Annotated in this window: 50 protein-coding genes; 21 read left to right on the forward strand and 29 right to left on the reverse strand. The window is 68.9% G+C overall.

Going from position 1 to position 57,193, the window contains the following annotated elements:
* Window positions 1-84 precede the first annotated feature (84 nt).
* The 5 genes from QNA08_RS00005 to QNA08_RS00025 are packed head-to-tail and all read left to right on the forward strand — an operon-like array spanning window position 85 to window position 6,080.
* A complete protein-coding gene (locus QNA08_RS00005) occupies window positions 85-987 on the forward strand; it encodes a hypothetical protein (RefSeq protein ID WP_283738640.1) in 903 nt (300 codons plus the stop codon).
* A 4-nt stretch (window positions 988-991) separates the two neighbouring features.
* Window positions 992-1,447: a hypothetical protein gene (locus QNA08_RS00010; RefSeq protein ID WP_283738641.1), complete on the forward strand. Its 456-nt coding sequence runs from the start codon at window positions 992-994 to the stop codon at window positions 1,445-1,447.
* Window positions 1,447-3,600 (forward strand): 3'-5' exonuclease, encoded by a 2,154-nt coding sequence (locus QNA08_RS00015; protein WP_283738642.1) that lies wholly within the window; start codon window positions 1,447-1,449, stop codon window positions 3,598-3,600. The genes QNA08_RS00010 and QNA08_RS00015 overlap by 1 nt, the downstream gene beginning before the upstream one ends.
* Window positions 3,597-5,633 carry an ATP-binding protein gene (locus tag QNA08_RS00020; protein ID WP_283738643.1) on the forward strand — a complete coding sequence of 679 codons (2,037 nt, stop codon included), beginning with the start codon at window positions 3,597-3,599 and terminating at the stop codon, window positions 5,631-5,633. Before QNA08_RS00015 ends, QNA08_RS00020 begins: the two co-directional genes overlap by 4 nt.
* Before the next feature lie 9 nt (window positions 5,634-5,642).
* Window positions 5,643-6,080 carry an ATP-dependent nuclease gene (locus QNA08_RS00025; protein ID WP_283738644.1) on the forward strand — a complete coding sequence of 146 codons (438 nt, stop codon included), beginning with the start codon at window positions 5,643-5,645 and terminating at the stop codon, window positions 6,078-6,080.
* A 222-nt stretch (window positions 6,081-6,302) separates the two neighbouring features.
* On the opposite strand, the gene QNA08_RS00030 is transcribed toward QNA08_RS00025, so the two are convergent.
* The 15 genes from QNA08_RS00030 to QNA08_RS00100 all read right to left on the reverse strand — a co-directional run bounded on the left by QNA08_RS00030 (window position 6,303) and on the right by QNA08_RS00100 (window position 20,258).
* Entirely contained in the window at window positions 6,303-6,998 is a 696-nt protein-coding gene (locus tag QNA08_RS00030; RefSeq protein ID WP_283738645.1) for a CBS domain-containing protein, read from the reverse strand.
* 152 nt (window positions 6,999-7,150) lie between these two features.
* Window positions 7,151-7,291 (reverse strand): hypothetical protein, encoded by a 141-nt coding sequence (locus QNA08_RS00035; RefSeq protein ID WP_283738646.1) that lies wholly within the window; start codon window positions 7,289-7,291, stop codon window positions 7,151-7,153.
* On the reverse strand, window positions 7,288-7,755 hold the full coding sequence (locus QNA08_RS00040; RefSeq protein ID WP_283738647.1) for a ChaB family protein: 468 nt from the start codon (window positions 7,753-7,755) through the stop codon (window positions 7,288-7,290). The genes QNA08_RS00035 and QNA08_RS00040 overlap by 4 nt, the downstream gene beginning before the upstream one ends.
* A 70-nt stretch (window positions 7,756-7,825) precedes the next feature.
* Complete coding sequence (locus QNA08_RS00045; protein ID WP_283738648.1) at window positions 7,826-8,512, reverse strand: helix-turn-helix domain-containing protein; 687 nt, start codon at window positions 8,510-8,512, stop codon at window positions 7,826-7,828.
* Window positions 8,513-8,930: 418 nt separating this feature from the next.
* Window positions 8,931-9,827: a M28 family peptidase gene (locus QNA08_RS00050; protein ID WP_283738649.1), complete on the reverse strand. Its 897-nt coding sequence runs from the start codon at window positions 9,825-9,827 to the stop codon at window positions 8,931-8,933.
* 94 nt (window positions 9,828-9,921) lie between these two features.
* Window positions 9,922-10,197 (reverse strand): acyl carrier protein, encoded by a 276-nt coding sequence (locus tag QNA08_RS00055; RefSeq protein ID WP_283738650.1) that lies wholly within the window; start codon window positions 10,195-10,197, stop codon window positions 9,922-9,924.
* Entirely contained in the window at window positions 10,194-11,018 is an 825-nt protein-coding gene (locus tag QNA08_RS00060; RefSeq protein ID WP_283738651.1) for a 2-oxo acid dehydrogenase subunit E2, read from the reverse strand. Before QNA08_RS00060 ends, QNA08_RS00055 begins: the two co-directional genes overlap by 4 nt.
* Before the next feature lie 126 nt (window positions 11,019-11,144).
* Window positions 11,145-13,883 carry a cation-translocating P-type ATPase gene (locus QNA08_RS00065; protein WP_283738652.1) on the reverse strand — a complete coding sequence of 913 codons (2,739 nt, stop codon included), beginning with the start codon at window positions 13,881-13,883 and terminating at the stop codon, window positions 11,145-11,147.
* Window positions 13,884-14,198: 315 nt separating this feature from the next.
* Window positions 14,199-14,966 (reverse strand): class I SAM-dependent methyltransferase, encoded by a 768-nt coding sequence (locus tag QNA08_RS00070; RefSeq protein WP_283738653.1) that lies wholly within the window; start codon window positions 14,964-14,966, stop codon window positions 14,199-14,201.
* A 26-nt stretch (window positions 14,967-14,992) separates the two neighbouring features.
* On the reverse strand, window positions 14,993-15,757 hold the full coding sequence (locus QNA08_RS00075) for an ABC transporter ATP-binding protein (RefSeq protein ID WP_283738654.1): 765 nt from the start codon (window positions 15,755-15,757) through the stop codon (window positions 14,993-14,995).
* Window positions 15,751-16,824, reverse strand: coding sequence for a FecCD family ABC transporter permease (locus QNA08_RS00080; RefSeq protein ID WP_283738655.1), 1,074 nt, complete (start codon window positions 16,822-16,824; stop codon window positions 15,751-15,753). Before QNA08_RS00080 ends, QNA08_RS00075 begins: the two co-directional genes overlap by 7 nt.
* Window positions 16,821-17,957 carry an ABC transporter substrate-binding protein gene (locus tag QNA08_RS00085; RefSeq protein ID WP_283738656.1) on the reverse strand — a complete coding sequence of 379 codons (1,137 nt, stop codon included), beginning with the start codon at window positions 17,955-17,957 and terminating at the stop codon, window positions 16,821-16,823. The genes QNA08_RS00080 and QNA08_RS00085 overlap by 4 nt, the downstream gene beginning before the upstream one ends.
* Before the next feature lie 413 nt (window positions 17,958-18,370).
* A complete protein-coding gene (locus QNA08_RS00090; protein WP_283738657.1) occupies window positions 18,371-18,634 on the reverse strand; it encodes a hypothetical protein in 264 nt (87 codons plus the stop codon).
* A 124-nt stretch (window positions 18,635-18,758) separates the two neighbouring features.
* Complete coding sequence (locus QNA08_RS00095) at window positions 18,759-19,325, reverse strand: aminotransferase class I/II-fold pyridoxal phosphate-dependent enzyme (RefSeq protein ID WP_283738658.1); 567 nt, start codon at window positions 19,323-19,325, stop codon at window positions 18,759-18,761.
* 201 nt (window positions 19,326-19,526) lie between these two features.
* Window positions 19,527-20,258 (reverse strand): hypothetical protein, encoded by a 732-nt coding sequence (locus QNA08_RS00100; RefSeq protein WP_283738659.1) that lies wholly within the window; start codon window positions 20,256-20,258, stop codon window positions 19,527-19,529.
* A gap of 348 nt (window positions 20,259-20,606) precedes the next feature.
* On the opposite strand from QNA08_RS00100, the gene QNA08_RS00105 reads away from it, so the two are divergent.
* The 6 genes from QNA08_RS00105 to QNA08_RS00130 all read left to right on the forward strand — a co-directional run bounded on the left by QNA08_RS00105 (window position 20,607) and on the right by QNA08_RS00130 (window position 28,971).
* A complete protein-coding gene (locus tag QNA08_RS00105) occupies window positions 20,607-21,320 on the forward strand; it encodes a carbonic anhydrase (protein ID WP_283738660.1) in 714 nt (237 codons plus the stop codon).
* 556 nt (window positions 21,321-21,876) lie between these two features.
* Window positions 21,877-23,739: an ABC transporter ATP-binding protein gene (locus QNA08_RS00110; protein ID WP_283738661.1), complete on the forward strand. Its 1,863-nt coding sequence runs from the start codon at window positions 21,877-21,879 to the stop codon at window positions 23,737-23,739.
* A gap of 43 nt (window positions 23,740-23,782) precedes the next feature.
* Window positions 23,783-25,315 (forward strand): ABC transporter substrate-binding protein, encoded by a 1,533-nt coding sequence (locus tag QNA08_RS00115; RefSeq protein WP_283738662.1) that lies wholly within the window; start codon window positions 23,783-23,785, stop codon window positions 25,313-25,315.
* Window positions 25,316-25,383: 68 nt separating this feature from the next.
* Window positions 25,384-26,307, forward strand: a complete 924-nt coding sequence (locus QNA08_RS00120) for an ABC transporter permease (RefSeq protein ID WP_283738663.1) — start codon at window positions 25,384-25,386, stop codon at window positions 26,305-26,307.
* 5 nt (window positions 26,308-26,312) lie between these two features.
* Entirely contained in the window at window positions 26,313-27,179 is an 867-nt protein-coding gene (locus tag QNA08_RS00125) for an ABC transporter permease (RefSeq protein WP_283738664.1), read from the forward strand.
* A gap of 52 nt (window positions 27,180-27,231) precedes the next feature.
* Entirely contained in the window at window positions 27,232-28,971 is a 1,740-nt protein-coding gene (locus QNA08_RS00130; RefSeq protein ID WP_283739281.1) for a M14 family zinc carboxypeptidase, read from the forward strand.
* 74 nt (window positions 28,972-29,045) lie between these two features.
* Here the strand turns inward: QNA08_RS00130 and QNA08_RS00135 are convergent, their stop codons facing one another.
* On the reverse strand, window positions 29,046-30,398 hold the full coding sequence (locus QNA08_RS00135; RefSeq protein WP_283739282.1) for a dicarboxylate/amino acid:cation symporter: 1,353 nt from the start codon (window positions 30,396-30,398) through the stop codon (window positions 29,046-29,048).
* 309 nt (window positions 30,399-30,707) lie between these two features.
* On the opposite strand from QNA08_RS00135, the gene QNA08_RS00140 reads away from it, so the two are divergent.
* The 4 genes from QNA08_RS00140 (at window position 30,708) to QNA08_RS00155 (ending at window position 35,274) form a co-directional block, all read left to right on the forward strand.
* Window positions 30,708-32,582 carry a sensor histidine kinase gene (locus QNA08_RS00140; RefSeq protein WP_283738665.1) on the forward strand — a complete coding sequence of 625 codons (1,875 nt, stop codon included), beginning with the start codon at window positions 30,708-30,710 and terminating at the stop codon, window positions 32,580-32,582.
* On the forward strand, window positions 32,579-33,922 hold the full coding sequence (locus QNA08_RS00145; protein ID WP_283738666.1) for a sigma-54-dependent transcriptional regulator: 1,344 nt from the start codon (window positions 32,579-32,581) through the stop codon (window positions 33,920-33,922). Before QNA08_RS00140 ends, QNA08_RS00145 begins: the two co-directional genes overlap by 4 nt.
* 531 nt (window positions 33,923-34,453) lie before the next feature.
* Entirely contained in the window at window positions 34,454-34,669 is a 216-nt protein-coding gene (locus QNA08_RS00150) for a hypothetical protein (protein WP_283738667.1), read from the forward strand.
* A gap of 155 nt (window positions 34,670-34,824) precedes the next feature.
* Window positions 34,825-35,274, forward strand: a complete 450-nt coding sequence (locus QNA08_RS00155) for a hypothetical protein (protein ID WP_283738668.1) — start codon at window positions 34,825-34,827, stop codon at window positions 35,272-35,274.
* Window positions 35,275-35,486: 212 nt separating this feature from the next.
* Here the strand turns inward: QNA08_RS00155 and QNA08_RS00160 are convergent, their stop codons facing one another.
* From QNA08_RS00160 to QNA08_RS18955, 7 genes are all read right to left on the reverse strand, one after another.
* A complete protein-coding gene (locus QNA08_RS00160) occupies window positions 35,487-35,825 on the reverse strand; it encodes a hypothetical protein (RefSeq protein WP_283738669.1) in 339 nt (112 codons plus the stop codon).
* 269 nt (window positions 35,826-36,094) lie between these two features.
* Window positions 36,095-37,018 (reverse strand): efflux RND transporter periplasmic adaptor subunit, encoded by a 924-nt coding sequence (locus tag QNA08_RS00165; RefSeq protein WP_283738670.1) that lies wholly within the window; start codon window positions 37,016-37,018, stop codon window positions 36,095-36,097.
* Window positions 37,019-37,031: 13 nt separating this feature from the next.
* Window positions 37,032-37,790: an ABC transporter ATP-binding protein gene (locus QNA08_RS00170; protein ID WP_283738671.1), complete on the reverse strand. Its 759-nt coding sequence runs from the start codon at window positions 37,788-37,790 to the stop codon at window positions 37,032-37,034.
* A complete protein-coding gene (locus QNA08_RS00175) occupies window positions 37,787-38,998 on the reverse strand; it encodes an ABC transporter permease (RefSeq protein ID WP_283738672.1) in 1,212 nt (403 codons plus the stop codon). The genes QNA08_RS00170 and QNA08_RS00175 overlap by 4 nt, the downstream gene beginning before the upstream one ends.
* Window positions 38,995-39,612 (reverse strand): TetR/AcrR family transcriptional regulator, encoded by a 618-nt coding sequence (locus QNA08_RS00180; RefSeq protein WP_283738673.1) that lies wholly within the window; start codon window positions 39,610-39,612, stop codon window positions 38,995-38,997. Before QNA08_RS00180 ends, QNA08_RS00175 begins: the two co-directional genes overlap by 4 nt.
* A 146-nt stretch (window positions 39,613-39,758) precedes the next feature.
* The gene (locus tag QNA08_RS18950; RefSeq protein WP_340321242.1) at window positions 39,759-40,373 is read right to left on the reverse strand and encodes an aminotransferase class I/II-fold pyridoxal phosphate-dependent enzyme; all 615 of its coding nucleotides are present in this window, start codon (window positions 40,371-40,373) and stop codon (window positions 39,759-39,761) included.
* Window positions 40,370-41,128, reverse strand: coding sequence for an aminotransferase-like domain-containing protein (locus QNA08_RS18955; RefSeq protein ID WP_340321244.1), 759 nt, complete (start codon window positions 41,126-41,128; stop codon window positions 40,370-40,372). The genes QNA08_RS18950 and QNA08_RS18955 overlap by 4 nt, the downstream gene beginning before the upstream one ends.
* A 91-nt stretch (window positions 41,129-41,219) precedes the next feature.
* Between QNA08_RS18955 and QNA08_RS00190 the strand changes: the two genes are divergently transcribed.
* On the forward strand, window positions 41,220-41,816 hold the full coding sequence (locus tag QNA08_RS00190) for a LysE family translocator (RefSeq protein ID WP_283738674.1): 597 nt from the start codon (window positions 41,220-41,222) through the stop codon (window positions 41,814-41,816).
* 87 nt (window positions 41,817-41,903) lie between these two features.
* The gene (locus tag QNA08_RS00195) at window positions 41,904-42,122 is read left to right on the forward strand and encodes a LysE family transporter (protein ID WP_283738675.1); all 219 of its coding nucleotides are present in this window, start codon (window positions 41,904-41,906) and stop codon (window positions 42,120-42,122) included.
* A gap of 84 nt (window positions 42,123-42,206) precedes the next feature.
* Here the strand turns inward: QNA08_RS00195 and QNA08_RS00200 are convergent, their stop codons facing one another.
* Entirely contained in the window at window positions 42,207-43,019 is an 813-nt protein-coding gene (locus QNA08_RS00200) for an ATP-binding cassette domain-containing protein (RefSeq protein WP_422679840.1), read from the reverse strand.
* A gap of 228 nt (window positions 43,020-43,247) precedes the next feature.
* Window positions 43,248-46,115: an MbtH family protein gene (locus tag QNA08_RS00205; RefSeq protein ID WP_283738676.1), complete on the reverse strand. Its 2,868-nt coding sequence runs from the start codon at window positions 46,113-46,115 to the stop codon at window positions 43,248-43,250.
* 156 nt (window positions 46,116-46,271) lie between these two features.
* Between QNA08_RS00205 and QNA08_RS00210 the strand changes: the two genes are divergently transcribed.
* The 4 genes from QNA08_RS00210 to QNA08_RS00225 are packed head-to-tail and all read left to right on the forward strand — an operon-like array spanning window position 46,272 to window position 51,002.
* On the forward strand, window positions 46,272-47,414 hold the full coding sequence (locus QNA08_RS00210) for a GNAT family N-acetyltransferase (RefSeq protein ID WP_283738677.1): 1,143 nt from the start codon (window positions 46,272-46,274) through the stop codon (window positions 47,412-47,414).
* Between the two features lie 28 nt (window positions 47,415-47,442).
* Window positions 47,443-48,786 carry a lysine N(6)-hydroxylase/L-ornithine N(5)-oxygenase family protein gene (locus QNA08_RS00215; RefSeq protein WP_283738678.1) on the forward strand — a complete coding sequence of 448 codons (1,344 nt, stop codon included), beginning with the start codon at window positions 47,443-47,445 and terminating at the stop codon, window positions 48,784-48,786.
* Complete coding sequence (locus QNA08_RS00220; RefSeq protein WP_283738679.1) at window positions 48,783-49,595, forward strand: GNAT family N-acetyltransferase; 813 nt, start codon at window positions 48,783-48,785, stop codon at window positions 49,593-49,595. The genes QNA08_RS00215 and QNA08_RS00220 overlap by 4 nt, the downstream gene beginning before the upstream one ends.
* A 6-nt stretch (window positions 49,596-49,601) precedes the next feature.
* Window positions 49,602-51,002, forward strand: a complete 1,401-nt coding sequence (locus QNA08_RS00225; protein WP_283738680.1) for an MATE family efflux transporter — start codon at window positions 49,602-49,604, stop codon at window positions 51,000-51,002.
* On the opposite strand, the gene fhuF is transcribed toward QNA08_RS00225, so the two are convergent.
* From fhuF to QNA08_RS00245, 4 genes are all read right to left on the reverse strand, one after another.
* Window positions 50,954-51,700 (reverse strand): siderophore-iron reductase FhuF, encoded by a 747-nt coding sequence (gene fhuF / locus QNA08_RS00230; protein WP_283738681.1) that lies wholly within the window; start codon window positions 51,698-51,700, stop codon window positions 50,954-50,956. The genes QNA08_RS00225 and fhuF overlap by 49 nt on opposite strands.
* Window positions 51,701-51,703: 3 nt before the next feature.
* Window positions 51,704-53,722 carry a Fe(3+)-hydroxamate ABC transporter permease FhuB gene (gene fhuB / locus QNA08_RS00235; RefSeq protein ID WP_283738682.1) on the reverse strand — a complete coding sequence of 673 codons (2,019 nt, stop codon included), beginning with the start codon at window positions 53,720-53,722 and terminating at the stop codon, window positions 51,704-51,706.
* The gene (locus QNA08_RS00240) at window positions 53,715-54,605 is read right to left on the reverse strand and encodes an ABC transporter substrate-binding protein (RefSeq protein WP_283738683.1); all 891 of its coding nucleotides are present in this window, start codon (window positions 54,603-54,605) and stop codon (window positions 53,715-53,717) included. The genes fhuB and QNA08_RS00240 overlap by 8 nt, the downstream gene beginning before the upstream one ends.
* A 65-nt stretch (window positions 54,606-54,670) precedes the next feature.
* Entirely contained in the window at window positions 54,671-56,992 is a 2,322-nt protein-coding gene (locus QNA08_RS00245) for a TonB-dependent siderophore receptor (protein WP_283738684.1), read from the reverse strand.
* Window positions 56,993-57,193: the final 201 nt, after the last annotated feature.

The following is a 57,193-nucleotide window of genomic DNA, read 5'->3' on the forward strand; positions in this document are numbered from 1 at the left end:
CCTGCTCTTCTTCACGTCCGTCTCCTCTAGGTGACGGACTCTCACTCAAACCGAGGGATCAGGAAGGGGGCAGGTCATTCGCGCGTGCGCGTGGCCGGACCGTTCACGGTCGAGAGCCTCTCGCCGCATCGTGTCGTCGCGGTCGATGCCGACGATCGGCTGATGGAGGGCGTGGCCGAGCCCGGGCGCCGGTATCGCCACAACGGCTCCGGCACGCCGGAAGACTTCGCCGACATGATCCTCGAGAACCTCAAGGCCGCGGGCGTCCAGCAGGCGCAGAAGGAAGACCGCATCACCTTCACCTCGCTCACCGGCTGGCCCGGCAAATATATCTGCGCCGAAGGCAAATTCATGGAGGGCGACAGGGAGAGGCGGGCAGGCATTCTCATCGGTCCCGAGTTCGGCACCGTCTCGCGCCCCGACCTTGTCGCAGCCGCGCGCGAGGCGGGAGATGCGGGTTTTGACGTGCTGATCGCCTGCGCCTTCAACTACGACGCCCACTCGGCGGAGTTCGACAAGCTCGGCCGCGTGCCCGTGCTCAAGGCGCGCATGAATCCCGACCTGCACATGGGCGATGATCTGAAGGCGACAGCCTCAGGCAATTTGTTTGTCGTCTTCGGCGAGCCTGACATCGATATCGAGACGCTCAAGGACGGGATGATCCGCGTCAGGATCAACGGCATCGACGTGTTCAAGCCGCAGACCGGAGAGATCGAAAGCGGCGGGCCGGAATCCATCGCGCTCTGGATGATCGACACGGATTACAACGAGGAGAGCTTTTTCGTCCGTCACGCCTATTTCCTCGGGGCGAACGATCCCTACAGGGCGCTCAAGACGACGCTCAAGGCCGAGATCGACGAGGAGGCGTGGGCGAGCCTGAACAGCGACACGTCGCGGCCGTTCCCAAAGCCGGCCTCCGGCCGCATCGCGGTGAAGGTCATCAATCACCTCGGCGACGAGGTGATGAAGGTGTTTTCGGTGGGGTGAACAGATGCCCGATGAGGAAAGCGATTCGAAGTCGAATTTTCGCGACGAATTTTTGAAGGCAAACGCCAATCTTGACTTCATTGGTTCGCAGTTTGCCGACGTCCTACGTGACCTTATGCGAGCCGTGAGTTCCGATGATCCTACCGATGGTGCCTATCGGGCAGCGAAAAAGATGGATTTTGTTGCGGACCTTCTGTCGCGATGCGAAGAGAAGTTCGGTTTCCGCCATCTGTTTCTGAAAGCTCTTGAAGAGTTTCGAGATGATACCGAGTGGGACACTGTGGAGCACGCCACGGTGCATGCCGCACAGCGCGGCATAAAGTACCTGGTTGAACGGTCTTGTTCGGACCACGCTGCTCGCGGACGCGCGTCGAAGCGAGAACATGAGTTTCTTTCGGCGATCAAAGAAATTGAGGAGATGCGAGAATATCGACGCCGCAAGCCACGGATTGAGCTCTAATGGAATTCCGGATCGCCGATACCTTCACGGATTCGCTCTCGCGCCTGACAGCGCAGGAGCAGAAGGCCGTGAAGACGACGGCGTTCGACCTTCAGCTCAACCCGGCGGCGCCGGGCATGAAATTCCACAAGATCGACCGCGCAAGAGACCCGAACTTCTGGTCGGTGCGCGTCAATGCCGATATCCGCCTGATCGTGCACAAGTCGGCAGCCAGCCTGCTGCTTGTCTATGTCGATCATCACGACGAGGCCTACAAATGGGCCGAGCGGCGCAAGATCGAGCGCCACCCGACGACGGGGGCGATGCAGCTTGTCGAGATTCGCGAGCGGATCGAAGAGATTGCGAGTCCGCGTGCGCAGGCAGAAGAGCCTGTGGCTGGGCCGGCACCTGCGCCCGTCAAGCCGAAGCTGTTCGAGAACCTGCGCAAGTTCGAGCTGATGGCCTTCGGCGTGCCGGAGGAATGGATCGATGACGTGCGGGCAGCCGATGAAGACACGCTGTTCGATGTCATCACGCATCTGCCGCAGGAGGCGCAGGAAGCGATCCTGAGGCTTGCGGTCGGCGAAAGGCCCGAGCCGCCGAAGGTGTTGCCGGTCGAGGCCGATCCGTTCACGCACCCGGATGCGCAGCGGCGCTTCCGCGTGCTCACCAATGTCGAGGAGCTGGGACGCGCGCTCGACTACCCCTGGGAGAAATGGGCTGTCTTCCTGCATCCGGACCAGCGCGCTTTGGTCGAGCGCTCATTTAGTGGACCCGCTCGGATTTCAGGGTCGGCGGGCACCGGCAAGACCATTGTCGCGCTGCATCGCGCCGTGCACCTTGCGCGGCAATCGCCGGAGTCGCGTGTGCTGCTGACCACCTACTCGACGGCGCTTGCCAATGCCCTGCGGGTCCGGCTCAGCCACCTTGCCGGCAATGAGCCGGCCGTCGCCGGGCGGATCATCGTGGAAGGAATCTTCGATCTCGCGCGCCGTCTTTACACTGAGCGCTTCGGCACTCCGTCGATTGCGGCAGATGACACGATCCGGGCGATGCTGGCTGACGCGGCGCAGGAGGAGCAGCCGGCGCGGTTCGATACGAACTTTCTGCTGAATGAATGGACCGATGTCGTTGACGCCTGGAACCTGCAAAGCTGGGAAGAATACCGCGATGTCGCGCGTCTTGGACGCAAGACCAGGATCGGCGGCAGGCAGCGCGAGCAGCTTTGGGACATTTTCACCGGACTGCGGACGGCACTCGAAGCGCGTGGGCTGACGACCTGGCCCGGCGTATTTGCGCGCTTGACCGCGGACCTGTCCGATCGCGGCAAACGGCCGTTTGACTTCGTCGTTGCCGACGAGGCGCAGGACCTTGGCGTTGCGCCGCTGCGCTTTCTTGCGGCGCTTGCGGGAGGGCGGCCGGATGGTCTCTTCCTGGCCGGTGATCTGGGCCAGCGCATTTTCCAGACGCCCTTTTCCTGGAAGGCGCTGGGGGTTGATGTCCGTGGGCGTTCGCACACGCTGCGCATCAACTACCGCACCTCGCACCAGATCAGGGCGCAGGCCGACCGCCTGCTGCCGCTGGCGCTCGCCGACGTTGACGGGCTTGTCGAAAGCCGCAGAGGCACGGTCTCCGTCTTCAACGGCCCGCCGCCCGTGATCAAGGTCGTGCCGAACGCGGAATTGGAGATGGAAGCGGTCGCTGCTTGGATTGGGGAGCGCCTGCGTGAAGGCTATCAGCCGCACGAAATCGGCGTGTTCGTCAGGGCCGACGCGCAAATGGAGCGCGCCCGGAAGGCCGTGCAGATTGCCAAGGCCGATTACATTGAGTTGGGCGAAGACGCTGCCTCGGCTGCGGGCAAGGTTGCCATCAGCACGATGCACCAGGCCAAAGGCCTTGAGTTCCGCGGCGTCGCCGTCATGGCGTGCGATGACGGCGTGCTGCCACTTGAAGAGCGGATCGAGGCCGTCTCCGACGAATCCGATCTCGAAGAGGTCTACAACACGGAGCGCCATCTGCTTTATGTCGCCTGCACCCGCGCCCGCGACTGCCTGCTGATCACCGGCGTCGCCCCGGCATCGGAGTTTCTTGCCGACCTGACCGTCAGTACTGCGGAGCCTGCTGCCGGTCATGGTATGGCCTCGCTGCGAAACGCTGCGGGGGGAGCGCCATGAACGCGGTCGAGCACGTATCTATCTCAATTCAGGAAGACTTCCTTGCGCGGCAGACTCGCGCCCAGCCGATTGCCGCACTTGCCGAGCTGATCTGGAACAGCCTCGACGGTGAAGCAAGCAGCGTCGATGTCGAGTTTGAGCGTGCCGATCTTGCCGGGGGGCTTTCCAAGATTGTCGTTTATGATAACGGCGAAGGGTTTCCCCGGTCTGAAGCGGCGAAGCTCTTCGGGAATCTCGGTGGGTCGTGGAAGCGGCTGACCCGGCGCACCAGGACCAAGAGTCGCATGGTTCACGGCCAAGAGGGGCGCGGCCGCTACAAAGCGTTTGCCCTGGGCCGGTCGATTGTCTGGAAGGTTTGCTATCTTGAAGCCGGCAAGCCCAAGGCGTTTGAGATCAGCCTGCTGGAATCCGACCTGAAGGATGTTGCGATCACCGAGGAGCGCGATGCGCCCGGACAGGCCAGCGGCGTCATCGTCGAGATCGCCGACATCGAGCGCGACTTCAGGGTTCTTGAATCGGACGAGGGCCTTCAGGAACTCGCAGAGACGTTCGCTCTCTATCTCATCAACTACCAGGACGTTGCGATCCGCATCGCCGGCCAGCGTCTTGATCCCGAGACGGTAATCGCCGGGCAGGAACAACTCACGCTACCGCCGATCAAGGATGCAGACGGCACCGAGTATCCGGCGGAGCTTCACCTGATAGAGTGGCGGGCGGACACCAAGCGTACTCTGTATTTGTGCTCGGAGAACGGTTTCCCGCTTGATCAGGTCGAGACGCGCTTTCACGTTCCCGGCTTCTCTTTCTCCGCCTACCTGAAATCGCCCTACATCGCCGCCCTTCATAACGACGGGCGCCTTGGCGTCGCCAAGATGGTTCCCGAGTTGCGGCAGGCGGTCGATGTCGCGCGCGAGGCGATCAAGGAACATTTCCGCGAGCGCGCGGCCCAGCGGGCGCGCAACGTCGTCGAAGAGTGGAAAAGCGCAGACATCTATCCCTTCAAGGGGGAGCCGGCCACGCCCGTGGAAAAGGCCGAACGGCAGGTCTTCGATATCGTCGCCGTCAACGTGCAGGAGTTCACTCCCGAACTGGCAGCGGCCACGCCCAAGGCACGCGCCCTGCACCTGCGGATGCTGCGCCACGCCATCGAGCGGGGGCCTGATGATTTGCAGATGATCCTTCGGGAAGTCCTCGACCTGCCGGAGCGCAAGCAGAAAGAGCTTGCGGCGCTGCTACAGGAAACCACCCTGTCGGCGATCATCACGGCGGCGAAAACCGTCGCCGACCGCCTCAAGTTCATAGCGGCGCTTGAGAGTATCGTTTTCGATCCGGAGACGAAGGGTAGGCTCAAGGAGCGCTCGCAGCTTCACAAGATTCTTGCCGAGAATACGTGGGTTCTCGGCGAAGAGTACAACCTGTGGGCCAGCGATAAGGACCTGAAGCGGGTGCTCGAAAAGCACCGCGCGGTGCTCGACCCCGATATCGTCATTGATGACCCCGTGAAGGTAATCGGCAAGAAGCGGGGCATCGTCGATCTCATGCTCTCGCGCGCGACGCGCCGCCACCGGGCCAACGACATCGAACACCTGGTCGTCGAGCTGAAAGCGCCCAAGGTTGTCATTGGCGCCGACGAAATCACGCAGGCCAAGCGCTATGCGATGGCTGTGTCGAAGGACGAGCGCTTTCATACGGTGAAGGGCGTTCGGTGGCACTTCTGGATCGTCTCAAACAGCTACGACGAATTCGCAAGAGCTGACATTGAGGGTGGCCCCGATCCGGCCCGTCAGTTGATCCACCGGAAGGACAATATCTCTGTCGGGATAAAGACGTGGGGTGAGCTGATCGAAGAGAACCGCGCCCGGCTGCAGTTTTTTCAGGAGCATCTTGAGCACTCTGCCGACGAGAGCGCCGCCATCCGGTATCTCCAAGAGCGTCATAGCAAGTATCTGGAAGGCGTCATCGAAATTGACGACGAAGCCGTCAACCAGGATGCTGACAAGGGGGAACGCGAGCAGAAATCTGCATCGGGTTAAGGGGGGCGTGTGTATATCAATCGTATTGTCGTCAGGAATTTCCGCTCATTCAAGCATCTGGACGTGTCCATCGGGCCGGGCGCGACGTGCGTCATTGGTGAGAACAACGCCGGCAAGTCCAATCTTCTGCACGCAATCCGTCTGTGCATCGACGCCGGGCTCTCCTCGACGTATCGCTCGCTGATCCCCAGCGACATTCATTCCGGCATCGATATTTCCCACCCGGAGCAGGTGCTTGTTGCGCTTGAGATTACCGACTTTGCGGGCAAAACCAATGAAGAGGCGCTTGTCGGGGCATGGCAGTTCAAGCCGGGTCATGCGCGGCTCATCTATCGCTACCGCCCGAAGCTTGGCGTCCGCGAGGATTTGGAAACGGAGGAGATTCAGCCGGGCGATCTGACACGGGACGACTACCAGTGGGAGATCACGGGCGGCGGCGACCCGTGAACGCTCACGAGGCCGAGGAACCGAGCCGCCCGGCCTTCCGGGCGGCCCCGTCATGAGGAACCGCCCGATTGCATTCGGCTTCGATCGGCCTCCTCCGGGGAGTGCGTCGCTCGGCCGGGAGCGAGCGGCGGTCAACGGGAGCGTCTCTGGCCCGCAGCGCGGATTCCGCGGGCGCCATCTGGCGGGTGACGCGGCCTGATGCGCGAGCGCGCTGCGCCTGCCTTATGCCCCGTGGTAGCGCGTGTGCAGCTTCAGGTGATCCTCGACCTTCTTCACGCCCGGGATGGTCCCCGCGAGTACGAGCAGGCCCTTGCGCTGATCTTCGGAACGAACGAGGCCCGAAAGCTCGACGATTCCGTCCTTCACCGTGCTCAGCACGTAGATCGAGTCCGCCCAGCCCTCACGCTTCAGGCGAGCGGCGAGCTCCTGCCGGATGGAGCGGTCGCTCGCCGATGCTTCCTCGATCGGCTCGCCAGGCTTCAACCGGAGGAATGCACGTACCAGGTCGCCGCGGCTGACGATGCCGACGAGCCGGCCCGCGCGCACGACGGGAACGCGCTTGATGCGGTGCCGCTCCAGGAGGTCGGCGATGTCGGCGAGGGTCGCGGTCTCCGGAACGCAGTGCACGTATCTCGTCATCACATCTTGGGCCTTGAGGCCGTGCGACTTGACGTACTCGCGGGCCAGCGTGTCCGAATCCACGAAGACCTGCAGCCACCAGGAGCGCCGGCGCTCCGTCCCGGTTTCGTGCCGACGCAGGAGATCGCCCTCGCTCACCATGCCGATGACGCGGTTCCCGTCGTCGACGACGGGCACGGCGCTGATGGAACGCTCGACCAGATTGCGCGCGATTTCGGCGAGCGGCGTCTCGGGGCCGACCGCGCAGACGTCTCTCGTCATGATCTCGTCGGCACGCATGGGCTCTCTCCAGGCAAGGTGGGTGGGTCGGACAGCGCGCGGGCGCCGGATTCTCTAATCTCCCCTGCCTTCCGGCGCCTTGATCCGGGTCAAGCGCCATATCCCCGAGGCGCATCAGGCCAGCCGCGGGCGCGGGGACACGGGATCAGCGATCAGGAAGCGCGTCCGAGCGCGTCGTAGATGCTGTCGCGCAGCGCATCGTCGGACAGTGGCTTTTCAAGGATCGTCCGGATGCCGGTGTGCGCGGCGCGTGCCCGCAGCCGGCTGTCGATCGCGCCGGTGATGAGGATCACGGGATTGTCGATCTGGCGGTCGCGCAGCCTGTAGACCAGCTCGATCCCGTCGATTGGTCGCCGGCGACGAGTGCGTCGAGGACCTGCCGTTCGCGTGCCGAAAGCTGCGCGATCCTCGCGCGCACCTCCGCCCGCTGCGTCTCCCGCTCCGCGTTCTTCGCTTGCCGGCTGAGGGCCGAGCGGATGGCGGCGAGGGGAACCTCGTCGTCGAACGGCTTCTCGATGAAGTCGATGGCCCCCTCCTTCATCGCCGTCACGGCGAGCGCGATGTCGCCGTGACCGGTGACGACGATCACCGGCAGGCCGACCCGCCGCGCCTTGAGCTCGCGCAGGAGGCGCATGCCGTGATCGTCGGCGCGGGTGGCGAAGGCGTGGTTGAAGGTCTCCCGATAGATGTCCTGGGTGTGCGGGGGAAGATGCGTCCTCACGGGATCCGGCAGGTCGGCATTCGTTCGATAGGGCATGCGGACCTCCGGGCCGGATGGGGGCATGCAGGCGCATGCCCCCATCCGGCGCCGCGCTGACGTCGCCGGGTCAGGCGTTCAGGCGGTCGAGCGCGGCCCTGTTGCGGAGCACGACGTGGCGGCTCGCCGGCAGGGCGATGATCGCCTCGCGTTCAAGCTCCTTGAGCGTGCGCGATACCGTTTCGACCGTCAGCCCGAGATAGTCGGCGATGTCGCATCGCAGCATGGGCAGATCGATCTCGTTGCCGGGGGCACGGGAGGCCATGTCGAGGAGAAAGGTCGCGACCCGCTCGCGGGTGGTCTTGCGGCCCAGCACGAGCATGTGTTCCTGCGCCCGCTCGTGATCCCGCAGCGTCGCCCAGACGACCCGATGGGCGAGGGGGGCGCCGCGCAGGACGAGCGCTTCCAGGTCACGTCGGGGATAGGCGATGGCGGTCGCGTCGGCAACGGCTTCGGCCGAGAAGCGGCGTTCCTCGCCCGCCTCCTGGCCAAAGAGGTCACCCGGCAGGTAGAAGGCGCCGACCTGCCGGCGTCCATCGGTCAGCACCTTGTAGGTTCGGAAGGCGCCGGTAACGACCTTGTAGAAATAGGTCGGCCGATCGCCCTCGGCGTAGAGTTCCGCGTCTCTGGCAAAGGTTCGAAGGCTCCCGAGGCTCTCGAGTCCCCGTGGGCCTGCCGCGTCCTGCGGGTACAGGGCGCCGGCCGGGGCTGGGCGAACCACCCTCGCGGGGTGGCTCATCACCGCCGATGTCTGCATGGAAGCCTCCTCGCCCAAAACCCTCTGCCCGTTGCTTACGCCCCACCGGGGGCTCCCGCCATTCAGGTCTCCCCCTAAGGGATATCGCGGATGCCGGCTGGTACTCCCGCCCCGACCAAAGGAAATGGGGCCTTCGCCGGCCCTGGGTTGCAGGGCGTCGGCGTCGTCCTTCCTTCCCGCCCCCGCGTGGTGCGAAGATTTGCCGATACCGTCCGGGCAGGGAGGGACGTCGCCATGGACGAGGTGTTTCGCTTCGCCGATCCGTCCGCGTCATGGCCGACGACGTCGACCTTCCGGCCGGTTGCCGGGGACTGGCAAAGGCCGACATCGCGCGGGAACGGTCAATGGACCTCGGGACGAGCTGGCCTGTGTGGCGCGACCTGTTCGACACAGCTCGTCGGCATATGAGCGGATGCTCTCAGATGCCCTCCCGGGCAAGCGTTGCCAGGGCGCGGAACAGGCCTTCCGTCATGCGCGCGAATTCGGGATAGCACAGCTTCTCGGGCGTATCGTCGGCGTCGTGGTAGTAACGGTATCGGTAGAAGGCCGTGTCGGTGACCATGACGGCAGGATAGCCCTTTCTCCAGAAGGACCGGTGGTCGCTCCACGAGACGCCGGGGACGAATGCGAAGGTCGCCGTCGTCTCCAGGGGAAAGTCGCTTTGGGCGCGAAAGGCCGCCGCGAGCCGTCGCATCGCGGCGCGCGAGCGGAAGTTCGACACGAGGCCGATGAAGTTCGCGCGGTCGGGATGGAAGAGACCGAAGAGCGGCGGGTAGCCCTGGCTTCCCAATGCCTCGCTGTACCATCCGATGGTTTCCAGGCAGACCATGAGGCGGATGTCGTCTCCCCGACGGCGGGTCTCCTCGGCGTAGACCGCACTGCCCTGCAGCCGGCTGCGGAAGAACGGCGCCTCCTCGTTGACGAAGGCGACGAAGCGCACGGTCATGGCCGGGTCGAGCCCGGCGAACATGCGGGAGAGTTCGAGAAGGGCCGCGACACCGCTCCCGTTGTCGTTGGCGCCCGGGCTGCCGGCGACCGTGTCGTAATGCGCGCCGACGAGGAGGATTTCACGCTCGCGCGCACCGCCCCTGCGCACCGCTTCGAGGTTTGCGCAGGGGAGCCCCGCCACCGTGTAGGCGATGCGCGCCACGGCATAGCCCTGGGCGCCCCACTCGTTCTCGATGTAGGACGCCGCCGCCTGCAGGGCTTCGCGGCGCCAGACATGGCGCTCGCCGATGTCTCCCGCGAGCCGGTGGACGTGGCCTCGCAGGCGGCTCTCCAGCGTCTCCTCCGTCGTGCCCCTGCCGGCAGCCATGAACACGTCTCCCGGGTTTGCGCGGCACCGATCCCACGGTCGGCCATCCGGCCGTCGCGGGAGCCGGCCGGACATCGCTCACCGGCCCGAAGAATCATCCCGGCGACGCCTTGCCCGGAAACCCGGCGGCGAGCCTGGTGCGCAGATAGAACTCCGCCCGGTCGAGCGTCGCCAGCTCCGGATAGTCCGTCTCGGGGATGTCGATGTCGAGGCGGCGATGCAGCGCCGCGATGAGGTTGAGGAAGTCCTTCGAGTCGATGTCGCACGCCTCCTGCAGGTCGGCGCGAGGATCGACGGCATCGAGATCGACCTCGGGAGCGATGCGGGCGAGTTCTTCGCGGATCGTTGCGGCGATGTCTGGCGACGTCATAGGGCCACCGGTCGTTGCAGCAGGCGGTCGACCTCGGCGAGGAACAGGACACCGCGATGCCCATCGCTCGCACGATGGTCGGCGGCAAGCGTCACCGTCGGACGGGGGACAACCCTGCCTTCGCTGACCCTGGGCCGATCGATGGCCTTGCCGAAGCCGACGATCGCGACCTGGGGCGGGTAGATTACGCCGAAGAGGGTCTCGACGCCGCGCTCGCCGAGACGCGATACGGCAATGGTCGGATCGGCGATCTCCGAGCCGCGGAACCGGCCGGCACGAACGCGGGCGACGAGGTCGCGCATTCTCGCCATCAGGGTGTCGAGATCGAGGTCGGCGGTATCGTGGATCGCCGGCGCGACGAGGCCGCCGCCACGGATCGTCACCGCCACACCGGCATGAAGGGCCGGGCTCGGGCGAAAGCTCCCCTCCGCGAAGAATCCGTTGAATTCGGGGAAGCGGCGGATGCCGAGGGCCGTCGCCTTGATGAACAGGGCGCCGAGCAGGAGCCGCTGCTCGGGAGGCCGAGACGCGGTGACCTCGGTCAGCCGGTCCCTTGCCGCCGCGACGTCGATACCATGCGCGAGATAGTAGTGGGGGATTTCGCGTTTCGAACGCGAAATCGCGGCGGCGATCGCCGCGCGCATCGGCTCGAAGCCGGCACCTTTCGGCTGAGCGGGCGTCGCTTCGGTGCGGGAAGCGGGCCGGTGGGCCGCTTCGACATCGGCCCGCAGGATAGCGCCCCGGGGACCCGACCCTGTCAGGCCGGCCACCTCGATCCCGATCTCGGCAGCGAGCTTGCGTGCGGCTGGGGAGGCGCGCACGCGCGTCGCCCCGGACGGAACAGGGGGGATCGACGGGCGAGCAGCCGGCTGCGCCTCCAGTGCTTCCTGCGGGACAGGGGCGCGGGGCGGCGGCCGCCCATCGTCCCCGATGGAACGGACGGCGCCTCACTCGCGAGCGAGCTCGCGCGCACCCGCACCCCACCTCGGCAGCGCTCTGCCCGTGCGCCCCAGCCAGAAGTGCGCTCCCACGAGCGGCAGCAGGCTGCAGCCGACGGCGAGCGCCCAACCCTGGGCTCCGATCGGCGCGAGCTGCAGCGCGGCGGCCAGGACCGGCACGTGAACCGCAGCCAGGATCAGCGCGAGGCAGAGGGCGAGAGCCCACCAGACGAAGCGGTTCCCGATGACGGCGTTCCGCCACGGGCCGGTGCCGCGGCTGCGCATGTTGAAGACGTGCCACAGCTGGGCGAGCGCGACGGTGAGGAAGGACACGGTGGTCGTCTCCCCGGCGGCAAGCCCGAGCCAGCGGGCGGCCATGACGAGGGCAAACAGCGCGCTCGCCGCGATCGCGGCGCCGTAGACCGCCATGATGCGCCACTGCGTCGGCGTCAGGATCGCCTCCTTCGGCGGCCGCGGCGGGCGGGCGAGCACGTCACCTTCGCCTTCGCCGGCGGCGAGGGCGAAGGCGGGAAAGACGTCGGTGACGAGGTTGAGGAACAGGATCTGAAGCGGCATGAGCGGCAGTGGCAGACCGACGAAGACGGCGCCGCCAACCACGAGCACTTCGGCCAGGTTGCAGGAGAGCAGGTAGGTCGAGAAGCGGCGAATGTTGTCGAAGATGATGCGCCCCTCGCGCACTGCCTGCACGATCGTCGAGAAGGCGTCGTCGAGCAGCACCATGTCGGCCGCCTCACGTGCCACCTCGGTGCCGCGCTCGCCCATGGCGATACCGATGTCGGCCTTGGTCAGGGCCGGCGCATCGTTGACGCCGTCGCCGATCATGGCCACGACCTCGCCGCTCTCCTGGAACAGATCGATCAGTTCGAGCTTCTGCTCCGGGCTGACCCGCGCGAAGACCGCGCCGCGGGAAACGGCGCGGCGCTCCGCTGCCGTAGCCCCTTCGAGGCAGGGCAGCTCCGCCCCCCGCGTCACCGCCGCGCCCTCCTCCGCGATGCCGACGGCGCGCGAAATGCCGAGCGCCGTGCTCGGATGATCTCCGGTCGCCATCACGACGCGGATGCCCGCCCCGCGCAGTGCGGCGACCGCGTCGGGGATGTCATGCCGCGGCGGATCGCGGAAGGCGACGAGGCCGAGGAAGACGAGCCCGCCGCTGACACGCGCCTCCGGTCCCGTCTCGGGCAGGACGGCGACGGCAAGGACGCGCAGGCCTTCGGCCGCGAGCCGATCCACCTGCCGCAGCCATCGGGCGCGGCCCGCGTCGTCGAGCGGATCGGCACGGATGCCGATACGGTCGGCCGAGGCCAGCACTTCCTCCGGCGCTCCCTTGACGGCAGCGAAGTGGCCGTTGCCGGAGCGATGCACAGTCGCCATCCGCTTCGTGGCTGTATCAAACGGGTGTTCGGCCACTTCGGGAAAGGCGGAGATCTGCTCGTCCCGGTTGAGGCCGGCAATGCCGCCGGCGCGCAGGAGCGCCACCTCCATGGGGTCGCCGGTCCCGGACCGGGCATGGCTGTCGTATTCGGCATTGCTGCAAAGCACGCCGACGAGGAGGGCCTTCACGAGTTGAGGATCGGCGACAGGATCGATCGTCGCGCCATCCTTCAGGATGACGGCGCGGCGATGATCGACCGAGAACTCGCCGGAGGGGGTGAGAATGCGCTCCACCTCCATGCGGTTCTCAGTGAGCGTGCCGGTCTTGTCGGTCATGACGAGCGTGGTGGAGCCGAGCGTCTCCACCGCGGGGAGGTTCTCCACCAGCGCATTGCGGCGGGCCATGCGCAGCATGCCGCGGGCGAGCGCCAGGGCGGCGACGATCGGCAGCCCTTCCGGGATGGCGGCGACGGCGAGGGCGATCGACGTCTCCACCATGAGGACGGCCGGTCTGCCGGAAGCGATGCCGACCACAGTGATGACGGCTGCGAGCGCGAGCATCAGCCAGACGAGCTGGCGTGAGAGCAGCGCGAGCTGTCTCTCGAGCGGTGTTTCACCGCGTTCCGCCGTCTCGACGAGTTGGGTGATGCGTCCGACCTCCGTTGCGAGCCCCGTGCCTGTCACGACGCCCTCGCCGCCGCCGTGCACGACGTGCGAGCCCTTGAACAGCATGGCGCTGCGGTCCGGAAGCGGCGCCTCCACCACATTCGGCGCGATGCCCTTCTCCACCGGCGAGGACTCGCCGGTGAGGGCCGACTCGTCGATGCGCAGTCCGGCCGCCTCCGAGCAGCGCATGTCGGCCGGCACCACGTCGCCTGCCTCGAGGAGCACGACGTCGCCCGGCACCAGTTGCTCTGCCGGCAGCCGGCGGGAGTGCCCGTGCCTGCGCACGCGCGCGCTGCGTGCCCCGAGGCGCCGCAGGGCCTCCATGGAGCGTATCGCCTGCCGCTCCGTGAAGAAGCCAATGGCTGCATTGATCACGAGGACGGCGGCGATCGCAGCCGCCTGCTGCCACTCGCCGAAGAGGAGCGAGAGCGCCATGGCCGCCGCCAGCAGGGCGACGACCGTGCTGGCGAACTGCCGCAGGATGAGCGCCAGATCGGAAACGGGCCGGCGCGCCGCGAGGAGGTTCGGTCCGAAGCGCCGAAGCCGGCGTTCAGCCTCCTCTTCGCTCAATCCGGCATGGGGATCGACGCGCAGCCGTTCGGCCACGACGTCCACCGGCAGTGAGTGCGGATCGGGAGGTGCCGCATCCGGCCCCATATCGGGCAGGGCAGGTCCGGCCGTGCTTCTCATGCGCCGCCGCTCCGCAAAACCTTGGCAGATCCATCATGCCGCCGGCCGGCAGGGGATTGTGTTGACATGCGTCAATCGGCCGGCGCGCGCCGATCCAGAGGCCTCCGGGGTCTCGGCAGGTGAGCGGTGCAACGCCCGGCAGGGGCGAGCCGGCGGACCGAGCCTTGGGCTTTCGCGCCGCGCCGCGGGACGCGCCTGAACGAGGCAGGTCGCCCGCGCCCTCGATCAGGGAGCCGATATCCCCAGCGACGGTGCGACAGCGCGGGTCTCCGGTCGGAGCTGGGGCCCGGCCCGTTCCAAGCGGCCGACCGAACCCTATCGCGTCGCCACGAGTGCGAAGCGGCGGCTGGCCGCGAGGCGGAGGGCGTCGTGGAGCGGGGCGTGGCGTTGCTGCGCCCTCAGGATCGGGCGGTGGTCCAGGGGGCGCACGGAGGAGAACCCTGCGGCCAGCAGCATCGCGGACAGGCGTTGGAAGGTCAGCCCGTCGCCGAAGGGGAGGCGGCCGAGGATGGCCTTGTGCGTGTCGAGCTGATCGGGCGGCGTGTGCCTGTCCGCCCCGGCCCATGCCCGCATGAGGTCCGACAGGAGATACATCAGGCGCCCGAGCCGCGAGACATTGGCCCAGTCGCCGTCGATCACCACCAGACGCCCGCCCGGCTTCAGCACGCGATGCCATTCGGCGAAGGCGGCCTGCGGGTCCGTCAGGGTCCAGACCAGGTGGCGGGTCACCAAGGCGTCGAAGCGCTCGTCGTCCTCGGTCAGCCGTTCGGCGTCGCACAGGTAGATCGAGGCCGCCGCGCCGTGCTTGGCCCTGGCCTTCGCGATCATCGCCTCGGAAAAGTCGATTGCGGTCACCCGGTGGCCGGCCGCGAGCAGGGCGCGCGTCACTTCCCCCGTGCCGCAGGCGAGATCGAGCACCGAGAGGGGGTGCTGGCCGAGGGCATCCCCGAGGACCCGCCGCCAGGCCGCAAGTTCGGCATCAGACTTGATGGCGTGTCCGACGGACTGGTCGAAGCTCTCCGCGCGGGCCGACCAGTAGGCGCGGATCTCCTCCTTGAGGGCGTAGTTCATGCGCTCCGACATGGATGGCGTCTCGTCTGGCTTGGCGCTCAGGCTGCTGACGGGCTGCGCGAGGACCCTTCGACGACGACGTAGGGCATCCCGCCGTCGCCGCCCTCGATGCGCGCCGTGATGTCGTACACCTCGCCGAGGAGTGCGGTGGTGATGACCTCTCGCGGCACGCCGATGGCCTTGAGCCGCCCTCCGGCCAGCACCATCACGCGGTCGGCGAAGCGCAGCGCCTGATTGATGTCGTGCAGCGAAGCCAGCACGCAGATCCGCCGCTCGCGGGCGAGGCGCTTCAGGAGTGACAGGACTTCGAACTGCCGGTGCAGATCGAGGGCGCTGGTGGGCTCGTCGAGGAGCAGGATCTGGGGGGCGCGCACCAATGTCTGGGCGATGGAGACGAGCTGTCGCTGGCCGCCGCTCAGCTCGCCGAGCCCCCGGAAGGCGAGATGCTCGATCTCCAGATCGTGCAGCACCGCGTCGATGGCGGCGAGGTCCCGCTCTCCGACCCGCCAGGAACTGCCCTGCTTGCGGGCCAGCACGATCGACTCGTAGACCGTCAGGACCGCATTGGTCGCCGCGTCCTGCGGCAGGTAGCACGGCCGGCAGCCCGCGCGGCCGGTGATCCTGATCTCGCCCGCGCCGGCGAGGAGCCCGGCAATGCGCCGGAACAGGGTCGACTTGCCGGCGGCGTTCGGACCGATCACGGCGATGACTTCGCCGGCGTGCAGCGGGGGCGTCGAGATATCGGCCAGAATCTCCCGCTGCCCGTAGCGCACGCCGACGCAGCTGAGCTGCAGCGTCACCATGACCGCCTCCGGTTCGTGAGAATGAGGCTGAAAAAGAACGGCACGCCGACCAGGGCGGTGACGATGCTGATGGGGAAGATCAGTCCGGGGATGAGCGACTTGCTGACCACTGAGGAGGCGGAGAGCATGAGCGCCCCGGCGAGCGCGGAGGCGGGCAGGAAGTAGCGCTGGTCTTCGCCGATCAGAATGCGGGCGATGTGCGGGCCGACGAGGCCGACGAAGCCGATGGTGCCCACGAAGGCCACCGGCACGGCGGCGGCCAGGCTGACCAGCATCATCGTCTCGAGCCTCAGCCGGCGGGTGTCGACGCCGAAGCTCGCTGCCTTCTCGTCGCCGAGCCGCAGCGCGGTCAGCGCCCAGGCCCGGCGGGCGAAGAGCGGCAGGCAGAGGGCGAGCACGCCGGCCGTCATCGCGAGCTTCGACCAGGTGGCCTTGCCGAGGCTGCCCATCATCCAGAAGACCACCGCCCCGAGCGCCTGCTCGGAGGCGAAGAACTGCAGGAGGGCGAGGAGTGCGTTGAAGGTGAAGACGAGGGCGATGCCGAGCAGCACGACGGTCTCGGTGGTCACCCCCTGCCGTTGGCTGAGCAGGTGGATCAGCATGGCCGCGCCCATGGCGACCACGAAGGCGTTGAGCGGCACCACGAACTCGAGCGCCGACGGGACGATGGCAACGCCGAACACCAGCGCGAGCGACGCTCCGAAGCCGGCGGCAGCCGAGATGCCGAGCGTAAAGGGACTCGCCAGCGGGTTGTTGAGGATGGTCTGCATCTGCGCACCCGCGACCGAGAGCGCGGCGCCGACGACGACGGCCATCAGCGCGACCGGCAGGCGGATGTCCCAGATCACCACGCGGGTCTGGACCGGGACGCTGTCGGGCCGGGCGAGGGCGGAGAGTACCTCGCTGACGCCGTAGCGCGCCGGGCCGATCATCATGTCGGCCACGAGGCTCGCCGCGAGCAACAGCGCAATTGCCAGGAGGATCGCCCGCTTGCGGGTGCCGAGCGTCCGATAGCCCTCCCGCGCGGCGGGCGCGCGGGAGATGGCGGCGAGGGACGCGTCGGTCACTGGCGGGCCTCCAGCGAGACCCAGTAGCCGGGGCGATAGGCGAGGGGGAGGAAGCGCTCGTGCAGCTCGGCCATGGTCTTGCCCGGGTCGAGGTCGCGGAAGATCTCCGGATGCAGCCACTTGGCGATCGCCTGGATGGCCACGAACTGATAGGGGCTGTTGTAGAACTGGTGCCAGATGGCGTGGACCCGGCCGGTCCTGACGGCGTTGACGCCGGTGAAGGCGGGGCGCGTCATAAGATTGGCGAGCTTGCGGCGGGCCTCAGCCTCGTCCGCTCCGGGGCCGACCCCGACCCAGGCGCCGCCGGGCACGTACGCGTCCCAGCTCGCGCCGGTCACGATGACGACGTCCGGGTTGGCGGATACGATCTGCTCGGGGTTGACCACGCCGAAGGTGCCGGGGATCAGGTCGGCCGCGAGATTGCGCCCGCCGGCGATCTCGACCATCAGGCCGAAGTTCTCCCTACCGAAGGACATGCAGCAGGTATCGGAATAGCCGCCCGCCCGGTCGACCATGACGAGGGGCTTCTGCAGCGATGCCTGCTTCAGGCGGTCCGTCACGCGGGCGATTTCCTTCGCCCGGTAGGCGATGAACTCCTCGGCCACCTCCTCCTTGCCGAACAGCTTGCCCATCAGGCGCATGGAGGTCTCGGTGTTCTCGAACGGCTTCTCGCGGAAGTCGACATAGACGACGGGAATGCCGACGGAGGAAAGCGTCTCGACGAGCCGCGCCTCCTCGACGGCAACCTTGGCCTCGATGTTCATGAACAGGACATCCGGCTTCAAGGTGACAGCCTGCTCGACGTCGAACACGCCTTCCTTCATGCCACCGAAGGTCGGGAGCGTTGCGAGGCGGGGAAACTTCTCCACATAGGCCTTGTAGTTCAGCGGATCGGCCTTCGAGAGATCGTCGCGCCAGCCAACGACGCGGCGCGAGGGATCGTCCCGGTCGAGCGCCGCGACCAGGTAGATCTGCCGGCCTTCCCCGAGAATGACCCGCTCGACCGGCGCCTTCACGGTCACGCTGCGCCCGGCGACGTCGGTCACCGTCACAGTTTCAGCCGCCGAGGCGAAGGACACCGCCAGGGCACTGACGAGGGACGCCAATAGCGCCGCCAAAGAAAGGAATCTCATCTAAGCCTCATGCTGACAAATGCCGGTCTGGCGCATACGAAAAGAGAAAATCTCGGTCAACAACTATATATTGGAAGTATTATAAGAAAATATTGGAATGTTTCTATTTTCCGGCAACTTGCGATATGCGGGTGCGTTGCCGGCGTGTCGACCGAGGATGCAAGGCGCGCCTCGATCGGAGCGATCCCCGCCGGCCGCGCGCGCACTTCGTTGGCGATCAGGTCACCATGCGCGCAGATGCGCCCCGCGCTGATCGTCTCGAGGTGCCTGGCGCAGCGCAGCATCGTGGACTTGCTGGCCCCGGACGGCCGAGCAGCGCCACCCTCTCGCCGGCGGCGACGGTGAAGGAGACGTCCGCGAGGCGGGGCAGCTGCTCCGGATCCTGGAAATGCCGAGGACTGAAACGGCTGCCGTCATGATCGGCGTCCTCGACGCTGGGGGAACAGCATTTGGAGCGTTGTCTGCAGGGCTGTCGTGAAGACCGTCATGACGAGGGACCAGATCGCGGCAACCGCCAGCAGTTCGACGACGCGGACGTTGGAGAAGTGGATGTCGGTGACGATGCGCATGGGCTCGAGATGGCCGACCGCCGAGACGAGCGACGTCGATTTCAGCAGCATGACGCACTGGTTGCCCGTGGCTGGAATGATGATCCGCCCCGCCTGCGGGATGATCACCAGCCCCGACGCGGCCGCCGCAGGCAGCGATGACCGCGTTCGGCATTCCGGGGATTGTGCTCGCAGGGCGAGGGGCCGAGCGTCGTGATCGGGCATGCAATCCCCGAACGGCCAGGGGCCCACGTCACCGCTCCAATCCGGGTGGCGGCTGTTCGGCCGGTGCTGCGGCCAGAATGGGGGCGACGAGCCGGAGGGCGTGGTCGATTTCCTCCGTCCGGATCGCGCCGATGCCGAAGGCGAGCCCCTTCCAGCGGCCGTCCAAAATGGCGTAGCTCTCCAGGGGCTCGATCGCCAGTCCGAGGTGGGAGAGGGCCGTCGCAATCCCTTCGGGTGCCTGCGCGGTGCGCAGCCGGACGGAGAGATGCCGGCCCGCAGCCGAGGGGATCGGCTCGACATGTCCGGAGCAGTGGCGCCCGAGGGCTTCACTCAGTGCCGCCCGCCGTTCGGCATAGAGCCTGCGCATGGCGCGGACGTGTTTCGCCAGATGCCCTTCGGCGATGAAGTCCGCGAGGGCGTCCTGGGCGACGAGCGCCGGAAAGCCGTCCGCCAGCTGCCTGGCCCTGACGAGGGCCGGAAGCGCCCAGGCGGGGGCGACCAGATAGCCGAGCCTCAGAGCCGGCAGCATGCTTTTCGAGAAGGTCCCGACGTAGAAGACCGAGCCGCTGCGGTCGAGCGTCTGGAGAGCCTCCATGGGCCGCCCGCCTGCTCGTGCTCGTGACCGGTGGCACCGCGCCCTTCGGCGCCGTGGCTGGTCATCTGTGGACCCGCGCGCTGCTCGGTCTCGCCATCGTCGCGACGACCAGGCGCCGGGAAAGGCCCGGCCGGCCGGTCATCGGCCCCGCGCCGCAGGGCCGATCGCGCCGATGGCCGATCAGTGTGAACTGACCCCCGCTCAAGTCTCCGGATCAGGCCGGTGGCCGTCCGCTTGCCCAAGTGCATCGGTTGCATCGGTCTCTCCGGCGAGCGCGTCGAAGTGCACCATCTGGCAAGCGGCCCATTGCTCGAATTCGCTGAGGAGGCCGTCCCTCAGGAAGAGGAGGCGCCCGCCGTCGCCGACGGCAAACCATCCTTGCTGCTCGGCCTCGCGCAGGAGATTGCTGATGTGGGAGGGCGACACCTGAAAACGTTCCGCCGGCGCTCGGATGCTGAGCCGTGCTGCCGGAGGAGTGCCCGGCACCGTCTCCGCGTAATGGGCGCCCATCACGACCGCGAGCAACGGATAGCCGCAGTCCCGCTCCGCGAATTGAAGAACGCGCGGGAAGGGGTGGATGAGGGTGCCGTTGGCGAGGACATAGGCGGCGGAACGGTGCAGCACCTCGCCGAGGCGGTCGGCATCGCCGAGCATGGCTGCGCGCGGGGGCAGCCGCCCCTCGATCTCGTCCACCGCCGCCACGAAGAGCCGCACGGAGCGGCCGATCTCGGCGACCATCGCAGGCGCCGGCCTGAGGCGCTTGACCCGTCGGTCGCCCGGATCCGGCTCGGCGACGATGAAACGCCCGGCCTTCAGCGCCGCGACGAAGCCCGCGGTTTGCCGTGCGCTCTGGCCGGCGACCTTCTGCAGGGCCGACAGCGTCGGCAGCGCCCCGTTGGCGCAGCGCCAGGCATAGTAGTTGTGGATCAACATTTAGGAGACGAGATAACGCCGGAACTGGTCGAACAGCTTGTAGATGGGCCAGGGGACAGGCGCTGTCGCGGCAATAGCCGGCGAGCGCCGGGCGGAAACGAGGATGGTCGCGCAATCGCGCCGCAGCGGCCGCGAAGCCCGCGGGCAGGGCGAGCGCCGGCCGGTCAGTGGGAGAAGGCTGCTCCGCCGAATGTCGCGGCCTGCGCACCGTTGCTCAAATCCTGCAAAGTTTGGACTCGGCCAGTTAACCCGCGTCGGCAGAGATAATCGAGTAGCGAAGGGACCACGATACCGTTCCCCGTCCGCTACCGAACGGCCGTTGGCCGGCAATGCCGAGAGGACGATCGCATGTGTGACAATCATCCGCTTCCGCTTTCCCGCCGTGGCTTTCTCGCCGCCGGTGCGGCGACGGCCTTTCTCGGCGGGCTCGCCTTGCCTGCGTCGGCCCAGGAGGCGGCCCCGGCGGCCCCGAATGCAATCAGCCCGGACGAAGCCTTGAAGATCCTGATGGACGGCAATGCGCGCTACGCCGCCAATACAGCGCGAAACAAGGATTTTTCAGCCGGCCGCGCGGCGCGCGCCGGGGCGCAGTATCCCATCGCCGGGCTCGTGAGTTGCGCCGATTCCCGCGTGGCGCCCGAGCTCACCTTCGACCAGGGGCCCGGTGAGCTCTTCGTCGTCCGCCTCGCCGGCAATTTCGTCAACGAGGACGGCTTGGCGAGCCTCGAATATGGCGTCAAGTTTCTGGGCATGCCGCTGATCATGGTGCTGGGGCATTCGAACTGCGGGGCGGTCGCGGCCACCATCAAGGTCCTGAAGGACAAGACCCAGCTGCCGGGACACTTGCCGCTCCTCGCGAACGCGATCAGGCCGGCGGTGGAGATCGCCCAGAAGGTGAAGGCCGAGAACCCGCTGGAGGAGGCCATCGCCGAGAACGTGCGCTACAACGTACGCCGTCTGCAGGAGGCGAAGCCGATCGTTGCAGAATTCGTCAGGAGCGGCCGCGTGAAGGTGGTCGGCGGCGTCTACGACCTCGCCACCGGCAAGGTCAGCCTCCTCTGAGGGGGCCGCGCACCGGTCGTCGGCGTCTGCGGCCATCCTCATGGTTCGGCCGACGCCGGCGGGCTCCTGGCCTCAGCCCGACATCCGGTTCCGGGCGAAAACGCTCCCTGGTGCGAGGCCCTGCGCGCCATCGCGGCGCAAGCCGTCATCTCCCGCTGCCGCCGAGGTTAGCCCGCACTGCCGCAGGGCAGGGCGGGCCTCGGCGCGAGCTGCCGGTGGGACGAGCGCGGCCGCCGACCGGGGATGGGACGGGCGCTCATCCCGTGGCCCATTGCGAGCCGGCCGCGCCTATGTCTCTCCGTCTTCCCGCGCGGCGGCGGCACGAGCACCCGCGACCGTGGTCGGACCGTGCCCGCGGGTCCGATGCGGCAGTCGTCTTATTGACAAAACGTCGAAGATATGGCGACGTTTTTAAACGATGATCTGCCGTGGGAGGTGCGACCATGACTGGTCAGGGCTTGGTTCGTTCATGCCGAGGCGCCGCCCTGGCGTTCGCCCGGCTGACGGGCCGCGGTTGCGCCGCATGGGTCCGTGACCGTTGAGCGCCGTTGATCCTGTGTCCGCAGCGCCCGCCGACGCGCTCCTGTCGGTGCGCTCGCTGACCGTCGAGTTCCCCACCGACAATGGGCCGTTCACCGCCGTCGAGAATCTCAGTTTCGACGTGGAGCCCGGCAAGACCCTCGCCATTGTCGGCGAGTCCGGCTCGGGCAAGTCGGTGACATCGCTCGCCGTGTTGCGCCTCACGGACTACGCCAACGGGCGCATTCGTTCGGGCAGCATCCTGTTCAAGCCGCGCAGCGGTGGCGTCATCGATCTGGCGAAGGCCTCGGGCGATACCTTGCGCGCCGTGCGCGGCAACGAGATCGCCATGATCTTCCAGGAGCCGATGACCTCGCTGAATCCGGTGTTCACAATCGGCGACCAGATCAGCGAGGCGATCGTCCTGCATCAGGGCGTCGGCGTGCGCGAGGCGCGGCGCGAGGCCAAGGCACTCCTCGACAAGGTGCGCCTGCCCGACGCCGGGCGCCTGCTCGACCGCTTTCCCCACCAGCTCTCGGGCGGCATGCGCCAGCGCGTCATGATCGCCATGGCGCTCTCCTGCCGCCCGAAACTCCTCATCGCCGACGAGCCGACGACGGCGCTCGACGTCACCATCCAGGCACAGATTCTGAACACCGTCCGCGAACTGCAGCGCGAGATGGGGACGGCGGTCATCTTCATCACGCATGACATGGGCGTGGTGACCGAAATGGCCGACGACGTCGTGGTGATGTATCGCGGCAGGAAGGTCGAGGCCGGGCCGGTGCGTCAGATCTTCTCGGCGCCGCGGCATCCCTACACGCGCGCGCTTCTCGCCGCGGTGCCGCGCCTCGGCAGCATGACCGGCGAGCCGCTCCCGAAACGCTTTCCCCTCGTCGTCATGGAGGGCGAGGCGACACGCAGCACGGGCGAGGAGCGTGTCCAGGACACGGCGGACTATTCCAGGCCGCTGCTCGCCGTCGACAAGCTGACGACGCGCTTCGACATCGCCCGCACGGCACTGGGACGCGTCACGCACCGGGTGCACGCTGTCGAGCAGGTCAGCTTCGACATCTTCCCGGGCGAGACGCTGGCGCTCGTGGGCGAGTCCGGATCCGGCAAATCGACGGTCGGCCGCGCCATTCAGCAGCTGCTGACCCCGACCGGCGGCGAGATCCGCTTCGAGGGCCGCGCGCTCGCCGCCATGAGCGCCGCCGAACGGCGCCGGCTGAAGCGCGACATCCAGTACATCTTCCAGGACCCCTTCGCGTCGCTCGATCCGCGGCAGAAGGTGGGCTTCTCCATCGCCGAGCCGATCCTCACGCATGGCCTCATGACCGATCGCAAGGCGATCGAGCGGCGCGTGCACGAGCTCCTCGATCAGGTCGGCCTCAGGCCGGAGCACGCGCGCCGCTATCCGCACGAGTTCTCCGGCGGGCAGCGCCAGCGCATCTGCATCGCGCGTGCCCTGTCCTGCGACCCGAAGCTCATCATCGCCGACGAATCCGTGTCGGCGCTCGACGTGTCGATCCAGGCGCAGATCGTCAACCTGCTCATGGAACTGCAGGAGCGGCGGCGCCTGTCCTACCTGTTCATCACGCACGACATGGCCGTTGTCGAGAAGGTGAGCCACCGCGTCGCCGTGATGTACCTGGGGCAGATCGTGGAGCTCGGGCCGCGGCGGGCGGTGTTCGAGGATCCCCGCCATTCCTATACGAAGAAGCTGCTCGCCGCCGTGCCGATCCCCGATCCCGACCGCAGGATCGACACGCGGCTGATCACGGGCGAGATCCCGAGCCCCATCCGTGCCGCCGGGGATGAGCCCGCCCTGCACCGCCACGTCGAGGTCGCCCCCGGCCACTGGGTCGCGGTCGAGACAGCCGGTTCGCGCACGCCCTGACCGGGGCCAAGGTCAATGTGAGACATTCCCGAGGAAGGTCACCATGCAGAATCTGGGACGCAATCTGAGAGCCATGCTCCTCGCGGCCACGGCGATGGCCGCGCCGGCCCTCGCTCCGGCCGCCTTCGCCGCTGGCACCCTGACGGTGACGCTGGTTCAGGACCCCGGCAGCTGGGACCCGATCGACACCTTCCTCGTCAATTGGGCCAAGGTCGGCAACAACGTCTTCGACGGCCTCGTCCAGCGCGGCCCGGACATGAAGCTCGCGCCCGGCCTCGCCACGAGCTGGGAGCAGTCCGAGGACGGCAAGCGCATCCGCTTCAAGCTGCGCGAGAACGTGAAGTTCCACAACGGCGAGCCCTTCGACGCCGAGGCCGTCAGGTTCACGTTCGAGCGCCTGCTCGGGGCCGAGGGGGCCAAGGGGCCGCAGCAGTCGAACTACAACGCCATTGACAAGGTCGAGGTGGTCGACGCCACGACCGTCGACTTCCTGCTGAAGAACCCCGACCCGGTGCTCATCACCAAGCTCGCCGGCTATGGCGGCATGATCGTGCCGCCCAAGTACATCCAGGAGAAGGGCGACGAGTATTTCAACACGCACCCCGTCGGCACCGGGCCGTTCAAGGTCGTCGACTACCAGCCGAAGGTGAGCGTGACGCTCGAGCCCTTCGCCGAGCATTGGGGCGGCAAGCCGAAGCTCGACAAGGTTGTCTTCCGCTTCATCGCAGAACCGTCGACCCAGGTTGCCGAACTGCAGGCGGGCCGCGTCGATATCGTCACCGACCCGCTGCCGATCAGCGCCATTCCGATCGTCAACAGCGATCCCAGGCTCAAGGTGGAGAGCATCACCGGGCCGACCGTGCAGGCCCTGCGCTTCAACACCAGGACCGGCATCACCAAGGATGAGACCGTCCGCAAGGCGCTGATCATGGCCGTCGACCGCGACGCCATCATCAAGCAGATGCTCGGCGGCCAGGCCAAGCCCATCGCCAGCTTCCAGTCCGAACTGTCCTTCGGCTACGATCCGGCGCTCAAGCCGCTGCCCTTCGATCCGGCCAAGGCCAAGCAGCTTCTGGCGCAGGCGGGCGTCAAGCCGGGCGCTGCGGTGCAGATCGATTTCCGTGGCAGCGATGCCAATTTCCGCGAGGCCGCCCAGGCCGTGGCAGGTTATCTGCAGGCCGTCGGCATCAAGTCGATCCTCAAGCCCTACGAAACCAACGTCATCCTCAACGAGATCATCCCGGCGGGGAAGACCGGCGAGATGTTCCAGCAGGGCTGGGGCGGCTGGACCTTCGATTACGACAACACCGCCTACCTCATGTACCACTCCGGCGAGAAGTGGAATCCTTACGACAATATCCCGGAGCTCAACGCGCTGCTCGAGTCGCAGCGCAGCATGACCGACCGCAGCAAGCGCGAGAAGGTGTTGCAGGAGATCGGTCGCGTCGTCGCGGACAAGGCGCTCGAGATGCCGCTCTACAACCTCAACGCGGTCTACGGTGTGAGCAAGCGGGTGAAGAACTTCGTGGCGCCGCCGGACAGCCGCCTGCGCCTCACTGACGTGACCGTCGACTGATCGAGACCTCACCGGCGGCATCCCCCCGGGCCGGGGAATGCCGCAGCTATTGCGGGAATGAAGGGCGAATGGCCGGGTTCCTCGTAAAACGCATCCTGCAGGCCGTCTTCGTCGTCCTGGTGGTCACCCTGCTCGTGGCCTGGGCCATCCGGCTCTCCGGCGATCCCGCGATCATGCTGACGCAGGGTGCCGGCAGCTTCACCGAGCAGGACCTGCAAAACATCCGCAAGGCGCTCGGCCTCGACCAGCCCTTTACCGTCCAGTACCTCCAGTTCATCACGGGCGTCGTCACCGGAGACTTCGGGAAGAGCTTCTTCGGCGGCACGTCCGTGGGCAGCCTCATCGCCCATGCCCTGCCGCTGACGCTGCTGCTCGCGCTCACGTCGCTGGCGCTCGCCGTCGCCATGTCGATCCCGCTCGGCATTCATGCCGCGGTGAACAGGGGCAAGGCGGCCGACACCGGCATCCGCATCCTCTCGCTGGTCGGGCTGTCCTTTCCCAACTTCTGGCTCGCCATCATGATGGTGCTGACCTTCTCCATCACGCTCGGCTGGCTGCCGCCGAGCGGGGCGGAGGAGCCGGCCAACATCGTCATGCCGGCGCTGACGATGGGCGTCATCCTCACGGCCACCAACGTGCGCCTCGTCCGCACCTCGATGCTGGAGACGCTGTCGGCGCAGTACATCATGGTCGCGCGCAGCAAGGGCCTCAAGGAACGCGTCGTGCTCTACAAGCACGCGCTGCGCAACTGCGCCATTCCGCTCATCACCTACATCGGCCTCCAGTTCGGCGGCCTCATCGGCGGCATTGTCGTCATCGAGCGCGTCTTCAACTGGCCGGGCATGGGCAGCCTCGCCTTCGACGCGGTGGCGGCGCGCGACTATCCCGTGCTGCAGGGCGTCATCACCGTGCTCGCGCTGCTGATCGTGGCCGCCAACCTCCTGGTCGACATCGTCTACGGGCTGGTCGACCCGCGCATCCGAACGGAGTGAGCCTCATGTCGACCGTCGAAATAGAGGCTCCCGGCACTGTTCGCATCTGGCTGCGCCGCCTCCGGAGCCTGGAGTTCATCCTCGGCGCCGTCCTGACCGTGGCGATGATCGGCCTCGTGCTCGCCTCGGGGCTCATCTTCCCTGACGGCGGCGATGCGATGGATCTCACGGCGCGCCTGACGCCGCCGTTCCAGAGCTGGGCGCATCCGCTGGGGACTGATCCGCTGGGGCGCGACGTGCTGGCGCGCGTCGTCGTCGGTGGCAAGATCTCGCTGACGGTCGGCTTCCTGTCGGTGCTCGGCGCCGTCGTCGTGGGCACGGTGATGGGCCTCGTCGCCGGCTACTACCGGGGCGTCTGGGACATGATCCTGATGCGCTTCGCCGACGTCCAGCTCGCGCTGCCCTTCATCCTGCTCGCCATCACCTTCACGGCGATCCTCGGTGCCGACCTCTGGAACCTGATCCTCTTCATGATCATCGCGCAGTGGGTGCAGTACGCGCGCGTCATGCGCGCCTCCGTGCTCTCGCTGCGCGACCGCGAGTTCATCCAGTCGGCCCGGTCCTTCGGTGTGCGCGACCTCAGGATCCTGCTGCACCACATCCTGCCGAACGCCTACGGTCCGGTGCTGATCCTGATGACGCTCAACGTCGCCAACAACATCCTGCTTGAAAGCTCGCTGACCTTCCTCGGCCTCGGCGTCGACCCGATGATCCCGAGCTGGGGCGGCATGCTCGCCGACGGGCGCAGCTATCTGCAGACGGCGTGGTGGGTCAGCGTCTTTCCCGGCCTCGCCATCATGCTCACGGTCCTCGGCCTCAACCTGCTCGGCGACTGGCTGCGCGACTTCCTCGACCCGACCTCCAAGGCCTGAAGCCGGACATCAGCGGACACCATCGGCCACCGAGGGCAGAATGGGCATGACGATGACGGTTCTTCTCGATGCCAGCGTGGAGCGCACGCTCGACACCCTGATCGCGCGGCTGGAAGCCTCACACCGCGGTGCCCGCGTCGAAGCATGGCTGTTCGAGGACGAGGCCGAACGGCGGGCGGCGGAACGGCGGCTTGCCGCCGCGGGCGTCGCCGCAACGCTGCGCAGCGCCTACAAGCCGCTGGTGCACGTATTCCTTGAGGAGGTGGAGCGCACGGGCCTGACGCGTGTCTGCGTGCGCTATCCCGTACGGCCGGAGGCTGCGCCGCAGCGCTTCCTGCTCGAAGCCTATCCACTGCATGCCCTGCTCGATGGCGTCGAGCTGACTTTCGTGGCGGGCGGCGCCGATCTCTCCTACACCGTGACACTCGGCTACGCCGACGGCCGCAGTGTCGAACGACGGGTGTTTGCGCCCAACGTCGTCCGTACCGATCATGTCGGCAAGCAGGTGCTGCATCCCTGCGGCTGGCTGCGGGTGACGCCGGTCGGGATGGAGCTGCCCGTGATCGACGAACCGGTCGAGACCGAGTTCGAGACGATCTTTCACCGTGCCGTCGACGCGGTATGCCGGCATCCGTGGGGGAGGGAGGAGCCCTACTTTGAGGCGCTCGAGATCGCCGTCACGATCCCGGGCATCGAGCGGCCGCTGCCCTATTTCGACGAGTGCATGAGCACCCGTGAGGCGCTGCACGAGGACCTCTACTTCTCCCTGCTCGAGTTCTTCCAGCGGCATTCCGGTCGTCCGCTCGGTGATCGCGGCCTGCAGCCGGGGCAGATCGTGCCGGAGGTGAGGGCGGGCGCCGCGCCGCGCCTGCGCGTCGCGATCCGCCCCTTCGACGGGCGCGGCGAGCATCCCGAGCCGGCGGTGCCGCTGGAGACGGCGGGCACGCCGCTCTCCTTCCGGCAGATCGAGGACGAACTCGCCGCCCTCGGCGGAGAGCCCTTCGAGGCCCGCTCGCGCGAGGGACGGGCGGTGCGCGGCACCCATGTCGCCGGCAGTGACCCCGGCGTCGTCATCACCGCCGGCCAGCATGCCAACGAGACGACGGGAGTGGTCGGCGCCCTGCGCGCCGCGCGGCGGCTCAGAGCCGAACCGAACGCGCATTTCGCCCTGATCCCGCTGGAGAACCCGGACGGCTACGCGCTCCACCGCCACCTGCGCCGCGATAATCCGCGGCACATGCACCACGCCGCTCGCTACACGGCGTTGGGCGACGACCTGGAATACCGCGAGAAGGAACCTCTGTTCGAGCGTGCCGCGCGGCTGGAGGCGCTGCGCCGCACGGGCGCGACGCTGCACATCAACCTGCACGGCTATCCCGCGCACGAGTGGACGCGGCCCCTGTCCGGCTATCTGCCACGCGGCTTCGAGCTGTGGAGCATCCCCAAGGGCTTCTTCCTCATCATGCGCCACCATCCGGGCCTGGGCGCGCAGGCGAGGGACTTCATCGTTCGCCTGACCGGGCGGCTGGCGCAGGACGAGAGGCTTGTCGCCTACAACCGCGCGCAGCTTGCGACCTATCGCGTGCACGCCGGCGAAGTGCCCTTCGCCGTCTACAATGACATTCCCTGCCTGATCGCGGAGAACGAGCGGCAGATCTTCCCCTTCACCCTCATCACCGAGCACCCGGACGAGACGGTCTATGGCGACGCCTTCCATCTCGGTCACGAGGCGCAGATGAACACCGTCCTGGCCGCGGTCGAGCTGCACATGGCAGGCGCCATGGCGGCCTGACGGGCGGACACGCAGCTGTGCCGTCGGACGGCGGGCCGGCCCGCCATCCGAGGAGGGTGGCCTTGCGCCTGGCCTCAGGCGGCGGGCGCGAGAACGACGTCCGGATCCGCCACATCCTCCTCGACGGGCGCCGGCAGCCTGCCGTCGAGCGCGGCGATGAGGCGATCGCGGTCGAGCTCGCCCTCCCAGCGCGCCACCACGATGGTCGCCACTGCATTGCCGATGAAGTTGGTGAGCGCCCGGCACTCGGACATGAAGCGGTCGATGCCCAGGATGAGCGCCATGCCCGCCACGGGCACGGAGGGCACCACCGACAGCGTCGCTGCGAGCGTGATGAAGCCCGCACCGGTGACGCCGGCCGCGCCCTTGGAGCTCAGCATGGCGATGAGCAGCAGGAGGAACTGCTCGCCGAGGGACAGGTGCACGTCCGTCGCCTGGGCGATGAACAGTGCGGCGAGCGTCATGTAGATGTTGGTGCCGTCGAGATTGAAGGAGTAGCCGGTCGGCACCACGAGCCCGACCACTGACTTGCGGCAGCCCGCCCGCTCCAGCTTGTCGATGAGGCTCGGCAGGGCCGCTTCCGACGAGGAGGTGCCGAGGACGAGCAGGAGCTCCTCCTTGACGTAGCGCACGAGCTTGAAGAGCGAGAAGCCGTTGTAGCGCGCGACCGCCCCGAGCACGACGACGACGAACAGGAGCGACGTCAGGTAGAAGGTGGCGATCAGCATGGCGAGATTGGCGACCGAGCCGATGCCGAACTTGCCGATGGTGAAGGCCATGGCGCCGAAGGCACCGATGGGCGCCGCCTTCATGAGGATGGCGACCATCTTGAACATGGCCTGCGCGACCGCCTGGAGGACCGACACGACCGGCGCCGCCCTGTCGCCGACGCTCGCGAGCGCGATGCCGAAGAGGACCGAGAAGAACAGCACCTGGAGAATGTCGCCCGAGGAGAAGGCGCCGACCACGGTCGAGGGGATGATGTTCAGGAGGAAGCCCGTGATTGTCTGGTCATGCGCCTGCTGCGTGTAGGCCGCCACCGCCTTTCGGTCGAGCGCCGCCGGGTCGATGTGCAGGCCGCTGCCGGGGGCCACCACGTTGCCGACCACGAGGCCGACGATGAGGGCGAGGGTCGAGAAGGTGAGGAAGTAGATCATCGCCTTGCCGGCGACGCGCCCGACCTTCTCGATGTCGCGCATGCCGGCGATTCCCGTCGTCACCGTGAGAAAGATCACCGGAGCGATGATCATCTTGACGAGCTTGATGAAGCCGTCGCCGAGCGGCTTCAGGTCGGCGCCCAGGCTCGGGTAGAAGTGGCCGAGCGTCACGCCGGCGGCGATGGCGACGAGCACCTGCACGTAGAGGTGCTGGTAGAGCTTGCGCCGGCGCGGCTCGCCATCGGCTGCGCGGATATCCTGCACGTTCATCATCGGCGTCCTCCCTGGACCCCCGCCGCCCGGTCGGGATGGCGAAAGGCCTAGCGTTTCCATGGGATGGCCGCCCGTTCCGTTCGGATTCGTCCGGCGGCCGCCATGGCGCTGGCAAGGCACGTGCCAGCGGGGATGACTGCGGCGTCTCGGTTCATGTATTTGAAATAAAATGGATTTTCTGGATGGTCTTGAGGGGGTGGGCGGTGTGCGTGCGGATTTTCGCTCGCCATCCGCCAGGATTGTGCGATAGTCCGCACAAGTGCAGCGACCCGCGAGGGCACAGGTTCCGATCATCGGGGAGGGCCATTGGACGTCGGTTCGCAGGAGGGGCGGGCCGCTCTCGCGAGCGCCCCGGGCCGGGCCGGGCGCCAGGTGGCGCACGGGCCGTGGCTCGCCTTCGCCGCCTCCGTCGTCATTCTGCTCGTCGGCGGCGTGTGGCTCGCGGGCCATGTCGCGCGGGAGCGCGCGCTCGCGCAGGTCGAGGCCCGCGGCCGCGCCGCCGCCGCTCTCGACGTCGCCGTGCTGCGGAGCGAGCTCGAGAAGCAGCGCTCGCTGCCTGCGGTGCTTGCCGCCGACCCCGACGTGATCGCCGCCCTCGACACGGCCGAGGCGGCGAAGATCATCGCGCTCAACCCGAAGCTCGAACATCTGAGCGCCGGCACGCGCGCCGCCGTCATCTATCTGCTCGACCGGCACGGTATGACCGTCGCGGCGAGCAACTGGCGCGAGCCGACGAGTTTCGTCGGCAACGACTACAGCTTCCGTCCCTATTTTCGCCGGGCGATGGAAACCGGCACCGGTGAGCATTTCGCCCTCGGCACGGTGAGCGGGCGCCCGGGGCTCTACATTTCCCGCCGCGTCGAGGGAGCGGGCGGGGCGCTCGGCGTCATCGTCGTCAAGGTGGAGTTCGACGCCGTCGAGGAGGACTGGCGCCGGCTCGGGGAGCCGGTCTACGTCACCGACCGGCGGAACATCGTCCTCGTCACCAGCGTGCCCGAATGGCGCTTCCTGACGCTGACGCCGATCGCGCCCGACGCCCCGGCCGAAATCCGTGCCAGCCTCCAGTTCGGCGGCGCGCCCCTGTCCCGACTGCCGCCGCGGCCGGCGGCGCTCGCGGGCCGGGAGGACGCGGTCGAGGCTGTGCTGCCCGGGGCGCGGGCGCCCGCAGGCTATCTCGATCTCGCGCTGCCGGTGCCGTCCACCCCCTGGACCCTGCACCTGCTCGGCTCGACCGAGCCTGCGGTGCGCGGCGCCATGGCGGCGGCGCAACTGGGCACGGCGCTCCTCGTCATCCTCGCCGCGGGTGCGGCCGGCATCATGCTCTACCGACGTCAGCGCGCGGCCGCCACCGCGGCGGCGGCCCTTGTCGCCCGCGCCGAGCTGGAGCGGCAGGTCGCGGCCCGCACCGTCGAGCTGTCCGCCGCCAACGAGCGCCTCGTTCACGAGATGGAGGAGCGGCGGCGGGCGGAGACCGAGCTGCAGACCCTTCAGGACGAGCTGGTGCAGGCCAACAAGCTCGCCCTCCTGGGGCAGATCGCGGCGGGCGTTGCCCACGAGATCAACCAGCCGGTGGCGACGATCCGCACCTATGCCGACAATGCGGCGCTCTTCCTCGCGCGCGGGGAGGCGGCGCCGGCGCGCGACAATCTCGCGACCATCGCGGGGCTGACCGAACGCATCGGCCGCATCACGGACGAGCTGCGCGCCTTCTCGCGCAAGGCGACGGGGCGTGTGGGTGCGGCAAGTGTTGCGGAGGCGATTGACGGCGCCCTGCTCCTCGTGGGCAGCCGCCTGCGCCAGCAGGGTGTGACGCTGACGCGGGAAGCGATGCCCGCGGGCCTTGCGGTCGTGGCCGAGCGCGTGCGCCTCGAACAGGTGCTCGTCAATCTCCTGCAGAACGCGCTCGACGCCTTGGTGGGCCGGCCCGATCCGCGGATCGGTGTCGCCGTCGAGGCCGGGCACGAGAGCGTCCACATCAGCGTCCGCGACAACGGCCCGGGCATCGCCTCCGAGGTCATGGCGGCGCTCTTCACGCCCTTCCGCACCACCAAACCGTCCGGCCTCGGGCTCGGCCTCGTGATCTCCCACGACATCGTCGCCGAGTTCGGCGGGGAGCTCGTGGGCCGGAGCGAGCCCGGCGGAGGTGCCGTTTTCACCATCAGCCTGAAGAGGTCCACATGAGCGAGCCCTGCCGCCGCGTCGCCTTCGTCGACGACGACGAGGACCTGCGCCGCGCCAACGTGCAGAGCCTCGAACTCGCCGGATTCGAGGCACTGCCCTTCGCCGGTGCCGAGGAGGCGCTTGCCACCGTCGGCGCGGATTTTCCCGGCATCGTCGTCAGCGACATCCGCATGCCGCGCATGGACGGGCTGCAGCTCTTCGCACGCCTCAAGACCGTCGATCCCGACCTGCCGGTCATCCTCGTCACCGGCCACGGCGACATAGCCATGGCGGTCGAGGCCATGCGCGAGGGCGTCTACGATTTCGTCGCCAAGCCCTATGCCGCCGAGCGGCTCGTGGCCAGCGTGCGGCGTGCGCTCGAGAAGCGAGAGCTCGTCCTCGAGAACCGCAGGCTGCGCCGCGCCGTCGAGCGCGCCGCCGAGGACCTGCCGCTCATCGGCGACACTCCGGCCATGGAGCGGCTGCGCCACACGATCCGCCATATCGCCGACGCCGATGTCGACGTGCTTGTCGAGGGCGAGACCGGCACCGGCAAGGAGGTCGTGGCCGGCCAACTCCACCGCCTGAGCCGCCGGCGCGATCGCCCCTTCGTCGCCGTCAATTGCGGTGCCCTGCCGGAAAGCGTCATCGAGAGCGAGCTCTTCGGCCACGAGCCCGGAGCCTTCACCGGCGCCCAGCGCAAGCGCATCGGCCGCATCGAACACGCAGACGGCGGCACGCTCTTCCTCGACGAGATCGAGAGCATGCCCGCTTCCCTGCAGGTCAGGCTCTTACGCGTGCTCGAAGCGCGCGAAGTGACGCCACTCGGCACCAACGAGGTGAGGCCGGTGGACCTGCGCGTCGTGGCCGCGACCAAGGTCGATCTCGGCGACCCGGCGCGCCGCGCCGATTTCCGCGAGGATCTCTTCTACCGCCTCAATGTCGTGACGATCCGCATCCCGCCCCTGCGCGAGCGGCGGGCCGACGTGCCGCTGCTCTTTGCCCATTTCCTCACCCGGGCGGCCGAGCGCTTCCGGAGCGAGCCGCCGGCGGTGACGGAGGCCGTCCGCCGCCGCCTCCTCGAACACGACTGGCCGGGCAACGTGCGCGAGCTTGCGCATTTCGCCGAACGGGTCGCCCTCGGCCTCGCTGAGGACGGGCCTGCCGCCCGTGCGGCGGCCGGCACGAGCCTGCCGCAGCGGATCGAGGCCTATGAGGCGGAGCTGATCCGTGAGGCGCTCGCGGCCAACGGCGGTGACGTGCGCTCGACGATCGAGGCGCTCGGCATTCCCCGCAAGACCTTCTACGACAAGCTCGCCCGCCACGGCATCGACCGCGGCCGCTACGCCAGGGACCGGTGAAACCGGAAATGGGATCGCGGGGAGCCGGACCCCTGCCTGCCGGGCCACCGCAGTTCCGCCTGCGGGGCAGGGGCGAACGGCAGCGTCGGTCCTGGCAGGTTGCCCAACATCCCTCCCATCGTGTCCGGGACTTCACGTCGACGTGCGGCGCGTGATCGGCATCGGGCGCTGGCCTTGCAATCGGAGGGCCAGCCGGCGCGTCGACCAAGGCCCGGCTGTCCCGTTGAAAGGACCTGAACATCAGGTTGAGGAAAGCGGCTTCAGGCCATTGAAAAATAATAAAATGTTCTGAGTTGATTGCGGGTTTGGCCGCGGGTCCAGGTCATCGGGCCATCGCTCTCCTGGCGGTCCATTTCCGGGGACGGACGATGTCGCAGGGAGCGAGTGTCGAGGCCCGGCGCGACGGGAGACGGCTCGCCGCCGCCTACGATGACACCGGATGCTCAAATCGAGGGTTGCCAGCCGCCGCATATTGGACTTTCGTATTAGGCAAGAGCCCGCAAGAGGCGGCCCGCGAAGAGGGAGGTCGTCATGGGATCGGTCAACGACTCTGTCCCGGAAATCACCATCGAGGAAGCGCTGGCCGAGCCTATCGTTCGACTCGTCATGGCAAGTGACGGAGTGCGTCCCGAGGAATTGCTGGCACTGAGGGAAGGCGTCGATCGCCCCCCAACCGGTCGCGGCGGACCAGCCGATGCCGCCTCCAAGGCACGGCGGCCGTCGCCCATGGATCAGCAGGCGGCGTGATCAGCCGTCCGGTCGCTGCGCAGCGCCTCCCCGATGCCGGAAACGGCGGTGACGGTCGCTGCATCGCAGACGCCGAAGAGCGCAGCTCCTCTTGTCGACGCACGAGCCTCCGCGGGCGCCGGGTGAAGCCGCAGCCCTGAACAGTGGAGGGTATCATGGAGCACCGGACACTCGACGAACTCAGCCGCGTGGCTGATACGGGCCCGCTGCCCGAGGCTCGCCCCCGCATGTCGAGGCGCGAGCGCCTCGAGCGCTGGGCATCCCTGTTGGAGTCGTTCGACGGCCGCCTGCTGCCGCTCGAGAGGATCGAATTCGTTCCGTGGCACGAGCGCATGCACATGCGTCGGGACAGTTCGCCGCTCGTCGTCGCCTTCAACGATCCGGTCCTTCGAGAGGAAGGGCTCGCCAGCGACGAGTTCGGTGCGGCGCTCGACTTCTTCGGGCTCACGCAAGGGCAGGGACATCGCCTCTTGTGTGACTGCCACTATCACGGCGGCATGACCGGAAAGGAAACCGCCGAACGTCTGCGCGTGATCGCCGGTGGCGGCATCGTCGGTCTGCTGTGGCGGCAGGTTCGACAGCTCGCGGCGAAATGGGTCGGATAGGGTCGTTCGTCGTGTGCGGCCGCCTTCCCGTCCATTCCGCGATGTCATGTCTCGGTGCGTGACCGGTCAGTGGCCCGTCCCGCTGACGCGCCGGGTGGGGGAGGAAGAGCCAGCCATAGCCGGCCGAGGCGCCGGGCACAGGCGTCTCGGCCGAGCCGTTCTCGACCAGCGGAATCCCGGGCGATCGGCCGCCGCCCCGCCTCGTCCGCTTTTCAGTAGGGATCGCTCTCCTCGAGCACTTCCTGGCCCATCAGGACACATTGGCCGGGAATCTGCGCATAGATGAGCCGCATGCGGTAATCGGTCTTGTAGATCGCACCGGGCACCTCGATCACGTCGAAACGTCCGTTGCCGCGCAGCGCCTTGATGGTGCCGATCGACTTCACCCGGTCCTTGAAGACCTCCGCGCGGTCGTCCTCGTCGCTCTGGAATTTGAGGAGTTTCAGCGCCTGCTGCGCAGCCTGCGATGCGCATGGGTGCACGGGCTTGGCCGCGGCTGGTGCTGTGGCCGTGAGGAGGGCCAGCATCACGCTGGCGAGCGGAATGCGCATCGTGATCTCCGAAAATGGATGCCTCGACCGTCAAGGTGCGCGGCGGGGCGCGCGGTGCAGCGTCGAGCCCGATTGCGCCCGTCGGAACCGCGGCAGCGCCGGTCCGGCATCAGGGGGTAACAGGGGACGCTGCGGCGGGCAAGGCCCGCCTCCGGGCTCGTTCGCCGTGATCGCGTCGACGATGGCCGGCGGTCGAGGGCCGCCGTCGTTTCGGGCAACCTCGACGGCAGCGAGCTCCCTGGTGCGGGAGGCGTGCATGGCACCGGGGCTCAGGAACCGCCGGTTTCGATGCGCACGATGACGCGCTGGCCGAGCAGGAGCTCGGCGGTGCCGGCATCGAAGGCGACCACCACTTCCACGACGCGCACGTCCGAGCGCTCGCGCGTGTCGTAGACGGTCGTGCGCCGGGGCGCGAAGGCACGGCCGACGCGCTGCACCGCACCCCGGAAGCGCTGACGCTCGTCGGGCTCGAGCGCGATCTCGACGGCTTGCCCGGCCTTGACGAGGGCAGCCGACTGCTCCTCGATCTCGGCGCGTACCAGGAGAGGCGTGGCCGGCGCCAGCCAGAACAGGGTCGTGACGTTGAGGGTCGAGATGCCGTCGCCGGGCCGGGCGAGGCGGCGGACCACAACGCCATCCAGGGGCGCCCGCACGATGCGCTGTTCCACTTCGAGCTCGGCGGATTGGAGCTTGGCCTCCGCGAGCCCGACGGCGGCCTGTTGCAGCTCGAGCTCGGCCTCGGCGGCGTGCACCTGGTCGCGCTGGGCATCGAGGAGCTTGGCGGCGGCCGTCTTTCCGGCGACGAGCGGCTCGAGCCGTGCAACTTCGCGCCTGGCCGCCGCCAGCCGGAGCTCGATCGGCTTCAGGCCGGCGCGAGCCTGGGCGAGCTCGGCGGCGGCAACGGCTGCCTGCACGCGCGGGATGCGGTCGTCGATCCGGGCGAGGACGGCATCGCGCTTCACCGCCTGGCCTTCCTCGGCCAGCACCTCACGGACGACGCCGTCGCGCGCGGCGGCGATCTGGATGAGGCCGCCGTCGACGTCGACGATGCCGCGGGCGACGACGACCGGAGCGGGCCGGCCTCCCCCCTGGACCGTTGCCGGGCCCGCGACGGCGCCGTCGACGGCAAGGAGGAGGGCAAGGGCGAGAGCGGCTGCGCGCCCCATGGCGGAAGGGTGTCGGCGCAATGTCATTTGCAAGGGCTCGTCAATAGGGGGAGTGCCCGGAAGGGGCGGCCGGGGCCGGGCCGTCGGCGGTGATGCGCCCGTCCTCCATGCGCAGCAGCCGATCGGCATGGGCGACGAGGCGCGGGTCGTGCGTGACGCAGAGCACGGTGGCGCCGCGCTCGCGCGCCGCACGGTGCAGGAGGCCGACGACGACCTGTCCGTTCTCCTTGTCGAGCGCGGAGGTGGGCTCGTCGGCGAAGACGAGGGCGGGGTCCTTGACGAAGGCGCGGGCGACGGCGACGCGCTGCTTCTGGCCGCCGGAGAGCTCCGACGGGCGCAGGCCGGCCTGCGGGCCGAGGCCGACGTCGCACAGGGCGGCGTAAGCCTGCTCCACGGCGGCGCGGCCGGTGACGCCCGCGTAGTTCAGCGGCAGCATCACCTGCTCGAGGGCCGTCAAGGCGCCGAACAGGTTGAAGCCCTGGAAGACGAAGCCGCAGTGAGCCAGGCGGAAGGCGTCGAGACCGTCGTCGTCGAGGTCCCACAGTGCCGTGCCGAGCACCTCGACAGACCCCGCGTCGGGGCGCAGCAGCCCCGAGAGCACGGCAAGCAGGGTCGACTTGCCGCAGCCCGAAGGGCCCATGATGAGGGTCAGCTCGCCAGGGTGGATGGCGATGTCGATCGCCTTGAGGACGTGGTTGCGCGCGGCACCGGCGCCGAACGACTTGTCGACGCCGCGCGCCGTCACGGCCGGCGTCGCTCGGGTCGCATCAGGGGACGGGACGAGAGCGTGCATGGTCATCGGAGCAGCTCCGCCGGTTCGGTGCGGTAGAGCGGCCTCAGGGAGAAGAGGCCGGAGACGAGGGCCACGGCCAGCGTGAAGGCGGCCGTCCCCACCATGCTCCACCAGGGGAAGGCGATCGCGACCGTGGCGGCCGCAGCGAGCGCTGCGACCACCCAGGTGGTTACGGCAGTCACGAGGAGGCCCGCCAGGCCCACCCAGAGGGACTGCTCCATGACGACGCGCCGCAAGGCCCGCACGGGCACGCCGAGCGCGCGCAGCGTGGCATACTCCCGCAGCGACGTGAGGATGGCGCCGCGCAGCGTCTGACTGGTGATGGCGATGCCGACGATGAGGCCGAGCAGGGCGGAAAAGCCGAATCCGGCTCCGGCTCCGGATTCGATCAACCAGTAGAGCTGCGTCATGACCGACAGTTCGTCGGGCTTCAGCACCTTGAACTCATCGCCCGACGACAGGGCCTGCAGCTGCTCCTGCACGGCGTCCACGGCATCCGGGCTCTGCAGTTTGATGAGGAAATAGCTCTGCGTTTCCGCTCCGCTGCCGGGGGACGTGCTCAGCGAGGCGACGGTCGCCTTGGACGCGAAGACATTGGCGCCGCCGATCGCTCGCATGCCGCTCGTCGTGCCGACAACGCGCACGCGCCGGCCGTTGATCTCCGCGATGTCGCCGACCCCGACCCCGAGCTTTGCGAGGTCGATCTCGTCGACGATGACGGCCCCGACCTCCCGCAGCGCGAGCCGCTTGGCCTCGTCGAAATCGCGCGGAAGGCTCAGCGAACCGTCGGTCACGTCGAAGCCGGTGACCAAGACGAGCACCTTGCCGCCGCCCGGTCCGCGCCAGTCGCCACCAGTGATGGCCATGGACTGCACGGTGGCGACGGCGGGATGAGCGCGCAGGCGCATCTCGATGCGCGCCGGCATGTCGCGCGCCAGGTCGAAGGAGAGCGTCTTGCCCTCGACGACCCACAGGTCGGCGCGCGCCCTGTCCACCACCTGTGTGGCCGTTGCGAACATGCCGACAAGCAGCCCCACCTGCACGATGACGAGCAGGCCCGAGAACGCGACAGCGAGGACCGCGGCGAGGTAGCGCTTCCACTCGTAGAGCAGGCTCGACCGGGCGAGCGACACGGTGCCCGGATGCGGTGGCACCTTCGGCGCCACAGGGAGCGTGGTGCCCGTCGGACCGGGCTGGCGCAGCGCGATCGTCACGTGCGCCCTCCGGTCGTGGCACGCAGGGGACGCAGATAGGCGGCGAGCATGCGGCGCAGCTCGGCGAGATTGGCCTCGAAGTCGAAGGCGTCGTCGAAGCCGCGGCGCCAGAAAACCCCTTCGATCGTGCCGAGGATGACGGTCGCCGCGGCGCGCGCGTCCAGGTCGGCAACGAGGCGACCTTCGTCCCGCGCCCGTTCGAGCAGGGAGGAGAAGCGGTCGATCACCTCGCGGTCGAGCGCGACATAGACCTTGCGCATGGCCGGGTTCCGGCAGGCTTCGACGGCGATCTCCAGCCCGATGACGAACTCCGCATTGTCCTCCCGCCTGAGATAGTGCTCGACGGTCGCAAGGAGCTCGCCGACCAGATCCTCGGCCCTTTCGAGGGCCGCGACGGCCGCCAGCGTTTCGCGCCTCTCCTCCTCGGCGAAGGCGTCGAGGATCGCATCCTTGGAGCGGACGTAGTGATAGAGATTGGCGACGCTCATCCCGGCTTCCGCCGCGATGTCGGGCATGGTGGCGTTCTGCAGGCCCTTGCGAATGAAGACGCGCATCGCCGCCGCGAGGATCCGGGCGCGCCGGTCGGCATGCAGTTCCTGGTTGGGGCGGCGCATCTCGGCTCTGATTTATCGAATACTCATTTATCGAATGAACATTCGATATACGATGGAGTATCCCGGTCCGCAAGTTGCCTGGATCACGCGCCTTGCGAAAATGTTACGAGCGCCTGCGCCGGCGTCCGCTGCCCGGCAGGGGTGATCTAGCCGCTCACATGCGGTGAATGGCCTTCCGGCCTCGCGAGCATCTTCGCCAGCATGCCGAGGGCACGCGCGAGGTCGGCGAGCGGTGGTCCTCCAAGGCAGAGGCGAATGCCGCTCTCCACCCGGTCCGGAGCGGTGGCGATGGCGCCCGGCGGCGTGACGGCGATGCCGGTGGCCGCGGCGGCCAGCGTCACCTGCTCGGCGCGCGCACGGGTCATCGGCAGCCAGACATGGAAGCCGTCGCGACTCGGATGAACCATGGCCTCGCCCAGGACCGAGGCGGCGAGCGAACGCCGGCGCGCCGCCTCTACGCGGATGGACGCAGTGACCACCGCCGCGATGCCATCGGCCAGCCATTGCTCCATCACCACGCAGGAGAGGGGCGAGACCATGAGCGCCGTCGCCCTCAGCACGGTCTCCGCCTGCTCGACGAGGCCCGGTGGCGGCGCCAGCACGCCGATCCTGAGCCCGGGGCTCAGCGTTTTCGACAGGCCGTTGACGTAGAAGGTCCGCTCCGGCGCCAGCATGGCAAGGGGCGGCGCGCCCGCAGTCGCGGCCAGGGCATAGACGTCGTCCTCGATGATCGTCACGTCGTGGGCGCGGCAGAGCTTCACGATCGCCCGCGCCGCGCTTCGCTCATCGTGGCGGTCGTCGGGTTGTGCATGGTGGGGGTGACGTAGAGCCCGATGGGGGTTCGGTCGCAGGTCGCAAGCGCGGCCTCCAGCGCCTCCGGAACGATGCCCTCCCCATCGATCGTCAGGCGGCGCAGCCGGTAGCCCGCGTGGCGGGCGAGGGCGATCGCGCCCGGATAGGTCAGTGCCTCGGTCAGGATCGTCCCGCCTGGGCCGCAGGCCACGCCGAAGGCCACCGACAAGGCCTGCTGCGCGCCGTTCGTCAGGAGGAGCCGCGAGGCATCGGCTTCCATCCCCAGAGGCGCCAACCAGCGCGACATCAGACGGCGATGCTCGTCGTGGCCGGCGGCGGGGGGATAGAGGGTGAAGAGATGCGGATCGAGATTCCTCGCCGCGGCGATGAGCGTTTTCGCCAGCACCCGTTCGCTCAGCATGGCGGGCGGCGTGTTGATGGAAAGGTCGATGACCGGGCAGTTGCGCGCGGCGATCGCCGCCATGAAGGTGCCGTGTCCCTTGACGCTGCGGGTCAGGCCGCGCCGCTCCAGCACGCCATAGGCCTTCGTCACCGTGCCGATGCCGATCCCGAGCCGCCAGGCGAGGTCGCGGTGCGCGGGCAGCCGTGCGCCAGCCTCCAGGCGGCCTTCAATGATGTCGTCGGCCAGCGCCGCCACCAGCCGTTCGGAGGGAGGCGCGGCTATGTCGGCAAGGCGTGGATGCCAGGGAGATGCGATACGCATGATCGATCATGTCTCAAAAAGTGTCACATCTCCCCTAGGGTGACGGCAAGCCGCCTTCGCCGGCCGAAACTGTTCCTCGGGCTGAAAGAGCATGAATCCCGAGATCCTGATTTCGCTGGGGATCTTCTCCGTCGTGACCTCCGTTACGCCGGGTCCCGACAATCTCATGCTGCTGGCCTCCGGCGTGAACTTCGGTCTTGCACGCACCCTGCCGCATTCCTTGGGAATCTCGTTCGGGTTCTTCCTCCTGTTGCTGGCCGTGGGCGCCGGCATCGGCGGCCTGCTCACCGCCTGGCCCACGCTCCATGTGGCGCTGACGGGGATCAGCGCCGTCTGTCTTTTCTACCTCGCCTATCGTCTCGCGCTGAGCCGATCCATCGGGAACGAGGAGGCGAGGAGCCGCCCGCTCACCTTCACGGAGGCCGCCTTCTTTCAGTGGGTCAATCCGAAGGCGTGGGTGATGGCGCTCTCCGGCATGGCACTCTACACGGACAAGGCGAGCCCGTTCCTGTCCATGCTCGTCGTCGCCGCTCTCTTCAGCCTCTTGAACTGGCCCTGCGTGGCGCTGTGGGCCACGTTCGGCACGATGCTGCGGCGGCTGCTGGCGCATGCGGCCAGGCTCAGATGGTTCAACCTGCTCATGGCAGCGCTCATGGCCATGAGCGTGATCCCGATCGTGATCGGGTAGCCGCCTTTGCCGCACCGCGGCGGGGCTGGTCCTCGACTGCTGCGGCAAGAGCCGGCGATAACCGCAGGGTCAAGCAGGGACGCTCCCATGGCTATCTTCGGCGACTATACGCAGGGCATTCTCGTGGCCTGGGCGGCCTTCGCACTCGCCACCGTCAGCCCCGGGCCGGCGCTCATGGCCACCATGGGCACTGCAATGGGCTCCGGGCGCAGGGCGGGCATGGCGCTCGGGCTCGGCATTTGCTGCGGTTCCCTGACGTGGGGGCTGCTGGCCGCCTTCGGCCTGCGCCTCGTCCTGGATCGGTAGCTTTCTGTCACCGCCGCCCCGTGCCGGCCTTGCCGTGCACCCCGGTCGGAACAAGCGGTCGCCGCCCTTGGATCGGGTTCCCTGCTACCGGGCGACCGCGACGGGCAGGCCGGTCGACGGATGGGGCAGGACGTCCATGGCGATGCCGTAGATATTGCGGAGCTCTTCGGCGGTCATGATGTCGCCGGGCGCGCCGCGCGCGACGAGCCGGCCGGTATGAAGGGCGATGATCTCGTCGCAGAAGCGCGCCGCCATGTTCACGTCGTGCAGGACCACGAGAATGCCGAGCCCCTTGTCCTTCGACAGCCGGTGAACGAGCGACAGCACCTCGATCTGGTGGGCGATGTCGAGGGCGGAGGTCGGCTCGTCGAGCAGTAGGCATTCCGCATCCTGCGCCACCAGCATCGCGAGCCAGGCGCGCTGGCGTTCTCCGCCCGACAGGGTGTCGACCAGCCGGTCGGCGAACGGGGCGGTGTCGGTGAGTGCCATCGCCTCGTCGACCTTGTCGCGGTCGGTCGCGCCGAAGCGCCCGAGCGCGCCGTGCCACGGGTAGCGTCCCAGCGCCACCAGTTCCTTGACCAGCATGCCGGACGCCGGCGGCAGCGCCTGCGGCAGATAGGCGACCTTGCGGGCGAAGGCGCGGTCGCCCCAATCCTTCACGTCCCGGCCCTCGAAGCGGATGCTGCCGCCGGAGGGAGGATGCTGGCGCGCGAGGATCTTCAGGAGCGTCGATTTCCCGGAGCCATTGTGTCCGATCAGGCCGAGCACGCGGCGCGACGGAATCTCCAGCGTCAGCGGCTCGAGGAGGGCACGGCCCGCGACGGAAAAGGACACGCGCTCGAGCGCGAACAGCGGCACGTCATGGCGCCCGGCACCGGCCGGCCGCGCGATGCCCAGAGCCGTTGCCGGGTCGATCACATCGGAAGTTGCCCCGGCGGGAGCCGGTCGGCGTTCGGCCTCGGTGCCGCTATCGGGGAATACACGCAGGTTCACGGTGCCGCCCAATCAAGTTGCATCTGAACATCCGAGCCCAGAACCCTTTCAGTGCTCGATTCATCCGGCTCGCGCCGACGCGGCCGGCCGCCGCGCCGGGATCCCGCCAGGCGGACCACGGCGGCCTCGTCTTCATCGCGCCACCGCCGCAAGGCGCAGCTGTCGGCGAGACGCGGCACGGCCCGTCAGGTTCGCCTCCACGCTGGCGGCGAAACTCGCGTGGAACGCCTCGGCCGTGACGATATTGAGGTGATCGGTCCCGGGGACGACCTCCACGCGCTCCACCCGGTTCGAATAGTCCCGCCAGTCGATCAGCTTGAAGCCTCGGCGGATCGATTCCTCCGCGATCCAGGCATGGATGGGGCAGTCGAAACGCTCCATCCGGTAGTTGCGGAAGATCATCGCATTCTCGATCAGCGTCCAGAAGATGTGCTCGCGGCTGCCGATGTCCGGACCGTCGAGCGGCAGATCTTCCTTGCTGTTGTGCACGTAGGCGAGGAAGCGCGTGTAGACGTCGGCGTCCATGCGCGCGAAGAGGCTCTCCCAGCCGGCGCGCATCCGCGTGCGCCCGAGCCAGGCGGCGATCCGGCGCTCGAGCATGGCGCGATCGGAAGGATCGAGGACGACCTCGGCATTGACCGCGAATTCCGCATCGAGGGCGCAGACGTCGAGCATGCCGACGAAGTTCATCTCGACGCTCGTGCCCAGGAGCCGGGCTGTCTCGTAGGCGAGGATGCCGCCCCATGACCAGCCGAGCAGGGTGCAGGGCACGCCGCCGCTCGCCCGGCGGATGTGGTCGGCGTAGCGGCCCGCGAGCTCCTCGACGCTCGCGGTTCGCGTCTTGTCCTGTGTCAGCGAGTAGCAGATGAAGGCCGTGGCCGGCTGATCGGGCCCGAGATGCGCCACGAGCTTCGCATATTCGCGCGTGCTGACGAGGAGGCCGGGGAAGCAGTAGAGCATCGGGCGGCTGCCGCTGCGCCGCATGTGGACGACCTCGGGCTCCCCGGCCGCTCCTGCGGCGATGGCGGCGGCGAGCTCCGCCACCGTCTGGTGATTGAAGAGCTGGGCGATGGTGATCCCCCTGTCCGGGAAGAGGCCCGCGAGGCGGCTCAACACCTTGAGCGCCGTGAGCGAATTGCCGCCGAGCTCGAAGAAGTTCTGGTCGATGCCCACGGCTCGCAGGCCGAGCACCTCCTGCCAGATGTCGGCGATGTCGCTCTCCATAGCCGTGCGCGGCGGGAGAAGGGACGCGGTCTCGATGTCCGGGGCGGGCAGGGCGGCCCTGTCGAGCTTGCCGTTCGGCGTGAAGGGCAGGCTGTCGAGGACCACGATGCGCGAGGGCACCATATAGTCCGGCAGGCTGCGGGCCAGCGCCGTGCGCAGGGCGGTCGGCTCCATCTGCGCGCCGGCCGCGGGAACCACGTAGCCGACGAGCATGGAACCGCCCGGCCCCTCGCGCAGTGCGGCGGCCGAGGCGCTCACCGCCTCGAGTTCAGCCAGCCGAGCCTCGACCTCGCCGAGCTCGATGCGGAAGCCGCGCAGCTTCACCTGCTGGTCGCGGCGGCCGAGGTAGTCGATGGCGCCATCCTCCCGCCGGCGCACGAGATCGCCTGTGCGATACATGCGCCCGCCGCCGCCGGCGAAGGGATCCGGCAGGAAGCGCTCGGCCGTGGCACCCGGCCGCCGATGGTAGCCGCGGGCAAGACCGTCGCCGCCGATGAAGAGCTCGCCGACGGAGCCCTCCGGGACCGGGGCGAGCCGCTCGTCCAGAATGTAGGCGTGGCGGGGGCCGACAGCCCGGCCGATCGGGGCATAGGCCCCCGTGAAGCTCTCGCTGGCCGGCACCTTCCAGGCAAGCGGCGAGATGACCGCCTCGGTCGGCCCGTAGCCGTTGATGAGCCATTGCGGTCGGAGGGCGCGCTTGACGAGTGCGAAGGTCGCCGGCGACATGCCCTCGCCACCGAAGGAATAGAGCCGCACGGGCGGTGCCGAACCCACCTCCTCGGCCCATTCGGCAACCTGATGCAGGTAGCGCGGCGGAAAGCCCGCATTCGTGACGCCGTGGCGCCCCATGGCGGCGAGGGTTTCGCCGGCGCTCCACAGGTCCTGGTCGCGCAGCACAATGCTGCCGCCGAAGGCGAGCGGCACCATCCAGCGCTCGTGCGCGCCGTCGAAGCTCACCGACAGGAAATGCAGTTCGCGTGACAGCGGCGTCATGTCGTAGAGGTCGCCGGTCGCGAGGCAATGGGCCGCGAGCGGGCCGTGCGCCACGGCGACGCCCTTCGGCCGTCCCGTGGAGCCGGAGGTATAGATGAGATAGGCGAGCTGGTCGGGATGGACCGGCACATCGGGGTCCGTGCCGGGCATGGCCGATGGCGCCGGCCCGTCGCAGGCCACGAGCATCGTGCCGGGCAGGTCCGGCAGCCGGGCGGCGAGGCGGCGCTCGATCAGGACGAGGGTGACGCCCGCGTCCCCGAGCACATGGGCGATGCGCTCGGCCGGGTGGCCGGGATCCACCGGCACGAAGGCGCCTCCCGCCTTGAGCACGGCGAGGAAGGCCACGATCATGGCCGGTGAGCGCTCGAGCGCGACGCCGACGCGCATCTCGGGCGCAAGGCCGAGCGCGAGGAGATGCCGGGCAAGACGATTGGCCTCGGCATCGAGGGCGGCGAAGCTGACGGTCTCGTCGCCCTGGATCACGGCCGGGGCGTCCGGGCGGACGCGGGCATGGTCGGCGATCAGGCGGTGCACCGGGGCCGGCGCCCCCGGGCCGGCCTGCCAGGCGGGGTGGACCGCGGGGCCGGCGAGGAAGTCACGCAGCCGGCGCGGCCGCATGTCTCCCCAGATGACGTCGATATGAGCGCAGCATGCCTCGCGCGTCCCGGTGAAGCCGGTTGACCGCCAGCCGTCCGGCGTCGCGTGGCCGCGGAGCCAGATCGAGAATTGCTCCGCACCGTTCACCACCACGTCGAAGATGGTGTCCTCGTCGTCGATCGCCATTGCGCGTCCCGTCCTGCTTCGGCCGTGTTCCTAAGACGGACGAGGCGGCGGAAAATTTCGGAGATCCTGCCGCCGGCGGCGATCGTCCCGCAGTCGTCGTGAAAAATCCCCCAGCCGCATTCGTCGTTCCTTCGACGCGTGACGAAAGGGACGGCCATGGGCATTGCGCACCGCACATCAGGCGAGACCGCATTCACGTCCTTCAACGCCGAGGGAGCCGGGCGGGTCACGACCCTGCGCTCCGGCGGCTCCTTCGTCGTGCAGGAGGATGGCAGGCCCCTGGTCACGCTCGCCCTCGAAGCTGGCGGGGAAGGGCGCCTGGCGTTGCGGCAGGCGGGCACCGAAGCACCGGACACGCAGCTTCGCGCCGCGCTCGCCGGGTTCGAGGCCCTCTTCGCCCTGGAACCGCAGCGCGAAGGCGTGGCGCTCGATGCCGACAGCTGGGCCCCGCTGCGCGCCGCCCTTCTGCGCAGCGGCGCAGCACTTGCCGGCGAAGGGGGAGGGCTCGAGGTGCGGGCCTCGCTCCTCTGGCAGCTGCCGCAACTCTGGCTGCGACCGCCCCTCGCCGCGCCCTTTCCCCCGCATCATGTCCTGACGGCGGGGCGGCGCCACCCCCTGCGGGCACCGAAGCCCGAGGGCGAGGTCTATGCGCGCCACATCCCCTGGCTCGGGCAGACGCTCACCTTCCGCGCCGCGACCCTCGACGCCGATCTCGCCCGCCTCAACCGCTGGATGAACGATCCGCGTGTCGCCGCCGTCTGGAACGAGGAGGGCGATATCGGGAAGCACCGGGCCTATCTCGCCGGGCTCATCACCGATCCCCACATGCTGCCGCTCGTCGGGTGCTTCGACGGCGTGCCCTTCGGCTATTTCGAGGTCTACTGGGCGAAGGAGAACCGCCTCGGCCCCTTCTACGACGCGGAGGACTACGACCGCGGCTGGCATGTGCTCATCGGCGAGGAGGCCTATCGCGGCCGGCAATGGATCGCGGCATGGCTGCCCTCGCTGATGCACTACCTCTTCCTCGACGATTGCCGCACCCAGCGCATCGTCGGCGAGCCGCGGGCGGACCACCACCAGCAGATCCGCAATCTCGACAAGGCGGGCTTCGCCAAGGTCAAGCAGTTCGACTTCCCGCACAAGCGGGCGCTGCTCGTCATGCTGCTGCGCGAGCGCTTCTTCAGCGACCGGTTGTGGAACCCCGCGGCCGAGCCGGAGCCGCCGCGGGAGGGAGCGGGCGCCGCACCGCGGCGGGTGCGGATCGCCGCGCGCGAGACCGCATTGCCAGTCGGGGCGTGACATCATCCTTCAACCGGCAGGTGTATCCATGAACGCTCATGACCGGATCCACGACGTGATCGGCGTCGGCTTCGGCCCCTCCAACCTGGCGCTCGCCATCGCGCTCGACGAGATCGCCCGGCGCGACCAGCCGGGCCTCTCCTTCCATTTCGTCGAGAGGCAGCCCCGCTTGACCTGGCACGGCGGCATGCTGCTGCCGGGCAGCGACATGCAGATCTCCTTCCTCAAGGACCTCGTGTCGCTGCGCGATCCGACGAGCCCCTTCACCTTCGTCAACTACCTGCACGAGAAGGGGAGGCTGGAAGCCTTCATCAATCGCAAGACGTTCTTTCCGAGCCGCGTCGAGTTCAACGATTACCTGCGCTGGGCGGCGTCGCGGTTCGACAGCCATTGCAGCTATGGCGAGGAGGTCGTGGCCATCGAGCCGCATGTCGCCCACGGCCTGGTCGTCGCCCTCGATGTGCGCTCACGGTCGGCGGCCGGCGGGGAGCGCGTGCGCCGCGCGCGGAACATCGTCATCGCCGCGGGCGGCACGCCGAGCGTGCCCGATTGTTTCGTCCCCTTCGCCGCGGATGCGCGCATCCTCCACTCCTCCGGCTATCTCGACGGCATTGCCGGGCTCGGCCTCGCCGACCGGCCGGCCTCCCGGGTCGCTGTGATCGGCGGCGGGCAGAGCGCGGCGGAAATCCTCATGGACCTGCACGGCCGCTTCTCGCGGCTGCGCGCCGATCTTGTTCTGCGCGCCCGCGCCCTGAAGCCCGCCGACGACAGCCCCTTCGTCAACGAGATCTTCAGCCCGGCGGGAACGGACATCTTCTTTCGCCAGTCGCAGGAGGCGCGCCGGGCTTTCCTCGACGAGTTCCGCAACACCAACTACGCGGTCGTCGATCTCGACCTCATCCAGAGGGTCTATGACGTCCTCTACGAGCAGCGCGTGGAAGGCGAGAGGCGGCTCACCGTTCTGAGCGGCTGCGAAGTCCTGGAGGCTGCTGCGGATGCGGAGGGCATCGCCCTGACCCTGCGCGACCGGCAGGGCGGCCCGCCGGAACGGCGGGCCTATGACGCCGTCATCCTCGCGACGGGCTATCGCCGCGATCCAGACCCGCGCTTCCTGCAGCATCTTGGGCCCTATCTCCGCGGGCTTTCGGTCGACCGGCACTATCGGCTGCGGACCACGGACGACTGCGAGCCGGCGATCTTCCTCCAGGGGCTTTCCGAAACGACGCACGGGCTGAGCGACAGCCTCCTGTCCGTGATCGCCGTGCGCGCCCGCGAGATCGCCGAGGCCCTCGTCGGGCTGAGGGCCCGACCGAGCAGCCCGGTTCTGCCGGGGCGGTTCGCGCGGGCCATGCGTGTGGCGGCGTCCTCATGAGCATGACGCGGGCGGTGACGAAGCCGGACGGGCCGCGTGCCACCGCTCCGAGCGCAGATGTACTCGTCGCGGCGCACCTGCGCATGCTCTCGGGCAGCTATCTCCCGGAGGTGGTGGCCGGACCCGGGCGAGCGATCTACGCCTGGTCCGCGCATGTCCCCGACGTGACCATGAACTTCGCGGTTCGCCTCGGGCCCTCCGATGTCGGCTGGCTCGTGCGGATGGCGCGCGAAAGGGCCCGCGCGCCCGCCCTTCTCGCCGCGGACGAAGCGGCGGCCCGGATCGGCGAGGCAGAGCGTGCGACGGTCTATCCGGCGCGGTGGATGGTGGCCCCCTGTACGCGCAGCGACAACGGAGAACTGCCGGTGCTCGGCCTGTCGGCTTCCGTGACCGAGGCGGCGGCGCCCGACCCGCATTTCTTCCAGGTCTTCGCCGGCTGCCACGCCACGGAGGCCATCGACGCCCATGTGCGGTGCTTCTATGTGCCGGCGCTCATGGCCAGCCGGCTGCCGGCGCGCATCCTGAGCCGCCATTTCGTGATCTTCGAGGCCGGGGAGCCCGTGGCCTGCGCCACGCTCCACGTCGAAGGGCGGCTGGCAGGCCTCTACAATGTCGGGACGCTCCGCTCGCACCAGCGCCGGGGCATCGGCGAGGCTCTCGCGCGCCACGTGGTCGACCACGCGGCGGCGCTAGGCTGCACGCACGTGTTCCTGCAATGTGCGGCGGGCACGCATCTCGAGCGGTTGTACGCCCGGGCTGGTTTTCGCACGGCGTTCTCGCCCTTCCTCGTCTGCCTCGATCCGGACTGAGGCTCGATGCGCCGCTTCCTGTCCGCGCCGCTCGATCTCGGCGCTCCCGACGTATCCCGGCTCGTTCTGCGGCTTGCCCTGCCGTCGGTCGCCGGCCTGTCGATCAGCGCCCTGCACCATCTCGCCAATGCCGCCTTCCTGGGCATGCTCGGACCGGATGCGGTGGCCGCGGTCAGCTTCGTCTTCCCGCTTGCCATCCTCTTGGCAGCCCTGGGCGAGGCGATCGGCATCGGGACGGCGGCCCTCGTGTCGCGCCTGCTCGGGGCGGGACGGGGCGACGATGCCAACGGCGCGGCGACGCGCGCGGTGGCGCTTGCCGTCGCCGTCGGCCTCGTGGCGACGGCGCTCGTCCTGCCGGCGCTCGATCCCATCCTGCTGGCCTTCGGCACCACCCCCGCGGCACTGGCACCGGCACGCGCCTATGCGGGCCTTCTCGTCCTCGGGACGGGCCTGACGCTCCTGCAGATCCTGGCCGATTTCATCGCCATTGCGGAGGGCAACACACGCTTCAGCATGTGGACGCTGATCGTCTGTTTTGCGCTCAACATCGCGCTCGACCCTCTGTTCCTCTTCGTCTTCGACTGGGGCGTCGCGGGCGCGGCCGCCGCGACCCTCACCGCCCAGGCGCTGGTGATGACGGCCTGGCTCGTCTATTTCGCCGGCGGTTTCGGCAGGGTGCGCATCCGCCCGCGTTCTCTCGCCTCAGGCCGCGGATCGTTGCAGGCGATCCTCGCGGTCGGCGCCCCGGCGGGGCTCGCAAGCGTCGTGGCGGCCGCGGCCCTCATGCTCGTCTACCGCACGGCTGGCGCCTATGGCGAGGCGAGCGTCGCGGGCCTCGGCATCGCCCTGCGGCTCCTTGCCGCCGGCACGCTGCCCATTGCCGGCTTCTGCCTCGGCGCGCAAGGGGTGCTCGGCTACGGCTGGGGCACCGGCGACCACGTCCGTGTCAGGCGGGCGGCGCGCTTCATGGCGCTCGTCACGACGGGCTTCGCGCTCGCCTATGCCGGGGTGATGACGGCGGCGGCCGGACCGGTCGTCGCCCTGTTCACGGCCGATGCCGGTGTGCGGGCGGTTGCCGGCCGGGCGCTCGTCGCCGTCCATCTGTTCTTCGCCTTCCACGGTCTGCAGATGGTGCTCGTCGCCCTTCTCAGGGCGACGGGCCGGGCTCGCCTCGCAGCCCTCGTCACGCTCGCCCCGCAGGGCTATCTCCTCCTGCCGCTCGTCCTGGTGCTGCCGCGGTTCTGGGGCCTCGACGGCCTCATTGCCGCCCCGGCGATCGCGTCCGGTCTCTCCAGCGTGCTGGCCGCCTTCCTCCTCCTGCGGGAGATGCTCGCCCTCGAGCGTCGGGCTGACGGCGCTCAGATCACGTCGGCCGTGAGCGGGCAGGTGCTGCAACGCGCGAGCTGAGGCAAGAGGTAGCGCAGGCAGCAGACGCGCCGCCGCCTTTCCCCTGCGGTCCGCGGGGGAGCGTGCAGGGGATTGCGCCGGCCGTCCGGCCAGTGATGCCGCAACATCACGGCCTCCGCTCCGGCGACGACCGCGGCCGGGACGCTCGGGTCGTGGGCGATCTCGGCGACGATCCAGGCGTAGAGCGAGGCGGCGTTGCTCCACAGCACCCGCGGTGCCAGGCGGGCACAGGCCGCAAGGCCGTCGACGGCGGGCGCGAGATGCTCCCACACGAGCGGCTCGAGACGTGTGACGGCATCATCCCCTGCGCAGGTCGCGCCCTCATGCGGAATGCGCATGGCGGCGGGCGTGGCGTCCGGCGTGAGGATGACGTGCATGCCCGCCAGGGCGACCGGCAGGTCCCGGCCGAGCAGCAGCGCGGCGGCGACCACGGGCGGCATCAGGGCGCCGAAGTACCACTGGGACCAGAGCGACGCGACGGCGCGCCGATCCCCGCCGGGAAAGGCCGCGCCGAAGCGGGCGATGGTTTCGCCGAGCAACGCCGGTTCGAGGAGGTCGGCGCAGCCGATCGCCGGGCGCGGATCATCGGGCAGGACCAGCGTCGCCGCGCATGGCGCGAGCGCGCCGCCCATGACGGCCGCGAGGTTGCGAGGCAGGGCGGAGGGTGAGGCGCAGGGAGCTGTCGCGATGGCCTGCACGGTTCATCTCCTGCGCAGGAGCCAGAGCAGGCAGGGCGTGCCGACGAGCGCCGCCATCAGACCAGCCGGCATGGCACTCGTGCTGGAGAGCATGCGGCCGAGCCAATCGGCCTCGGCCATGACGGTGCCGCCGATCAGAGCGGCGCCCACGGCCTGGGGAAGCCCGCGGGCGAGGCCGGCGAGCCGGGCAAGGTGCGGGGATACAAGGCCGACGAAGCTCAGCGGTCCGATGACGAGCGTCGCCGTCGCCGTCGCGACCGCGGCGAAGAGGAGGACCGCGAGGCGGCTCGCGCCGAGGGAGACGCCGAGCGCCCGGGCCGTGCCCGCCCCGAGCGGCAGGATATCGAGCCAGCGCGCGAGCAGGGGCAGGGTGGCGAGCAGCCCCGCGGCGATGCCCGCCGTGGCGAACGCATCCGTCGCGCTCACGCGGTAGGTGGAGCCGACCAGCCAGTTGAGCAGCATCTGCGCCCGCGGATCGCCCGCCGCCATGAGGGCGACGACGAGCGCGTCGAAGAATGCGCCGAGGGCGATGCCGGCGATCAGCACCCGCTCCGGCGAAAAGGCGCTGCTGCGCGCCAGCGACAGGATGGCGGCCAGCGCGAGGAAGGCCCCGGCCGCCCCCGCGGGCACGGTGATGGCGCGGCCTGCGCCCGGCACCAGCAGAAGAAGCGCGAGGAGACCGAGCGCCGCCCCGGTGGAGATGCCGAGCACCTCCGGGCTCGCCATGGCATTGGCGGTGAGCCGCTGCATCAGCACCCCGGCGGCAGCCAGCATGGCGCCGGCGGCGAAGGCCGCGGCGAGGCGCGGCGCCCGCCAGGGCAGAAGCGCGGCAATGTCGCTCGGGCCGGACACGGTGACGCCGTCCGGACCGCGGCCGACCGCGAGTGCCGCGGCGAGGGCGAGGACGGCGATCGCCGCGAAGGTGCCGGTCAGGGTCCACGGCCGTCGGGCGGCCCTGGCCGGAGGCGTGAGCGCCCCGCGCGGCGGCGCGGCGGCCACGGCGAGGCGTGGCAGAAGGAACAGGAGCAGGGGCGCGCCGAGGAGGGCCGTGACCGCCCCCGTCGGTACCATCTCGCCATAGATGCCGGACCAGCGCAGCACCAGCTGGTCCGTGAGCCAGAGGAGGGCGGCGCCGGCGAGCGGCGCCCAGACGAGGCGGTCCTGCAGGCGGCGCGCGCCCAGGAGGCCGACCAGGGTCGGCGCGGCGAGATCGACGAAACCGATGACGCCCACGGCGCTCACCACCGAGGCCGCGACCGTGACCGCCGTCGCGAGGAGCACGAGCCGCGCCCACCCGAGACCGAGGCCGAGACTGCGCGCCTGCACATCGCCGAGCCCCATCAGCGAGAGAGGCCGGATCATGAGACCCGCGAGCAGCGCGGCAGCAGCGAGGCGCGGGGCGAGGAACAGGACGGCCGACCAGTCCTGCTGGCTCAGCGAGCCGCCGCCCCACAGGAAGAGGCCTGTGAGATAGTGCTCGTTGAAGAGCATCAGCGCCGCGGCGCCCGTGCTCGCCGCGAAGCTCACCGCCATTCCGGCCAGCACCACGGACAGGGGCGCGAGCCCGCGGTTTGAGGCGATGCCGAGGACGAGCAGGAACGCGGCCGTCGACCCGGCGAGCGCCACCCATTCGCCACCCTCCTCGAGCAGGGCGGGGAGCCACAGGCCGACGACGGCGAGCGCGACCTTCGCCCCTGCCGATACGCCGAGCGTGGTCGACGAGGCGAGCGGATTGCGCAGGACGTGCTGGAAGATGGTGCCGGCGAGCCCGAGCGCCGCCCCGCAGAGGAGGCTGACGACGAGCCGCGGCAGGAAGCTCTCGCGCACGACGACCTGGCGCATGTCGGCGAGGTCGGGCGACAGGGTTGCCCGGATCCAAAGCGCCGGCGGGAGCCGCGCGGCGAGCGCATCGAGGCTGAGGGCCGCGGCCGCGAGGCAGAGAGCACCGACGCACCACGCCGGATGGCGCAGCGGCCATCCCCCGATGGCCGGCCTGGCCGGGACGGCGCGCGCCTCATTCATGGGGGGCCTCCCCCAGGAGAGTGGCGGTCAGCAGTTCGGCAAAGCGCACGGCGGCCGGGAGGGTGCCGAACATGAGCACGGGCGGCAGCCTGTGGACGCGCCCGGCCCGCACGAAGGGCAGATTGCGCCAGAGCCGGCTGCCGCGAAAAGTCCGCTGCGCGTCGTGCGGGAGCGGCTCGAGGACGATGAGGCTCGCGTCGGGATCATCCGCGAGCCGCTCGATGCCGATGGTGGCAAAGCCCCAGCCATTTGTCTCACCCTGCCAGGCGTTGCGCAGACCGAGCCTGTCGAGCACGTCCTGGAACAGGCCGCCCTTGCCGTAGACCCGCACATGTCGCCCGTCGAGGAAGCTCACGACATAGACGGAGCGCCCATCGCCGCTTCCGGCGAACCGTGCGCGCGCACGCGCCATCACCGTTTCGGCGGTTGCGATCAGTGCCTCGCCCTGCGCCTCGCGGCCAGTGAGGCGGGCGAGGCGGCCCGTCGCGGCCACTGCGCGGTCGTATGGGCGCCCCTCCGGGCCGTAGATCGGCAGCGCCAGGGTGGGGGCGATGCGCGCGAGCAGGGGGCGGATAGCCTCGTGTTCGGCGATGGTCAGGATGAGGTCGGGCGCGAGCTGCTGCAGGATCTCCGGATTGGGTTCGAGCCGCAGGCCGACTTCCGCCACCCCGGCGGGCAGCGGAGGAGCGACCACCCAGTCGGCGTAGCTGCGCGTCTCAGGAACGCCGATGGGCGGGATGCCGAGGGCGATGAGCGTCTCCGCCAGCCCCCAGTCGAGCGCAACGATGCGCCGGGCTCGCGGTGCCGCGTCCTGCCCGGCGGCGGGCAGGGCGGCCGCCGCGAGCAGGAGGAGGCCGGCGAAGGCGGGAAGAAGACGCGGCACGACGCGATCACCGCGGCGCGAACACGCGGACATCGGCAGCATGGCCGCAGCGGCCTCCGTCGCGCTCACCAGCGGTAGCGCAGCGACGCGATGAGGCTGCGGCCGGGGCCGTAGATGCAGTTCAGGTCACCGCCGTTGCAGATGACATAGGCCTTGTCGAAGAGATTCTTCGCATTGACCGCCAGACGCCAGTTCTGCCACTCGTAGTGGATCGCTGCATCGACGAGGGTGAAGGCCTCGTTCCTGAACGAGTTGGCGTTGTCCGCGTAGCTCGCGCCGACATAGCGGACGCCGCCGCCAAACCCGAGCCCCTTCAGCGGGCCGCTCTGGAGCGTGTAGTCCAGCCACCCGGACGCCATGTGCCGAGGGGTCACCGCTGGCACATTGCCGACGATGGCCGTGTTGGTATCCTTGCTGATCTCGGCATCGGTGTAGGTGTAGGTGGCGATGAGATCGAGCCCGTCCATGAGGCTCGCCACGCCCTCCACCTCGACGCCGCGGGCGCGCGTCTCGCCGGTCTGGATGCTGTTGAAGGGGCTGAGGGGGTCCGCCGTCAGGGTATTCTTCTGCTTGAGGTCGAAGAGGGCGAGCGTCACGAGGCTGCGCATGCCGGCGGGCTGGTACTTGAGGCCGACCTCGACCTGCTCGCCCGTGGTGGGCTTGAAGGCGGCCCCGAGCCTGTCCGTGCCGGCCACGGGCTCGAAGGAGGTGGAATAGGCGGCATAGGGCACGAGGCCCATGTCGAACTCGTAGCCCAGGCCGATGCGGTAGGTAAGCTTGCGGTCGTCCTGGGTGCGGACGCTCCGGCCGATGTAGTTCTTCAGCTTGTTTTCCACCCAGTCCTGCCGCAGGCCGGCCGTGAGGATCCACTTGTCGAACTTGAGCTGGTCCTGCGCGTAGAGGCCGAGCTGCGACAGGTTCTGCTCGTCGTTCTGGTAGATCGGCGGCAAGGCCACGGAACGGCCGTAGACCGGGCTGAAGAGGTCGAGCGTCGGCACGCCTGGGTCGAAGGTCGAGTCCGAGTAGCCCTGGATGCTGCGGGCCGACATGCGCTGATAGTCGAGGCCAAAGAGCATCGTGTGCCGCAGCGGCCCCGTGTCGAAGGACGCCTGGACCTGGTTGTCCACGTTGAACGAGCGCAGCTTGCCGTCGACGGTGAAGGACGCACGGTCCATCGTCCGCAGGTCCGGGCGCAGCGACGCGCCGTAGAGCACCGCCTGGTCGGCCTCAAGATAGCCGTAGCGGAGGTTCTGACGTACGGTCCACACGTCGTCGAAACGGTGCTCGAAGGCATAGCCGATCGAATAGGCCGTGCGGTCGACCCGATCGAAATTGGGATCGCCGATGAAGAGGCTGCGCGCGATCTTGCCGTTGGGATTGGCGAAACGCGTACCGAGGGCGGGCAGCGTGCCGTAGGAAGACGTCCGGTCCTTCTGGTAGCTCGCGAACAGGGTCAGGGACGTGTCGGCGCTCGGTCGCCAGGTCAGCGCCGGGGCCGCGAAGGAGCGGTCGTTGCGGACGTAGTCGACCTGCGTGTCGGAATCGCGGAGGAGGCCGGTGAAGCGGTAGGACCAGATGCCGTCCTTGTCGATCGGGCCGCCAAGGTCGGCGCTGATCTGCTTGTTGGAATAGCTGCCACCCGAGATCTCGACCTCGCCCATGCGCTCGCTCGGCGGGCGCTTGGTGACGAGGTTGACGAGGCCGCCCGGGGACGCCGCACCGTAGAGCACCGAGGAGGGGCCGCGCAGCACCTCGATGCGCTCGACGCCATAGGGATCGTAGGCCCAGCTCATCATGCCGACCGTCGGCATGCGCATGCCGTCGCGGTAGACGCCGATGGAGGTGATCTCGAAGCCGCGCACCTTGAACTGGTCGAAGCGCGGATCGAGCCCCCATGGCTGGGTCAGGACGCCCGAGGTGTAGCGCAGCGCCTCCGGCACCGTCTGTGCCTTCTGCGCTTCGACCCGGTCGCGCGTCACGACGGAAATGGACTGCGGCACCTCGATGATCGGCGTATCGGTCTTGGAACCCGTGGCCGTGCGGCTGGCGACATAGCCGTCAACGGGCCCCCAGGCGTTCTCGGCGCGCGCGTCCACCGTCACGGTGTCGAGCAGGATGGCGCGGTCCGCCGCCGGGGCGGCATCCACGGTCGGCCCGCGGGTGATGGTCACCGTGCCGCCCGCCTGGCGATAGCTCGCGCCGGTGCCGGCCAGCAGGCGGCGCAGGGCCTCGTCCGGCCGAAGGGCCCCGCGCACGGCTGCCGCGCGCAGCCCGGCCACAGCATCCGCAGGGGCACTGACCTGCAGGCCGGATTGACGGCCGAAGGCGGCGAGTGCGCGCGCCAGCGGCTGGGCGGGGATGTCGAAGTCGACCGTCGTGCCGGCCACGGCCGGGTTTGCGCCGGTGCCGGCCGGGGAGGGGGCCGTCGTCTGCGCCAGCGCCGGGCAAGAGACCACCGCGGCGAGCGCCGTCGCTGCGAGCCAAGCCGAACGCCTCCCGCCGGGCCCGCGCAGGAAAGCTGTCTGTGAGCCCGGACCAATCACCTCACGCCCCATCGATCGTCACCTCTTCACCTGCGGCGCGAGCCA

Source organism: Chelatococcus albus (assembly GCF_030067675.1).
Taxonomy (GTDB): Bacteria; Pseudomonadota; Alphaproteobacteria; order Rhizobiales; family Beijerinckiaceae; genus Chelatococcus_A; species Chelatococcus_A albus.

Coding starts and splice junctions, on each gene's coding strand:
- QNA08_RS00105 (WP_283738660.1), top strand. CDS start 20,607: ATGTGTGACAATCATCCGCTTCCGCTTTCCCGCCGTGGCTTTCTCGCC.
- QNA08_RS00100 (WP_283738659.1), bottom strand. CDS start 20,258: ATGTTGATCCACAACTACTATGCCTGGCGCTGCGCCAACGGGGCGCTG.
- fhuB (WP_283738682.1), bottom strand. CDS start 53,722: ATGAATGAGGCGCGCGCCGTCCCGGCCAGGCCGGCCATCGGGGGATGG.
- QNA08_RS00065 (WP_283738652.1), bottom strand. CDS start 13,883: ATGAGAAGCACGGCCGGACCTGCCCTGCCCGATATGGGGCCGGATGCG.
- QNA08_RS00165 (WP_283738670.1), bottom strand. CDS start 37,018: ATGACATTGCGCCGACACCCTTCCGCCATGGGGCGCGCAGCCGCTCTC.
- QNA08_RS00040 (WP_283738647.1), bottom strand. CDS start 7,755: ATGCCCTATCGAACGAATGCCGACCTGCCGGATCCCGTGAGGACGCAT.
- QNA08_RS00220 (WP_283738679.1), top strand. CDS start 48,783: ATGAGCATGACGCGGGCGGTGACGAAGCCGGACGGGCCGCGTGCCACC.
- QNA08_RS00180 (WP_283738673.1), bottom strand. CDS start 39,612: ATGCGCCGCCCCAACCAGGAACTGCATGCCGACCGGCGCGCCCGGATC.
- QNA08_RS00010 (WP_283738641.1), top strand. CDS start 992: ATGCCCGATGAGGAAAGCGATTCGAAGTCGAATTTTCGCGACGAATTT.
- QNA08_RS00195 (WP_283738675.1), top strand. CDS start 41,904: ATGGCTATCTTCGGCGACTATACGCAGGGCATTCTCGTGGCCTGGGCG.
- QNA08_RS00045 (WP_283738648.1), bottom strand. CDS start 8,512: ATGCAGACATCGGCGGTGATGAGCCACCCCGCGAGGGTGGTTCGCCCA.
- QNA08_RS00115 (WP_283738662.1), top strand. CDS start 23,783: ATGCAGAATCTGGGACGCAATCTGAGAGCCATGCTCCTCGCGGCCACG.
- QNA08_RS00055 (WP_283738650.1), bottom strand. CDS start 10,197: ATGACGTCGCCAGACATCGCCGCAACGATCCGCGAAGAACTCGCCCGC.
- QNA08_RS00150 (WP_283738667.1), top strand. CDS start 34,454: ATGGGATCGGTCAACGACTCTGTCCCGGAAATCACCATCGAGGAAGCG.
- QNA08_RS00210 (WP_283738677.1), top strand. CDS start 46,272: ATGGGCATTGCGCACCGCACATCAGGCGAGACCGCATTCACGTCCTTC.
- QNA08_RS00130 (WP_283739281.1), top strand. CDS start 27,232: ATGACGGTTCTTCTCGATGCCAGCGTGGAGCGCACGCTCGACACCCTG.
- QNA08_RS00075 (WP_283738654.1), bottom strand. CDS start 15,757: ATGGTGACGCTGCAGCTCAGCTGCGTCGGCGTGCGCTACGGGCAGCGG.
- QNA08_RS00215 (WP_283738678.1), top strand. CDS start 47,443: ATGAACGCTCATGACCGGATCCACGACGTGATCGGCGTCGGCTTCGGC.
- QNA08_RS00170 (WP_283738671.1), bottom strand. CDS start 37,790: ATGACCATGCACGCTCTCGTCCCGTCCCCTGATGCGACCCGAGCGACG.
- QNA08_RS00155 (WP_283738668.1), top strand. CDS start 34,825: ATGGAGCACCGGACACTCGACGAACTCAGCCGCGTGGCTGATACGGGC.
- QNA08_RS00020 (WP_283738643.1), top strand. CDS start 3,597: ATGAACGCGGTCGAGCACGTATCTATCTCAATTCAGGAAGACTTCCTT.
- QNA08_RS00135 (WP_283739282.1), bottom strand. CDS start 30,398: ATGAACGTGCAGGATATCCGCGCAGCCGATGGCGAGCCGCGCCGGCGC.
- QNA08_RS00095 (WP_283738658.1), bottom strand. CDS start 19,325: ATGGAGGCTCTCCAGACGCTCGACCGCAGCGGCTCGGTCTTCTACGTC.
- QNA08_RS00085 (WP_283738656.1), bottom strand. CDS start 17,957: ATGAGATTCCTTTCTTTGGCGGCGCTATTGGCGTCCCTCGTCAGTGCC.
- QNA08_RS00125 (WP_283738664.1), top strand. CDS start 26,313: ATGTCGACCGTCGAAATAGAGGCTCCCGGCACTGTTCGCATCTGGCTG.
- QNA08_RS00160 (WP_283738669.1), bottom strand. CDS start 35,825: ATGCGCATTCCGCTCGCCAGCGTGATGCTGGCCCTCCTCACGGCCACA.
- QNA08_RS18955 (WP_340321244.1), bottom strand. CDS start 41,128: ATGCGTATCGCATCTCCCTGGCATCCACGCCTTGCCGACATAGCCGCG.
- QNA08_RS00225 (WP_283738680.1), top strand. CDS start 49,602: ATGCGCCGCTTCCTGTCCGCGCCGCTCGATCTCGGCGCTCCCGACGTA.
- QNA08_RS00205 (WP_283738676.1), bottom strand. CDS start 46,115: ATGGCGATCGACGACGAGGACACCATCTTCGACGTGGTGGTGAACGGT.
- QNA08_RS00070 (WP_283738653.1), bottom strand. CDS start 14,966: ATGTCGGAGCGCATGAACTACGCCCTCAAGGAGGAGATCCGCGCCTAC.
- QNA08_RS00190 (WP_283738674.1), top strand. CDS start 41,220: ATGAATCCCGAGATCCTGATTTCGCTGGGGATCTTCTCCGTCGTGACC.
- QNA08_RS00050 (WP_283738649.1), bottom strand. CDS start 9,827: ATGGCTGCCGGCAGGGGCACGACGGAGGAGACGCTGGAGAGCCGCCTG.
- QNA08_RS00145 (WP_283738666.1), top strand. CDS start 32,579: ATGAGCGAGCCCTGCCGCCGCGTCGCCTTCGTCGACGACGACGAGGAC.
- QNA08_RS00030 (WP_283738645.1), bottom strand. CDS start 6,998: ATGCGTGCCGACGAGATCATGACGAGAGACGTCTGCGCGGTCGGCCCC.
- QNA08_RS00015 (WP_283738642.1), top strand. CDS start 1,447: ATGGAATTCCGGATCGCCGATACCTTCACGGATTCGCTCTCGCGCCTG.
- QNA08_RS00120 (WP_283738663.1), top strand. CDS start 25,384: ATGGCCGGGTTCCTCGTAAAACGCATCCTGCAGGCCGTCTTCGTCGTC.